47 protein-coding genes (1 of these 47 running past the window's edge) are annotated in these 57,671 nt (G+C 38.7%); 29 read left to right on the top strand and 18 right to left on the bottom strand.

The genetic code is table 11. The features are described from left to right. Together pbpC and H3T44_RS09110 are read left to right on the top strand one after the other, a co-directional pair. Positions 1 to 351, top strand: partial view of a peptidoglycan glycosyltransferase PbpC gene (gene pbpC, locus H3T44_RS06110; protein ID WP_198196595.1) — the final stretch only. 1,980 nt of this gene lie to the left of the window's left edge; the window shows 351 of its 2,331 coding nt (coding positions 1,981–2,331); its start codon lies beyond the left edge, outside the window; its stop codon occupies positions 349 to 351. A gap of 182 nt (positions 352 to 533) precedes the next feature. Further along, the gene (locus H3T44_RS09110) at positions 534 to 2,081 is read left to right on the top strand and encodes a hypothetical protein (protein ID WP_232347548.1); all 1,548 of its coding nucleotides are present in this window, start codon (positions 534 to 536) and stop codon (positions 2,079 to 2,081) included. Between the two features lie 98 nt (positions 2,082 to 2,179). Here the strand turns inward: H3T44_RS09110 and H3T44_RS06095 are convergent, their stop codons facing one another. Next, the gene (locus H3T44_RS06095; RefSeq protein ID WP_230882804.1) at positions 2,180 to 3,451 is read right to left on the bottom strand and encodes an MFS transporter; all 1,272 of its coding nucleotides are present in this window, start codon (positions 3,449 to 3,451) and stop codon (positions 2,180 to 2,182) included. A gap of 88 nt (positions 3,452 to 3,539) precedes the next feature. Beyond that, complete coding sequence (locus tag H3T44_RS06090; protein ID WP_198196594.1) at positions 3,540 to 4,583, bottom strand: NAD(P)-dependent alcohol dehydrogenase; 1,044 nt, start codon at positions 4,581 to 4,583, stop codon at positions 3,540 to 3,542. A gap of 289 nt (positions 4,584 to 4,872) precedes the next feature. On the opposite strand from H3T44_RS06090, the gene H3T44_RS06085 reads away from it, so the two are divergent. Together H3T44_RS06085 and H3T44_RS06080 are read left to right on the top strand one after the other, a co-directional pair. After that, the gene (locus tag H3T44_RS06085) at positions 4,873 to 5,928 is read left to right on the top strand and encodes a Gfo/Idh/MocA family protein (protein ID WP_196424069.1); all 1,056 of its coding nucleotides are present in this window, start codon (positions 4,873 to 4,875) and stop codon (positions 5,926 to 5,928) included. Positions 5,929 to 5,999: 71 nt separating this feature from the next. Then, positions 6,000 to 6,323, top strand: a complete 324-nt coding sequence (locus H3T44_RS06080) for a DUF1971 domain-containing protein (RefSeq protein ID WP_110439274.1) — start codon at positions 6,000 to 6,002, stop codon at positions 6,321 to 6,323. A 67-nt stretch (positions 6,324 to 6,390) separates the two neighbouring features. On the opposite strand, the gene rpiB is transcribed toward H3T44_RS06080, so the two are convergent. After that, complete coding sequence (gene rpiB / locus H3T44_RS06075; RefSeq protein WP_155564799.1) at positions 6,391 to 6,849, bottom strand: ribose 5-phosphate isomerase B; 459 nt, start codon at positions 6,847 to 6,849, stop codon at positions 6,391 to 6,393. A gap of 209 nt (positions 6,850 to 7,058) precedes the next feature. On the opposite strand from rpiB, the gene H3T44_RS06070 reads away from it, so the two are divergent. The 5 genes from H3T44_RS06070 (at position 7,059) to dhaL (ending at position 11,974) form a co-directional block, all read left to right on the top strand. After that, complete coding sequence (locus tag H3T44_RS06070; RefSeq protein ID WP_155564800.1) at positions 7,059 to 8,174, top strand: alcohol dehydrogenase catalytic domain-containing protein; 1,116 nt, start codon at positions 7,059 to 7,061, stop codon at positions 8,172 to 8,174. 64 nt (positions 8,175 to 8,238) lie between these two features. Beyond that, positions 8,239 to 9,516, top strand: a complete 1,278-nt coding sequence (locus H3T44_RS06065; protein ID WP_240993380.1) for an MFS transporter — start codon at positions 8,239 to 8,241, stop codon at positions 9,514 to 9,516. Positions 9,517 to 9,534: 18 nt separating this feature from the next. Continuing rightward, positions 9,535 to 10,290, top strand: a complete 756-nt coding sequence (locus H3T44_RS06060; protein WP_155564801.1) for an SDR family oxidoreductase — start codon at positions 9,535 to 9,537, stop codon at positions 10,288 to 10,290. 35 nt (positions 10,291 to 10,325) lie between these two features. Then, positions 10,326 to 11,324, top strand: coding sequence for a dihydroxyacetone kinase subunit DhaK (locus H3T44_RS06055; protein WP_122124222.1), 999 nt, complete (start codon positions 10,326 to 10,328; stop codon positions 11,322 to 11,324). Positions 11,325 to 11,329: 5 nt separating this feature from the next. Then, positions 11,330 to 11,974 carry a dihydroxyacetone kinase subunit DhaL gene (gene dhaL, locus H3T44_RS06050; protein ID WP_155567526.1) on the top strand — a complete coding sequence of 215 codons (645 nt, stop codon included), beginning with the start codon at positions 11,330 to 11,332 and terminating at the stop codon, positions 11,972 to 11,974. Positions 11,975 to 12,040: 66 nt separating this feature from the next. On the opposite strand, the gene H3T44_RS06045 is transcribed toward dhaL, so the two are convergent. The 3 genes from H3T44_RS06045 to H3T44_RS06035 form a co-directional block, all read right to left on the bottom strand. Then, positions 12,041 to 13,582: a carbohydrate porin gene (locus tag H3T44_RS06045; RefSeq protein WP_110439279.1), complete on the bottom strand. Its 1,542-nt coding sequence runs from the start codon at positions 13,580 to 13,582 to the stop codon at positions 12,041 to 12,043. A gap of 70 nt (positions 13,583 to 13,652) precedes the next feature. Next, positions 13,653 to 14,723 carry a histidinol-phosphate transaminase gene (hisC, locus tag H3T44_RS06040; protein ID WP_198196593.1) on the bottom strand — a complete coding sequence of 357 codons (1,071 nt, stop codon included), beginning with the start codon at positions 14,721 to 14,723 and terminating at the stop codon, positions 13,653 to 13,655. Positions 14,724 to 14,754: 31 nt separating this feature from the next. Further along, complete coding sequence (locus tag H3T44_RS06035) at positions 14,755 to 15,288, bottom strand: ankyrin repeat domain-containing protein (RefSeq protein WP_198196592.1); 534 nt, start codon at positions 15,286 to 15,288, stop codon at positions 14,755 to 14,757. Positions 15,289 to 15,681: 393 nt separating this feature from the next. Here H3T44_RS06035 and tkt point away from each other — a divergent pair, with 393 nt between their 5' ends. The 9 genes from tkt to H3T44_RS05990 all read left to right on the top strand — a co-directional run bounded on the left by tkt (position 15,682) and on the right by H3T44_RS05990 (position 30,371). After that, positions 15,682 to 17,736 carry a transketolase gene (gene tkt / locus H3T44_RS06030; RefSeq protein ID WP_198196591.1) on the top strand — a complete coding sequence of 685 codons (2,055 nt, stop codon included), beginning with the start codon at positions 15,682 to 15,684 and terminating at the stop codon, positions 17,734 to 17,736. Between the two features lie 70 nt (positions 17,737 to 17,806). Beyond that, complete coding sequence (locus H3T44_RS06025) at positions 17,807 to 20,647, top strand: bifunctional transaldolase/phosoglucose isomerase (protein ID WP_198196590.1); 2,841 nt, start codon at positions 17,807 to 17,809, stop codon at positions 20,645 to 20,647. 72 nt (positions 20,648 to 20,719) lie between these two features. After that, positions 20,720 to 21,703 carry a phosphogluconate dehydrogenase (NAD(+)-dependent, decarboxylating) gene (gnd, locus tag H3T44_RS06020; RefSeq protein ID WP_110439283.1) on the top strand — a complete coding sequence of 328 codons (984 nt, stop codon included), beginning with the start codon at positions 20,720 to 20,722 and terminating at the stop codon, positions 21,701 to 21,703. A 257-nt stretch (positions 21,704 to 21,960) separates the two neighbouring features. Continuing rightward, a complete protein-coding gene (locus tag H3T44_RS06015) occupies positions 21,961 to 23,589 on the top strand; it encodes an NAD(P)-binding protein (protein ID WP_198185143.1) in 1,629 nt (542 codons plus the stop codon). Positions 23,590 to 23,638: 49 nt separating this feature from the next. Continuing rightward, positions 23,639 to 27,214, top strand: coding sequence for a pyruvate:ferredoxin (flavodoxin) oxidoreductase (gene nifJ, locus H3T44_RS06010; protein WP_232347546.1), 3,576 nt, complete (start codon positions 23,639 to 23,641; stop codon positions 27,212 to 27,214). Between the two features lie 194 nt (positions 27,215 to 27,408). Then, positions 27,409 to 28,218: a Cof-type HAD-IIB family hydrolase gene (locus H3T44_RS06005; RefSeq protein ID WP_198196589.1), complete on the top strand. Its 810-nt coding sequence runs from the start codon at positions 27,409 to 27,411 to the stop codon at positions 28,216 to 28,218. A 105-nt stretch (positions 28,219 to 28,323) separates the two neighbouring features. Next, the gene (gene pgl / locus H3T44_RS06000; protein ID WP_155564813.1) at positions 28,324 to 29,076 is read left to right on the top strand and encodes a 6-phosphogluconolactonase; all 753 of its coding nucleotides are present in this window, start codon (positions 28,324 to 28,326) and stop codon (positions 29,074 to 29,076) included. 41 nt (positions 29,077 to 29,117) lie between these two features. Next, positions 29,118 to 29,816, top strand: coding sequence for a ribose-5-phosphate isomerase RpiA (gene rpiA / locus H3T44_RS05995; RefSeq protein ID WP_198196588.1), 699 nt, complete (start codon positions 29,118 to 29,120; stop codon positions 29,814 to 29,816). Between the two features lie 12 nt (positions 29,817 to 29,828). After that, complete coding sequence (locus H3T44_RS05990) at positions 29,829 to 30,371, top strand: gluconokinase (RefSeq protein ID WP_155566201.1); 543 nt, start codon at positions 29,829 to 29,831, stop codon at positions 30,369 to 30,371. On the opposite strand, the gene H3T44_RS05985 is transcribed toward H3T44_RS05990, so the two are convergent. Both H3T44_RS05985 and H3T44_RS05980 read right to left on the bottom strand, forming a co-directional pair. Then, on the bottom strand, positions 30,372 to 32,579 hold the full coding sequence (locus tag H3T44_RS05985; RefSeq protein WP_198196587.1) for a TonB-dependent receptor: 2,208 nt from the start codon (positions 32,577 to 32,579) through the stop codon (positions 30,372 to 30,374). A 74-nt stretch (positions 32,580 to 32,653) separates the two neighbouring features. Continuing rightward, entirely contained in the window at positions 32,654 to 33,103 is a 450-nt protein-coding gene (locus H3T44_RS05980) for a DUF2946 family protein (protein ID WP_198196586.1), read from the bottom strand. A gap of 161 nt (positions 33,104 to 33,264) precedes the next feature. On the opposite strand from H3T44_RS05980, the gene H3T44_RS05975 reads away from it, so the two are divergent. The 3 genes from H3T44_RS05975 to fghA all read left to right on the top strand — a co-directional run bounded on the left by H3T44_RS05975 (position 33,265) and on the right by fghA (position 36,415). Next, on the top strand, positions 33,265 to 34,035 hold the full coding sequence (locus tag H3T44_RS05975) for an energy transducer TonB (RefSeq protein ID WP_198196585.1): 771 nt from the start codon (positions 33,265 to 33,267) through the stop codon (positions 34,033 to 34,035). 403 nt (positions 34,036 to 34,438) lie between these two features. Beyond that, entirely contained in the window at positions 34,439 to 35,551 is a 1,113-nt protein-coding gene (locus H3T44_RS05970) for an S-(hydroxymethyl)glutathione dehydrogenase/class III alcohol dehydrogenase (RefSeq protein ID WP_232347545.1), read from the top strand. A 27-nt stretch (positions 35,552 to 35,578) separates the two neighbouring features. Further along, complete coding sequence (gene fghA / locus H3T44_RS05965) at positions 35,579 to 36,415, top strand: S-formylglutathione hydrolase (protein WP_198196584.1); 837 nt, start codon at positions 35,579 to 35,581, stop codon at positions 36,413 to 36,415. A gap of 77 nt (positions 36,416 to 36,492) precedes the next feature. Here the strand turns inward: fghA and H3T44_RS05960 are convergent, their stop codons facing one another. From H3T44_RS05960 to H3T44_RS05950, 3 genes are read right to left on the bottom strand one after another with little or no spacing between them, the layout of a single operon-like run. Further along, positions 36,493 to 37,101: an SCO family protein gene (locus H3T44_RS05960; protein ID WP_198196583.1), complete on the bottom strand. Its 609-nt coding sequence runs from the start codon at positions 37,099 to 37,101 to the stop codon at positions 36,493 to 36,495. Positions 37,102 to 37,104: 3 nt separating this feature from the next. Then, positions 37,105 to 39,885, bottom strand: coding sequence for a DNA polymerase I (gene polA, locus H3T44_RS05955; protein ID WP_198196582.1), 2,781 nt, complete (start codon positions 39,883 to 39,885; stop codon positions 37,105 to 37,107). Between the two features lie 8 nt (positions 39,886 to 39,893). Then, positions 39,894 to 40,094 (bottom strand): zinc-finger domain-containing protein, encoded by a 201-nt coding sequence (locus tag H3T44_RS05950; RefSeq protein WP_122122852.1) that lies wholly within the window; start codon positions 40,092 to 40,094, stop codon positions 39,894 to 39,896. A 66-nt stretch (positions 40,095 to 40,160) separates the two neighbouring features. Here H3T44_RS05950 and H3T44_RS05945 point away from each other — a divergent pair, with 66 nt between their 5' ends. Next, positions 40,161 to 41,282: an alpha/beta fold hydrolase gene (locus H3T44_RS05945; protein ID WP_198196581.1), complete on the top strand. Its 1,122-nt coding sequence runs from the start codon at positions 40,161 to 40,163 to the stop codon at positions 41,280 to 41,282. A gap of 45 nt (positions 41,283 to 41,327) precedes the next feature. Here H3T44_RS05945 and H3T44_RS05940 read toward each other — a convergent pair whose 3' ends face one another. From H3T44_RS05940 to H3T44_RS05910, 7 genes are all read right to left on the bottom strand, one after another. Beyond that, positions 41,328 to 42,659: a sulfate adenylyltransferase subunit 1 gene (locus H3T44_RS05940; RefSeq protein WP_155564822.1), complete on the bottom strand. Its 1,332-nt coding sequence runs from the start codon at positions 42,657 to 42,659 to the stop codon at positions 41,328 to 41,330. A gap of 38 nt (positions 42,660 to 42,697) precedes the next feature. Continuing rightward, positions 42,698 to 43,612 (bottom strand): sulfate adenylyltransferase subunit CysD, encoded by a 915-nt coding sequence (gene cysD / locus H3T44_RS05935; RefSeq protein ID WP_198196580.1) that lies wholly within the window; start codon positions 43,610 to 43,612, stop codon positions 42,698 to 42,700. Between the two features lie 26 nt (positions 43,613 to 43,638). Beyond that, on the bottom strand, positions 43,639 to 44,391 hold the full coding sequence (locus H3T44_RS05930) for a phosphoadenylyl-sulfate reductase (protein WP_198185157.1): 753 nt from the start codon (positions 44,389 to 44,391) through the stop codon (positions 43,639 to 43,641). Between the two features lie 296 nt (positions 44,392 to 44,687). Then, on the bottom strand, positions 44,688 to 45,671 hold the full coding sequence (locus tag H3T44_RS05925) for a sulfate/molybdate ABC transporter ATP-binding protein (RefSeq protein ID WP_198196579.1): 984 nt from the start codon (positions 45,669 to 45,671) through the stop codon (positions 44,688 to 44,690). 1 nt (position 45,672) lies between these two features. After that, the gene (locus H3T44_RS05920; protein ID WP_198185159.1) at positions 45,673 to 46,515 is read right to left on the bottom strand and encodes a sulfate ABC transporter permease; all 843 of its coding nucleotides are present in this window, start codon (positions 46,513 to 46,515) and stop codon (positions 45,673 to 45,675) included. Beyond that, entirely contained in the window at positions 46,516 to 47,382 is an 867-nt protein-coding gene (gene cysT / locus H3T44_RS05915) for a sulfate ABC transporter permease subunit CysT (protein WP_198196578.1), read from the bottom strand. It abuts the gene before it with no gap. Between the two features lie 18 nt (positions 47,383 to 47,400). Further along, positions 47,401 to 48,432, bottom strand: coding sequence for a sulfate ABC transporter substrate-binding protein (locus H3T44_RS05910; RefSeq protein WP_198196577.1), 1,032 nt, complete (start codon positions 48,430 to 48,432; stop codon positions 47,401 to 47,403). A gap of 366 nt (positions 48,433 to 48,798) precedes the next feature. Between H3T44_RS05910 and cydD the strand changes: the two genes are divergently transcribed. From cydD to H3T44_RS05875, 7 genes are all read left to right on the top strand, one after another. Beyond that, a complete protein-coding gene (cydD, locus tag H3T44_RS05905; protein ID WP_198196576.1) occupies positions 48,799 to 50,475 on the top strand; it encodes a thiol reductant ABC exporter subunit CydD in 1,677 nt (558 codons plus the stop codon). Continuing rightward, a complete protein-coding gene (gene cydC, locus H3T44_RS05900) occupies positions 50,472 to 52,169 on the top strand; it encodes a thiol reductant ABC exporter subunit CydC (RefSeq protein ID WP_198196575.1) in 1,698 nt (565 codons plus the stop codon). Before cydD ends, cydC begins: the two co-directional genes overlap by 4 nt. 114 nt (positions 52,170 to 52,283) lie before the next feature. Further along, entirely contained in the window at positions 52,284 to 52,754 is a 471-nt protein-coding gene (locus H3T44_RS05895) for a hypothetical protein (RefSeq protein WP_122122862.1), read from the top strand. A 190-nt stretch (positions 52,755 to 52,944) separates the two neighbouring features. After that, positions 52,945 to 54,546, top strand: coding sequence for a cytochrome ubiquinol oxidase subunit I (locus H3T44_RS05890; protein WP_198196563.1), 1,602 nt, complete (start codon positions 52,945 to 52,947; stop codon positions 54,544 to 54,546). Position 54,547: 1 nt separating this feature from the next. Then, positions 54,548 to 55,684 carry a cytochrome d ubiquinol oxidase subunit II gene (gene cydB, locus H3T44_RS05885; RefSeq protein WP_198196561.1) on the top strand — a complete coding sequence of 379 codons (1,137 nt, stop codon included), beginning with the start codon at positions 54,548 to 54,550 and terminating at the stop codon, positions 55,682 to 55,684. Positions 55,685 to 55,700: 16 nt separating this feature from the next. Beyond that, on the top strand, positions 55,701 to 55,898 hold the full coding sequence (locus tag H3T44_RS05880; RefSeq protein ID WP_110439310.1) for a hypothetical protein: 198 nt from the start codon (positions 55,701 to 55,703) through the stop codon (positions 55,896 to 55,898). Positions 55,899 to 56,211: 313 nt separating this feature from the next. Further along, a complete protein-coding gene (locus H3T44_RS05875) occupies positions 56,212 to 57,612 on the top strand; it encodes a hypothetical protein (RefSeq protein WP_198196559.1) in 1,401 nt (466 codons plus the stop codon). Positions 57,613 to 57,671 lie beyond the last annotated feature (59 nt).

Genomic DNA, 57,671 nt, shown 5'->3' with positions numbered 1-57,671 from the left:
ATCGCACTTGAACCTTGGTTGCCCCTTACAGAACAGCGTCACAATCGTCTGCCCACACAGGATTTATCCTGTCCCTCCTTATCTTTGATGGAATCTTCTTCCTTGTCCATTATAGGTGTAAAAAACGGAGACCATTTACAGTTGCCTCCCAGTAATATGCATCCGTTAACTTTAAAATTATCTGCCCTTGGGGGGACAAAGAAAAAATGGTGGTTCCTAAATGGTTATCTTATTCAGGAAACTGATGGAAATCAAAGTTTTGATCATGTTTTTCATAATCATGGAAAGCAACAATTGACGGTAATGGATGAAATGGGAAAAACGGCTCTTGCTGAATTTACGTTGAATTAAAGGCATGAATTCATAGGATATACTATCAGGTAAAAAATAAATGGATTCATTGACGATTTGAAATCATATTTATGGCCTTGGTATAGATCATCTTCATTCAAGAAAATATCTTGTATCTTTTCATATAATCGTGGAAAACAATTGTTATATACAGGTAATAATTTCAAAGAGAATTATTGGATATGTATCCGAATCATTTTAAAAAAGACAAGGCATCCATTATTTCATTCCTGTTTTTAATTTTGTGTTTTGCATTATTTTTATATGAAAATATAAAAGGTTTAGGTTTTTTAAGATTTACAGACGAATCAGGTCATTTTGTAGGTGCACAAGCCATTCATAAAGGGGACAAACTTTACAGGGACTATATAGATTATCATGGTCCCGTAATTTATATGCTGACATGGATGATGGGATTAATTGTTGGTTTCTCAGAAGTATGGCTGTTGAGACTCATTTCTTCGTTTAGTGCAATGCTAGCTGCCCTGTGTTTATTTTTTTCCCCAATTTTTCATTATTTTTGGCAACGTTATCTTGTAACCGCTTTGTGGTTTGGTTTCATTTCAAGTGTCTGGCTTATACAGGGTTTATATCTTGATAATTATTGGACATTAGGTGGGTGTTTTGCAGCTATTGGTTTGGTCACTCTTGTTATTCCCATGATTTATGACATAAAGCCGTCACGGATACAGGCTTTTACAGGAGGATTTTTTATCACGCTTTTGCCTTTTATTGCCTATCCTTTTGCAATAACCGCCTTTATTTTATTTCTTGTTGTTATCAATGGAATTTGTATAGATCATAGAAAATATGTTTCGATATTCGCGACAAGTTTGTCGGGGTGTTTGACATCTATCATTATGATGCTTGTCTGGTTAGGTATATATGGGGATATAGGTGGAATGGTTGCCTTTCATTTCATCACCAACCAAATGAATTATGCACGATATATTCCCTTCAATTTAAGCAATTTTTTTCTAAGTTTGATTCCATCTTTTTCCTCTAATCATATTGTAGAAACATTTGCTTTATTTTCGTTTTGTTTTGGGGGGATTATCCTGGTTGCAAAAGGAAAATATAAAATAAGTGCATGTCTTGTATTGTGCGGGATTCTGGGTTTGCAGGCTCGAGGAAGTATCCTGTTTCAAAATGGTGCTTTCCTTATAGCTTCTGTAACCTTAATAATCGTTGCTTTTGTAAAATCAACGGAAGTCAAGCCGGATATTTCCCTGTTTTTCTCTGTCATTTCAACTTTTAGCATCTTTTTTATCATTGATCAATATGCAGTATCCTCTCCCAATATTTTAGACAAGCAACAACGTAATGCCTATCAATGGCATGCCTTTCGTGAAGGATATAATGAAGACACGAAAGCAATTTGGTTTTACGTTGATAAAAACGAAAGAATATTATCTATACCTTATAATCCAGATATTTATATTTTGGCTAACCGTTTGCCCATAAAAAAATATCACGCTTATTTACCATGGGAGGCAGACTACGCTTCACATCCTTGGCACCATTATGAACGGGACCTTTGTAAAGATTTGCCTAAAAATAAGCCACCACTTATTTATTATGATCCATCAATAATATGGGGCAAATATATGCCAGATCAGTTCTTGAGTTGCGTATTGATAGTTTTGAAAAATGATTATACCCATATTGCAACGGATTCTTACATTTATGTTCGTAATGACCGTTATAGGGAAAAAGGTAAAATAAATTAGTCGTGTATTGTTTAACCATATTAGGGGTATTAACCTAATATGGTTATATTGTTATATAGCGTCCGGGTGATTGCTGATTGTTGTTACGTTAATTGTAATTAAAAAGGTTTATCAACACCGGGTTGTTTGAGGCGGATAAAATAGGTCATGATTGCCGCACAATAATATAAAAAACCAAAAATTATGAAGACGCTAAAATGTCCCAATCCTGTAAAAAGAATGAGAGAAACCAAAGCGGGTCCGCCAAAATTGCTTAGACCACCACCAAGATTTTGGATGGATACGGCTGCCCCTTTATGTTCAGGTGTCAACATTGGAAAAATGGCTCCCATTGGAACAAAGGCTGTAATGGTCAGGGCAAAAAACAGGATTCCGCATATGCTAGCCCATATATTTCCGGGAAACCAGACCGGAATAAAATAAAGCAGGATGGTTGCCGTTCCACATCCTATAAATCCCGCCCATCGCATTTGCTTTAACCAACCAATACGATCGCCGATAATGCCCCATAGAACATTGGTAAAAGGTTGGATTGGATATATACTAAGGCTGATAATTTTCCATTGTTCATCCGTAAAATGTCCACCATGTTCAGACGTGTAGAAAATAGGCATTACGACCGCAAGAATACCAAAAAGGGAAAAGTTACAGATCGCACGGGTTATGAGTGCAATTGCCAGATCACGATTATAAAAAACGAGTGAGAGATCTTGGATAATACCTTTAAATTTGTGTTCGAATGAATGAATCTGATGATTTTTCTTTTCCATAACGGGCGCCTTGAGAAGGAAAAAGGCGATTGCACCACCTGCAGTTGCCCAGCCTATGGATTGCCATAAAGTGTTGATCTCGCCAAAGTAACGGACAGAATAAATCGGTAACAAATTTCCGAGAATGCCAAACCCTATGGTGAACATGGACCAGATCCACCCCACCGCCGAGGCAAGCTGGCTGTCGGGGGTTTCTTTTACAACCCAATAGAAAAATGCATAAAAGAACAAGGGATAAGCAAAACCGCGTAGACCATAGAATAGCAACATCATGTAATAGTTATGAGGTATAACTCCGAAAAGCATAAAGGCTGCGTGAAAAACAATCCATGTAATGGCACCAACCATCATGATTTTTTTTGCACCAAATGTTTCAGCTAGAACGCCAGAAAGCCAGCTTGAAATTGCAGCGGTTAACCCATAAGCAGCAAAAATAAGGCTGACTTTTTTTTCTGCGAATCCCAGTGTAACAATGTATTTGGAAAGGAAATTCAGTTCAAGACCGTCGCCAATCATGAAAAGGGCAATGGCAATATACCCCCAAAACAGAGAGACTGGCATTCCCATCATCATACGTGATTTTGTTTGGATATTATTCATAAGTAATCTTTGAGCATGATAAGTTTATAAAAAAAGCCCGAATTAAATTGATTTCGGGCTTTGTATCGGAATAAAATTCAGAAGAATCTTATTCGGGCATTTCAATTTGCAATTTTACATCAGCAGGTTGTGCTGATGCGGCCCGTTCAAAAGCCTCGATACTTTTTGAGAATGGATAAACTCCAGAAATTAATGGCTTGATATCAATCTTTCCAGAAGCAATCAGATTAATGGTCCGGTCATAAACATGTGCATATCGAAAGATTGTTTCCATATGTATTTCCTTTGCTTGTGCAGTAACAAGATCAAAGGGGATCTTGTCAACGGGCATCCCTACAAATACTATGGTTCCACCAGGGCGGACACAGGCCAATACGGTATCATAAGCGGAGGGATGTCCTGAAGCCTCAAAAACGACATCTGCCCCCCAGTTTTTACCGCATTCCGCCTTGACTCTTTCCTCTACGGATTCATTTTTCAAATTAATTGGGATAATGCCATGATATTGTTTGGCAATATCCAGTTTGGGTTGAGCAAGATCAGAGATGAAAACCTTGCTTGCGCCAGAGGCAAGTGCGGCAAGTGCGGTCAGAATGCCAATTGGACCACATCCTGTCACTAAACAGATATCGCCAGGTTTTAATCGGGCTTTTACGGCAGCCTGAACGCCAATGGCAAGAGGTTCAACAAAGGCACCTTCCTCGAAAGATACGTTGTCGGGCAGTTTAAATGTAAAAGCAGCGGGATGTACCACCGTTTCCGTTAAGCATCCATGAACGGGTGGGGTTGCCCAGAACACGACGTCAGGATCAACATTGTAAATACCGAGTTTTGTTGCGCGTGAGTGTGGATTGGGTATGCCGGGCTCCATACATACACGATCCCCAACCTTTAAATTTTCAACATTTTTGCCTGTCTCAATAACAATACCAGAAGCCTCGTGCCCGAGCACCATTGGTTGATTTACGATAAAAGGGCCAATTTTTCCATGTGTGTAGTAATGTACATCACTTCCACAAATACCAACATTACGTATTTTTATTTTAACGTCATTATCCCCTACTGTAGAGGGTAAATCAATGTTACGGATACTTAATTTGCCTTTTTCTTCAAGTACAAGAGCTTGAGCCATGAAATGTTCCTTACTGGAATAAACATATAAAATACACAATTATGTTACCAATATTCCGTAAGTATGAAAAATAACAAATGTGTTATTTCAAAGTAATTTCATTCTATTTATAAAAGATTGAAATAGCAATTTTTAATAAAAAAATATTTGTTCGTAATTATAAATAGTTTTATTGTTATTACAGTTCAGTAGTTTATATAACTATTACATTTAATTGGATAATGACAGAAATATTTTATTTATTTTTTTGTCATTTTGTTTAAATAAAAAAATCCAAGAAAAGAGTTCGATGATGATTAAACAAATATCAGGTAACAAAACGTTAAAGATTGGAATCATTGGTACTGGAGCTATTGGTCAGGATCATATCAAACGATGTACGAACTTTTTATCAGGAGTCGAGGTTGTTGCTGTCAGTGACATTGATAAAAAATCTGCACAGAATGCCATTTCCACATATGGATTGGATGCTAAAGCATATGAATCAGGGAACGATTTGATTCAAGCGAAAGAGGTGGATGCAATTATCATTGCCTCTTCAGGTAAAACCCATGCGGAATATATATTGTCTGGCATTGAGGCAAAAAAATTCATTTTTTGTGAAAAGCCGCTGGCAACGACAATCGAGGAATGTCAAGCGATCATCGAGACTGAGCAAACATATGGAAAACGTTTAGTTCAGGTTGGATTTATGCGCTCTTATGATCGGCGATATCAAGAACTGAAAAAAATCATTCAAGATAAAAAATTAGGCCAGATCCTGATGATACATGCGGCACATAGGAATCAGGAGTGTCCAGAGAATTTTACATCTGAAATGGTTATAACGGATACCTTAATTCATGAACTGGATATATTTCGTTGGTTGTTGAACGATGAATTTGTTACCGTAAGTATGATTCCAATCCGTAAAACATCAAAAGCGCCAAAAGGCTTGCAGGATCCTCAGTTTGCACTTTTGGAAACCCAATCAGGAATCAGAATTAATGTGGAATTATTTGTAAACTGTCAATATGGTTACGATATCAAATGTGAAATTGTGGGTGAAGAAGGTGTGGCCAGCTTACCCGCTCCTGCTGCTGTTTCAATATGCCAGCATGAAAAACGGTATGATCAAATTTTGGCAAATTGGCAGGATTGGTTTTTGGAAGCCTATAATATTGAAATACAGGAATTCATTAATGAATGTCTGGTTGGAAAATTACAAGGTCCGGACGCATGGCGGGGATATATGGCGACTTATGTGGCCGAATTCTGTATTGAATCTCAAAAAAAAGGTCAGGAAATTGCAATACCCGTCTTGAAATGTCCCGATTTTTATAGGTCTGATAATAAAATTGAGTAAATTTATAAAAAATTGGAATATATTTAAGTATAGAATCTAAATCATGATTATTTTTAATAGATAATGAGGAAATGATGAATGCTGTAAAACAGAATTATGGGGATGGTAAATTGGTTTGCTATAAAACTTTGCCAATATGGAATGTAAAAACTTTACCAAAATCTTTCAAGGAATGCCATAATACAAAAGAGGGTGTCTGGGCAAAATTAAAGATATTATCAGGATCTTTGGTAATGGAATTTTTGAATGATAAAAAAGAAATTGAGAAAGAAACTGAATATTCAGTTGTGCATCAACCTGAAATGATAAAGCCACGCCAATATCATAAAATCGCTTCCTGCAGTGAGGATATGACCTGTCAGTTATCTTTTTATACAGTTTCGTCAAATGATTGATACGGGTATCTCCTGTTCCATAGACTATTAACCGATACCAATTAATAGTCTATGGAATTATGTAGGATTACTCGGAAATTGCTTTATCTTCGTAATACGCAATTCTTTTTACCTTAGGCTCTGATCTACCTTTTTCATATTCAGAATCAAGCCAGGCCTGAAGGATTGTTTTTGCCAGTTCTTCACCGATAACACGGGCACCCAATGTGATGATTTGTGCATCATTGCTTTTTCTGGCCCGTTCGGCGGAATAGGTATCATGGCATTGAGCCGCACGAATGCCGGGTATCTTATTTGCAACAATTGCCATTCCTATTCCAGTGCCACAAATCAAAATCCCTCTTTCATGTTTGCCGGACTTGATTGCCTGTCCTACAGACCAGGCAATATCCGGATACAGATTTGAATCGCGATTGGAATCGCTACTGTAGTCTGTCACTTCAATATTGTTGGATTGAAGCCAGTCTACGATTTTATTTTTTAAGTCAACAGCAGCATCATCGCAGCCGATAGCAATAGAAGGCATTTTTATATTCCTTAAAATTTCTTAAAATATTTCATTGTATTGGTGTATTAAAATATTTTTAAAGATTCCCATTTATGGCATGTATTTTATAAAGTTTTTCACCAATAAATATACAAGTAATTTAGATTAAAAGATCACAAGAAGTTTATTTGTTTTTGAATATATTCTGGCTGATCATCATAGTAAACATTACAGATGAGCAGAGAAAAATGATGGAAAAAAACGGTAAATCTTCTATTACGAAAATAGATAATATTCCCAAGACAATGAAAGCAATTGTTGCTTATGCGCCACATGATTACCGTTTGGAAGAGGTTCCTGTACCACAAATTGGGTCTGAAGAAATTCTTGTTAAAGTAGAGGCATGTGGAATTTGCGCTGGGGATACCAAAGCATTTGATGGGGCGCCAAGTTTTTGGGGGGATGAAAAGCAACCTGCCTATATTAAGGCTCCCATGATACCCGGTCATGAATTTATTGGGCATGTTGTTGCCTATGGCGATAAAATCAAAGATTTCAAACTGAATGACCGTATTATTTCCGAACAAATTGTTCCTTGTTGGGAATGCCGTTTCTGTAAACGTGGTGAATACTGGATGTGTGAAAAACACGATCTTTACGGTTTTCAAAACAACGTTAATGGCGGCATGGCAGAATATATAAAATTGCCTAAAGAAGCGATTAACTATCATTTGCCAGATGATCTTCCCATGAAACAGGCTGTTCTGGTTGAACCATATGCCTGTTCATTACATGCCGTGCAACGTGCAAGTGTTAAGTTGGGAGATTTTGTGGTGCTATCTGGTGCCGGCACTCTGGGTTTAGGTATGATTGGCGCATTGAAAAAATCCGGCCCCGACAAACTGGTTGTTCTTGATTTGAATGATGATCGTTTAGCACTGGCTAAGAAATTCGGTGCTGATATCGTGATGAATCCGGCCCGTGAAGATGTCGTCAAGAAAATCAAGGATATGACCGAAGGATATGGTTGCGATATTTATATTGAAGCTACGGGTGCAGGCAAATCAGTAGAGCAGGGTCTGTCAATGATTCGCAAACTTGGTCGTTTTGTTGAATTTTCTGTATTCAAAGATCCAGTATCGGTTGACTGGAGTATCATTAGTGATCGTAAGGAGTTGGATGTCTTGGGATCACATTTGGGTCCTTATTGCTATCCCATGGTGATCAAGGGAATACAAAATGGTGATTTTCCAACGGAAGGCGTTGTAACGCATGTTTTCCCGCTAAAAGATTTTAAAGAAGCTTTTGACATAATGAAAAAAGGAGTGGGTTCTTTAAAGGTCGTACTCGATCCAAATTTATAATTTATTGAATTTTAGCCATCTAATTATTTGAAAGTAATTTATTTACTAAGAGGGAGACCTGCACGTGAACAAAGTCATAGAGAGACTTTTCATTTCTCCAAAATTGATGTTGGGTTATTTTGGAGTATTAATTTTCATGGCTGGTGAAGGGCTGGAACAGAACTGGTTGTCTCCCTTTTTACAACAGCATGGTCTAACTGCACATCAGGCTTCTACCATTTTCACGGTTTATGGATTGATGGTTGCCATTTCATCATGGCTTTCAGGTGTTTTGGCAGAGATTTTCGGGGTTCGGAAAGTGATGACCATTGGACTTGTCCTTTTTTTTGTAGGGTCATTTCTTTTTTTGGTTTTTGGTATTCCAACTTATAATTTTAGCGTTATATTGCCTACCTATGCAGTGCGGGGACTTGCTTATCCTCTGTTCGCTTATGGTTTTCTAGTTTCAGTTGCATATGAGGCTCCCCGTGAACGGTTGGGAGGTGCTGTCGGTATGTTCTGGCTTGTTTATGCAGGTGGGATTTCCGTTCTGGGAACTGGCTATTCAAATATTATGCTTTATTATTTCCATATGGAAAACCTTCATTTATTGTGGACGGCATTGATTTTTGTTGCTGTAGGTGCTGTTATTGCACTGAGTCTAAGTGGAAAAAAATCTGCACAAAATAATTATCCAGAAGATGATGAAACCCATTCATTAAAACATTTGTTAAAAGGTTTAACGATTGTTTATGAAAAACCAAAAGTGGGGATTGGTGGTCTTGTTCGGATGATTAATACAAGTGCCGCATACGGTTTTTCAGTTTTTATGCCAACTTTTTTATTCGGTATGGGATATGCTGAAAATGCGTGGCTTGAGGTTGCCGTGTATTTATGGATGGGTAATGTTGTATTCAATCTTATCTTTGGGGCCGCAAGTGACAAATTGGGGTGGCGTAACGTTGTTATGTGGTTTGGCTGTATAGGCTGTGCATTGAGCGTTATGGCATATACCTATTGCATTTCTATTCATGCGGATCTTTTCACCATAAAAATATGCGCCGCTATATATGGTGCATTGCTTGCAGCATTTGTTCCTTTATCAGCCATTATGCCAAATCTTGCCCCTGAAAATAAGGGTGCGGCCATGTCAATTCTTAATTTTGGTGCAGGAATGAGTTACTTTTTTGGTTATGCAATTGTCATGCTTTTTCAAGGGATCATTGGTAATTTCGGGGTGATGTACATTTATATCGGGCTTTATTTTGTTGCTGCAGCATTGATGATTTTTGTCAAGGTTCAACAATATAAAAATGAAACAATTGATCAAGAAGTCGGTGTGGCAATAGAAGAAACATTATAGCCTATTAAGGAGAGGTTTATGTCAACAAATCAAATGTTTGATTTATCAGGTAAAACTGCACTTGTTACCGGGGGGGCTGCCGGTATTGGAAACGAGATTGTTCGGACTTTTTTACAAAAAGGTGTAAAGGTAGCGTTGTTGGATCGACTTGATACCATTGATCAGGTCGCAAAAAATCTAGGCCCAGATAATGCTATTGGTATCCAGGTTGACGTAACGAATAAAAAACAGGTTGATCAGGCAGTAAAAAAAGTTGTTGATCATTTTGGTCGTATAGATATTGCTGTAAATTGTGCGGGTGTTGCTTTGCTTGATGCAGCTGAAACGCTCAGTGAGGAAATGTGGAATGCGACTATTAATATTAATTTAACTGGTACCTATTGGGTTGCCCAGGCAGTGGGAAACGTGATGTTAAAACAAAAGAGTGGATCTATTATTAATATGGCTTCACAGGCGGGGGTTATCGCCTTGCAAAAACATGCTGCTTATTGTGCCAGCAAGGCAGGTGTTATTGGATTGACACATGTACTGGCATTGGAATGGGGACCTCATGGGATCAATGTTAATGCGATTTCTCCAACCGTTGTTTTGACGGAACTTGGGAAAAAAGCATGGGCAGGTAAAGTTGGTGAGGATATGAAGGCGCAAATTCCCATGCGCCGTTTTGCTGAACCCGAACAGATTGCCGCTGCAGCTGTTTATCTTGCCAGCTCTGAAGCATCTATTGTGAATGGTGCTAATTTAGTCATTGATGGTGGATTTACCATTCAATAAAAAGAAATAAAAAATAATGAGAATAAATAATGACAATGAACAGAATTATTAATGATCCAGATTTAGTCGTTGAAGATGCAATCGAGGGATATGTCGTCGCCCATCCAGAATTTTTTGAAAAAACGGATAATTCTAGAGTTCTAAAATATTCAGGTTCAGAAAAAAAAGGTAAAGTTGGCATTATTACAGGTGGCGGTTCCGGTCATGAACCAGCCTTTCTGGGATATGTGGGTAAAAATATGGTTGATGCGGTTGCAATTGGGGAAATTTTTTCTTCTCCCACTGCTGGTGCATTTTTGGATGCGATGAAAGCCGCAGATTCAGGTGCTGGTGTTGCTTGTTTATACGGCAATTATGCTGGCGATAATATGAATGTCAAGATGGCAATAAAGAAGGCCACAGCCGCTGGTATTACAGTCAAAACAGTTGTTGCCAATGATGATGTCGCTTCCGCACCGGCCAGTGAAATAGAGAAACGCCGCGGTGTTGCGGGTGAAATCCTTATGTGGAAAATTGGTGGGGCTGCCGCTGCCGAAGGATATGATCTTGATGGTGTTATTGCCGCTGCTCAAAAAGCAATAAATAACTGTCGTTCAATTGGGGTTGGCTTGAGTTCTTGTACTATTCCTGCAGTTGGAAAACCAAATTTCCATATTGAAAAAGGAACAATGGAATTGGGTATTGGCCATCATGGTGAACCTGGAATCAAGGTTGTTCCTATAGAAACGGCAAAAGAGATGGCGGAAACCATGCTTCATCCAATCATGGAGGAAGGTCTTTTTGAACCCGGATCTGAAGTGGTCGTGCTGGTTTCCGGCCTTGGAGCAACACCTGTTATGGAGCTTTATATCTATTATGCAGAGGTTGAACGTCTTTTGAAGGCTAAAAATGTCAAGATCCATCGCTGTTATGTAGGAAATTATTTTACTTCTCTTGAAATGATGGGTGTGACGCTTTCCGTTATGAAATTAGATGCGGAATTAAAAAAACTGATTGATATTCCTGCACGTTCTTTGGGTTTGGTACAGGAGTAAATGGCATGACAGAAGTGGCTAAAATTGAAAATGGCACCGAGATTGTTGATGATCTAATCAGCTGTATCGTGAATAACCGTGATTATTTAAGTGAGATTGACGGTGCGATCGGTGATGGTGATCATGGGATCAACATGGCAAAGGGATTTAACATTTGCAAACATCGTATTGATGGGAAAAATCTTTCATTGTCAGAAGCCTTTGAAATATTAAGTGATTCTCTGATGGAGGGGATTGGTGGTTCAATGGGGCCTTTATATGGCAGTATTTTTGCTGGATGGGCTGAGGCAATTCAAGGTAAAAGTACCTTGAATTCAAATGAATTCAAGGAAATGCTTTCAAAAGGGTTGCATGAATTACAGGAAATTAGTTCTGCCAAACAGGGTGATAAATGTTTGGTTGATACTTTAATGCCTGCAATTGAAGGATTCAAAAAAGCGAATGAATCCGGAAAAACATTTCATGAAGCTTTGATTATTATGAAACAGGCAGCACATGATGGTAAGGAATCCACCCGCAATCTTGTTGCCAAAATAGGTCGTGCCAGTCGTTTGGGTGAACGTTCAAAAGGCATTTTGGATGCTGGTGCAACTTCTTGCTGTTTGCTGTTAACGCAACTTGCGGACAGTATTTCGAAAAGAATTTCCTAAATTTTTAAAAAATAAAATACAAATTATATACATTATCGATAAATCGATAATGTATATAACCTTTTATTAAAAGTTGACCGTAGATCTCAATCCAAAAATGGCGGCATTTGGAATTTTCTTTTTACTATTTTCCTCAAGATTCAATCCTCCACCGGAACGGAAGACATATTGAAAATCAGGTTTTAACTCTAGCCATGATGTGGCCTGTATTTGCCAGGCGAGCTCGATATGATGTTCTGTTTTTCGAATACACCAGTATGGATCCGCAAAATTGCGGTAATCACGGTCATAATGTCTGGCACGATTGCCAGTATGGGCAAATCCCCAGCCAAAACCCAGGGAATCATGTTCCCGATTGAGAAGTCCCTTATAGACAATCCCTGCATCTCCTGCATAATTGATGGGGCTACGGTCAGTTGGGCTAACTTGCATTCTTCCAAATATGCCAAGAGATTCTTTTTTGTTTCCCGGATTTCTCCATATCATTTGATCCATAATTCCATAAACTGACCAGGTATGGCGATGGTTGAGCATTGTTTGGGGGTTGTCTGGATTTCCTAATGGATTCCCATCCCTGTTATAACGTTGATCCGGGAATTTTGAACTATCAAAATAGGCTCCCAATCGATAAGTTCCAGGATAAGCGGTATATTTTTCATCATCTTCATTGCCAGGATTTAGATGATATTGAATTTCATTGGTTATGAATACCCCGGTGGTAAAATTGAAATGTGTTCCTGATTGATGCTTGGAATATGGATCACAGGTAAATGGTCCGGATGGATTGCAAAAAGAAACATTGTTGGGATTACTGTCCGCAACTGCAAAAAGGTCCGTCCAGTGATCATTGGGTTGAAAACTGAAACGGATTGCAGGAGAGGCAACGGGATAATCAATTCCTCCACTATAGGTATTGACTGATGGAATCATGGGCCATCCAAAAGAGGAGTTAATGAATAGGGTTGCATAATCGCTGATGTTAAACTCCTGGTCCAAACTTAATTTCCCGATGCGAACGGTCATTTTATTATCAAAAAATCCCTGTTGGTACCATAGCTCCCATAAACGAGTCGAGCGATCGCCTTCCCAACCACTGGTAGAGTTATAGGCTCCTATATTTTCTGCCGTAAAAGCCCGTCCTCGAAGTTGCAGGGCGCTAATGTTAAAAAGACCATTTTTAATTCCTGTCACTTTCTCGGGATCCCAGTTCAAGGTAACTGTGGTCAAACCTGTATAGGCCGCACCCTGCTTGATGCCCCCATAAGGATTTCCCCATACCTCATTGACATCTACCAGGGTGAGGGTCAGACCATATTGTGCCATAAGGGAACGTAATCCCAAAATATTTCCCAATAGCATATCGTTGTTTTCGGGTGCCTGACCTGTATCCTTATCAAGGATTGTGGCTGGTGGAGGGGATTTTTTTACCGGGGTGGCCCCGCTAATATTTGTCGATGGAGATGCGCCCTGATTAACAATAGGGGAATTTCCAACCGCATGTGCTGAATGTTGATTAATCAGAGCTTGATATACAACAAAATTAATTAAAACAATTTTGGGTAAATTATTTTTTTTTGATAAAAATAGCTGGGAATAGCGATGAGACATTATAATACACTTCATTGCAAATGATTATTATTAACGCGAAATTAAAGTTAATCTTATTTATTTTGTATTGTCAATTAGTTGATATTATTGTGCTTATGACCTGTATCAGGATTTGACATTCTTTTTCTGTGCCAATTGTTATCCTAAGCCAATTTTGAATGCGTGGAAGATTAAAATGTCTAACTAAAATTTTATTTTTTCTTAACTGTATTGCAAGCTCTTCACCAGATATCTTGGGATGAGATGTAAAAACAAAGTTTGATTTTGAATCGAGAGTTGTGAATCCTAATTCAGAAAGGGCATTGATCAGGTAATCTCTGTTTTTGATAATCTGTCGGGCATTATTAACAGACCATTGAATGTCTTTTACTGATGCAATCGCACCAATTTGTGCCAATCGATCTAAGGGATATGAATTAAAGCTGTCCTTTACACGTCTAATACCTTCAATTAATTGTGTGTTTCCAATTGCATAACCAACGCGTAACCCGGCAAAGGCGTGAAATTTCGAGAAAGTTCGAACAACTAGAAGATTTTGAAATTGATTGATAAGGGGAATGACCGATTTTCCACCAAAATCTATATAGGCTTCATCGATAATAACAATTTGTTCAGGGTGTGTTTCAAGGTAATGCCGGATTGTCTCCTGGTCAATTAGCAAGCCAGTTGGAGCGTTGGGGTTGGCAATGACGATCCCGCAAGCATCCTCTGCATCATATTGTTCAAGGTCAATCTTGAAATTTCCGGTTAGGGGAATGGTTTTATAGTCAATATTGAAAAGATTGCAGTAAACAGGGTAAAAACTATAGGTTATATCTGGAAAGAGAACAGGTTTTTCATGTTTTAATAAGGCATGAAAGGCAAATCCAAGCACCTCATCAGAGCCATTACCGACGAAAATCTGGTCTGGTTGGACATGGTGTAAATCAGCCAAGGATTGACAAAGGGCCTGGGATGTAGGATCGGGATACAATTTTAATAAATTATTGGTATTTGCCTGTAAGGCTTTTAGTACGTTGGGGGATATATCATACGCATTTTCATTTGTATTAAGTTTGATAAGATTATTTACCTTGGGTTGTTCCCCAGGTGTGTAAGGAACTAAATTTTTGACAAAAGAACTCCAATAACGATTTTGCATAAGGATATACCTATTTAAAAAATTATGAAATTTAAATGTTTTGATAGTTTTCAAGTAAGTATATTAGATGTTTATTCCCCTGTTGTTCTGCAAGTTTTAAGGGTGTAAAGCCTTCCCCATCGGCGTGCCGAGGGTTCGCCCCGGCTTTTAATAAAATTTCAGTCATGTCGTTTCGGTTAAAAAGGATTGCAAACATCAAAGGTGTGCGTCCTAGATTATTGGGAATATCAACCGAGGCACCAGCCTTAATCAAAAGATTGGCCATTTCAACATGATCTTTGAAAGCTACGCCCATTAAAGCCGTTGCACCTGTTTTATCCTGCAGATCAGGATTTGCCCCGCTTTTTAATAGGAAAGCCGTTGCATCATGATGATTATTGTAAGTGGTTAAGATGAGAGGAGTATATCCTTTTTCATTCTGATGATTGATATTCATACCCGCGGCGATGAATTCTTCAAGCAAAGGAAGTGAACCTTCTCTAGCAGAATTGAAATAAAGCGTTTCTATTTCCTGTGAAGTGAATTCGGGGGAAGAACTAGAATCAAGAGAAGATGAAACCGTCATGGTATTGCCATATTATTGAGAGTTAATGAACAAAAATCTGGTTTTTATTTTATAGTGCCGCGTATAAAAAAGAAAGATCAAGAAAAATAAGATTTCTTTTATAGGAGAAAGTTTTATAAAAGTGTATGATTTTAATATAATTTAATATAATCGATAAAATTGATTACAGATAAAATGTTTTATTAATTGAACATTTGGCAGGGGGTCAGAATTTATCGGAATATTAACAATTCGATCTTAAGTTAATTGATAGCTTTGTAGGATAAAATTTTTGTAATTTGAACAATCGATTTTTTTTCCTTTTTTATTGGGTGATATAAATTGATTTAAAAAAAACGATTAAATTTATGATTAACGAAGTTATTTTAAAAGTTGTTTGATGGAGAGACTTGAATGAATATGGATAAGGTATGTATTAATACCATTCGTGGACTTGCAATTGATCAAGTGCAGAAAGCTAACTCTGGTCATCCAGGTACGCCGCTTGATTTGGCACCCGCGACATATGCCTTATGGAATAATATTTTAAATTATGATCCTGCGAATCCATTGTGGCCGGCCCGCGATCGTTTTGTTTTGTCAGGTGGTCATGCCTGTTCCCTTTTATATGCCATGATTCATTTAAGCGGTATTAAGGAAGTGACACGTCAAGGTAAAGTGGAAAACAAACCAGCCTTAACCCTTGAAGATTTAAGTCAATTCAGACAGCTCAATTCAAAAACGCCCGGTCATCCAGAGTATTTGCATACCACCGGAATTGAAACCACAACAGGACCTTTAGCTCAAGGGATTGCAACGTCTGTGGGGATGGCGATTGCCCAGGAATGGTTTGCTGCACGTTATAATCGACCAGAATTTCCATTGTTCGATTATCATGTCTATGCCTTTTGCGGTGATGGTGATCTTATGGAGGGGATTTCCTATGAGGCGGCCTCTCTTGCAGGACATTTGAAGTTAGGTAACCTTATCTGGGTATATGATCGGAACCGTATTACGATCGAGGGCAATATCAATATTGCCTTTACAGAAAATGTTGAAAAACGTTTTGAAGCTGCAGGATGGAAAATCTATCATGTGAAAGATGGTAACGATATTGATGATTTCCAAAATAAGATTAATCAAGCGCGTCAAAATAAAGCCATGCCAAGTTTCATCGTCATTGATAGTGTTATCGGGTATGGGTCTCCTAATAAAGCGGGAAAATCAGTAGCGCATGGTGAACCGCTCGGGGTGGAAGAAGTTAAAGCGACCAAAAAGAATCTTGGTTTGCCTGAAGACAAAGATTTCTTTGTCCCTGATGGTGTAATGGATCATTTTAAAGCCAATATTGGTAAAAGAGGGGCTGCAGCCTATCAAAAATGGCATACGCTGTTTGCGGATTATAAGGTAAAATATCCCGAGTTGGGTCAAGAGATCGAGGATATTTTAAATCATCGCCTACCAAAGGGATGGGACAAGGATATTCCAATTTTTGCGCCTGATGCCAAAGGGGTTGCATCGCGGTCCAGCTCAGGAAAGGTATTGAATGCCATTGCGAAGAATGTTCCCTGGTTAATCGGTGGGTCTGCTGATCTTGCCCCCTCTAATAAAAGCAATCTGGATTTTGAAGGGGCTGGAGTTTTTCAGAATCCTGCTTATGGCGGCACATATGATGGACGGAATTTTCATTTTGGCGTTCGTGAACATGCCATGGGGGCAATTGTCAACGGAATGGCCTTAAGCGGTTTGCGTTCGTATGCCGCAGGATTTTTCATTTTTTCTGACTATATGAAAAATCCCATCCGTTTGTCTGCATTGATGCATTTGCCAGTCATATATATTTTTACGCATGATAGTATCGGGGTTGGTGAGGACGGTCCGACACATCAGCCAGTTGAGCAGTTGGTTCACTTCAGGGCAACGCCTAATCTTGTTGTCTTTCGTCCCGCCGATGCAAACGAGGTTGTCGAGGCATGGAAATATGCGATGCAGGAAAATTCTAAACCAGTCATTCTTGCATTAAGTCGTCAGAATTTGCCAACAATCGACCGCCATCAATATGCTTCGGCAGAAGGGCTTAAAAAGGGTGCTTATGTTGTTGCGGATTGTGAAGGTAAGCCAGACTTGATTCTCATGGCGACAGGAAGCGAGGTTGGTTTGATTATGGAAGCTTATCAGGTTTTAACAAAATCCGGAAAAAAGGTTCGGGTTGTTTCAATGCCCTCATGGGAACTTTTTGAAGAACAGTCCAAGTCTTATCGTGATCAGGTTTTGCCTCCTAGTATAACAGCACGTGTCGCGGTTGAACAGGGATCTCCCATTGGATGGGATCGTTATGCTGGAACAACCGGTGCAATCATCGCTATGCGTGGCTTTGGTGCCTCTGCTCCCTATGGTGATCTACAGAAAAAATTCGGGTTTACTCTTGAAGCTGTTTTACAAGCGGCACAGGAACAATTGACAAGGTAAATGTTGTGAATCCTTCTTAATTTATTAAGAAGGATTTTTTGTCGCAGCATATTTAAGGAAAGAAATAGAAATGGTTGAAAACCCTCTCATTAAATTAGAACAGTATAAACAATCACCTTGGCTAGATTTTATCCAGCGTTCATTTACACAAAGCGGTGGATTAAAAAAACTGGTTGATGAAGATGGATTAAAGGGCGTTACTTCCAACCCTTCAATTTTTGAAAAGGCAATGGGGCATGGCACTGACTACGATGAACAATTTAAACAACTGATTTCTTCGGGAATCACCGATGTTGTTACCTTATATGAAACAATGGCGATTGATGATATCCGTGCGGCCTGTTCAGTATTGTATCCTGTATGGGAAAAAACCCATGGGCTGGATGGATATGTCAGTTTGGAGGTTTCTCCATATATCGCTATGGACGGGCATGCAACATTGGAAGACGCACGCCGATTATGGAAAAGGGTTGCTGAAAAGAATCTTATGATCAAGATTCCAGCAACAGCACCTTGTATTGCCGCTATTGAAGGGGCCATTGCCGAGGGAATCAATGTTAATGTAACTTTACTATTTTCCTTGGATATGTACAAACAGGTTCTTGAAGCGTATATCAAGGGGCTTGAAGCGCATCTTGCCAAGGGGCATCATATTGCGCATATTGCCAGTGTGGCCTCTTTCTTTATTAGTCGTATTGATACGGCCATTGATAAGCAAATTGATCAAAGGATCGCCGCAGGGGATAAGGAAAGCGGTGCATTAAAAGCTATTCGTGGCAAGGTTGCCATTGCAAATGCAAAACTTGCTTATCAGCATTATCTTGAAGTGATGCAAAGTGACCGATGGAAAAAACTTGAGGCTGCAGGGGCGAAACCCCAACGTTTATTATGGGCCAGTACAAGTTGCAAGGATAAGACATTTCCAGACACTATTTATGTTGATCAACTGATTGGTAGGGATACTGTCAATACAATTCCACCTGCCACCATGGATGCTTTTAGAGATCATGGTACTGTGGCTGACACCCTGGAACAAAATATTGATGAAGCTGAAAAGATTCTGGCTGAGGCTGAACATTTGAACCTTGATTTAAAAAAAGTTACGGATCAGTTATTGGAAGACGGTGTTAATTCATTTGCCGACGCTTTTGATCAATTATTGGGTTCTGTTGGTGAAAAGCAGATGATATTACAGGGGAATAAGCTAACTCATTTGCAGTCTGATTTACCTTCAGATTATGAAACCGCTGTAAAAACTGGTCTGGATAAATGGCGTAAGAATGGTACAGTCCGTAAACTGTGGGATCGTGAATCTTCTGTCTGGACGGGAAAGGATGAGAATAAATGGCTCGGTTGGCTTGATATTGTTGATCAACAGGTTGAAAATCTTGCTGAACTGGAGGAATTCCAAAAAGAAGTCAGGAATAGAGGTTTTACCGATATCCTTTTACTAGGTATGGGCGGATCAAGTCTTGGTCCTGAAGTTCTGGGAGAGGTTTTTGGACATCAGGCTGGTTTTCCGCGTCTTCATGTCCTGGATAGCACTGATCCACAGCAAGTGCACAGCTTCCAGCAGAAAGTGACAATTGCGACAACCCTGTTTATTGTTTCTTCGAAATCAGGCAGCACTCTGGAGCCTAATATTCTTAAGGCGTATTTTTTCAATGAAGCCAAAAAGGTGCTGGGTGACAAAGTGGGGCAGCATTTTGTTGCGGTCACCGATCCGGGTTCCCATATGGAAGATGTGGCCAAGCAGGATGGTTTCTGGAAAATCTTTTACGGCTTGAAATCAATCGGTGGGCGTTATTCCGTTTTATCTAATTTTGGAATTGTTCCCGCAGCCGCGGCGGGATTGCCTTTACAGGAAATCCTGTATTCGGCCCAACGAATGGAAAAAGCTTGTTCTGCAGGATCTCCACCAGCACAAAATCCGGGAGTTCAACTCGGGACAATTTTCGGGGTTGGTGTTGCTGAATTCAAACGGGATAAATTTACAATCATAGCCTCACCTGATATTGGCTCCTTAGGTTCATGGCTTGAGCAACTTTTGGCAGAATCAACGGGTAAGGTTGGTAAAGGAATCATTCCTATAGATGAGGAAACCTTGACTGTACCATCTGTCTATGGAAAGGATCGTTTATTTATCTATTTACGGTTGGAGAATAAGATTGATCCTCAACAGGAAAAAGCGATTGCTGAATTAAAAGCGGCTCAACAGCCTGTTGTGACAATAAATCTACATGATAAAGCACAGATTGTTCAGACTTTTTTCCAAACTGAATTTGCAACCGCTGTGGCGGGTGCCTTCATTGGAATTAATCCTTTTGATCAACCCGATGTTGAAGCCAGTAAGATTGAAACCAAGAAAATTACAACTGCTTATAATGAAAAAGGTTCTCTTCCCGTTATTACCCCAATCGTTCAAGAGCAAGGGTTTGATCTTTATGCAGGTAAGGTTGAAATTGCAAAATTAAAAGGTCTTTCCACAATCTCCGAAGCCTTGAAAAGCTTTTTCAATGAAATTGCTGCAGGGGATTATGTTGCTGTTTTGGCCTATATTGAACGTGATTTGGCAACACGGGAGTGGATCCAGAAATTACGTCTGGCTATAAGAGACAAGAAAAAGGTTGCAACAGCGGCTGAATTCGGTCCCCGGTTTTTGCATTCAACTGGACAGGCTTATAAGGGTGGACCAAATAGTGGTGTATTTTTACAGATCACTGCCGATGATGATCATGATTTGCCTGTTCCCGGTGAAAAATACACATTTGGAATTGTGAAGGAAGCACAAGCTCGTGGTGATTTCGACGTATTATCGGAACGGGATAGAAGGGTTATCCGTATTCATGTAAAAGGGAATATGAAAGTTGGATTGGATAAATTAAGCCAATCAATTTTAAATATTCTGTAGATTAATCAACGTTTATATCTTACGATTACCGCAAGATATAAACTTATTGTGATGAAAATGGAGAAATTAACTATGAAACTAGGTATGTATGGCTTGGGCAGAATGGGTGGTAACATGGCAATTCGTTTGGCTCGTCATGGTCATGAAGTTGTTCTGTTAAATCGTACGCGCAGCAAAAGTGAGGAAATTCATAATCAAGCTCCTAAAAGTACCATTGTCGATGATTTGAAATCTTTGGTAGAAGCATTGCCTTCCCCAAAAATTGTTTGGATTATGTTGCCTTGTGGTGAAGTGACAGAACAGGCAATCAAAAGTCTTGGAGATATGTTAAATAAAGGGGATATCGTTATTGACGGTGGAAACACGTTCTATAAAGATGACATACGTCGTGCAAAAATGCTGGAAGCAAAGGGTATTCACTATGTTGATGTTGGAACTTCCGGTGGCGTTTGGGGCCTGGAACGTGGATATTGCATGATGTATGGTGGCAGTAAGGAAGCTGTTGACCATATTGATCCGATTTTGGACTCTTTGGCTCCTGGAATGGGCGATATTCCACGTACAAAGGGACGTAATGCCAATTTGAATCCCCGTGCGGAAAAAGGTTACCTTCATTGTGGTCCCGCAGGTTCTGGACATTTTGTCAAAATGGTTCATAACGGTATTGAATACGGTATGATGCAGGCCTATGCAGAAGGGTTTGATATTATGCGTACCAAAGGGTCAGATCGTTTACCTGAAGATGAACGTTTTGATTTGAATATGGCAGATATTGCAGAAGTATGGCGTCGTGGCAGCGTTATTCCGTCGTGGTTGTTGGATTTATGTGCGGATGCGCTTGCAAAGGATGGTACTCTTGCAGGTTTTAAAGGTGATGTTGCAGATACGGGAGAAGGGCGCTGGACCATTGAAGCCGCAATTGAAGAGGCTGTTCCTGCCCCCGTTATAACTTCCGCTTTATTCACCCGTTTTCGTTCCCGTTCAGGAAATACGTTTGGCGAAAAGATGTTGTCAGCAATGCGTTTTGGTTTTGGTGGCCATGTAGAAAAGAAATAATATAAATTTTCCAATTTCATTGGAAAAGGCCTTAATCCTCACGATTAAGGCTTTTTTTTTATAAATTTTATACAAAATATATAAGGAATATATAGAGTTAGTGAAATAAATCAAATTTATTTTACTAACATTACGTTAAACAAAATTCGCTATTGAATGGTTTATGACATAATAATTTTCTAACAACATACATAAGCATAATGGTTTTTCATAAAGATTATAAAAATCTACAAGATATAATTTAAGGGTATCATCTAATGGGAACAAAACATCACGATATGAGTCCGGTCATTGATATGACTCAACAACAGTTTGGTGGGCCGGTAAGGAAATTATATCCTGTTTATAATCGCCATTTACCACCATGTAATTATGCCTGTCCCGCCGGTGAGGATATACAAGGGTGGCTTTCCCTTGCTCAAGAGGGAAAGTTTAGAGAGGCTTGGGAACATATTCTTGATAATAATCCCATGCCTGCAGTTCACGGGCGGGCATGTTATCATCCATGTGAAGGTTCATGTAATCGTAAAGAATTGGATGGATCTGTCACCATTCACGCTGTTGAACGGTTTTTGGGGGATATGGCTAATGACCGGGGATGGCAAGTTTCCGTTGCAGATAATCCTAATCGTAAACGTATTTTAATTGTTGGAGCTGGACCTGGGGGGTTATCTGCAGCTTATCATTTGTGTCGTATGGGGCATGAAGTTGTAATACGTGAGGCTTTTCCTGAACCTGGAGGCATGATGCGTTATGGCATTCCCGCTTATCGTTTACCGAGAGATATTCTAAAGCTTGATATTTATCGGATTGAACAGATGGGGGTCAAGATCAGATGTAATGATCCAGTGAGGGACTTATTGAAAGAAAAGCAGGAGGAACGGTTTGATGCGGTCTTTTTGGCAATAGGGGCTACAAAACCAAGTTTGTTAAATATTCCAATTGATAAGGAAGCGCATCTTTTGTCAGCCATAGAGTTTTTGGGTGATGTCAGTGCTGGGAAAAATCCAAAAATCGGTAAAAACGTTTTGGTCTATGGAGCCGGAAATACAGCGATGGATGCCGCTCGAACAGCCTTTCGTGCAGGGGCGCAAAAAGTAACGGTTATTTTCTTTTGGGATCGTTCGCATATGGAGGCGCATCAATTTGAGATTAAGGATGCAGAGGCAGAAGGTACTCAATTTAAATGTATGAGGACAATTGATTCTGTTTTTAAAGACAGGGTAATTTTACGGAAAATGATCATTGGCCAGGATGCTCGTCCGGAACCATCCGAGGAGATGGAGGAAATACAGATGGATACCGTTATTATGGCATTGGGACAGCAACCTGATAATCATTTTTTGCAAAATATTGAAGGAATAGAATTTGATTCAAAGGGGACTCTGGTTATTGATGCCCAGATGATGACTGGGGTTTCTGGCATATTTGCGGGCGGGGATGCTATTGACGGTCCTCGAAGTATCACGAATGCTGTGGGTTCTGGTAAAAAGGCTGCTCGGTTCATTAATGCTTGGCTGGATAATAAACCCTTTATTGTATCCCCAAAAAATCCGATTACCTATTATACGGATTTACATCTTCCCTTATTGGAGGATACACCTCAGATCCTACAAAAGGAATTGCCTGTTGAAAAGCGTGTTGGATTTACGGAAACATTAATCGGTTTTAATGAAAAGGAAGCTCTGTATGAAGCCAAACGCTGTCTTTCCTGTGGAAATTGCTATGAGTGTGATAACTGTCTGGCAGCTTGTCCAGAGGATGCTTTAACCAAAGCCGGAGTGGGAAAAGGGTATTTACTGGATATGGATCGTTGCACGGGATGTGCGGTCTGTTTTGAATCCTGTCCATGCCAAGCAATTGATATGACAGCTGAAAATATCTAAATATATTAATATTATATGCAGATAACGTCTCAAGAGAGGATGGTTATAGATGACTAATACAATAATGGACGCCAATACTGCAGTTGCCCATATTGCTTATCGTGTTAATGAGGTTTGTGCCATATTTCCGATTACGCCCTCATCCCCGATGGCTGAGCATATTGATGAATGGGCGGCAAAGGGAATTAAAAATATTTGGGGAAATATTCCCCTTGTTCAGGAAATGCAAAGTGAGGGTGGTGCTGCGGGAGCAGTACATGGCTCTTTACAAACAGGGGCGTTAACAACAACCTTTACGGCATCACAGGGATTGTTGTTGATGTTGCCAAACATGTTCAAGATCGCTGGTGAATTGACCTCGACGGTTTTTCATGTGGCAGCACGTTCTGTTGCAACTTCTGCCCTGTCAATTTTCGGGGATCATTCTGATGTCATGGCAAGCAGAATGACAGGTTTTGGCATGTGCTGTTCTGCATCAGTCCAGGAAGCCCATGATTTGGCTTTGATTATGCATGCTGTTACATTGGAGGCACGTGTACCTTTCATTCATTTTTTTGATGGTTTTCGTACGTCTCATGAATTAAACACATTGGATATCATATCTGATGAGATTATGGCTAAAATGATCGATGATGAATTTGTCATTGCACATCGTGAACGGGCCCTAAATCCTGAAAAACCCTTTATTAGAGGAACGGCTCATAATCCTGACACATTTTTCCAGGCACGTGAAGCGGTTAATCCATATTACAACCGGGTTATCGAACTTGTTGAAAAATACGTAAAGCGTTTAGGGGATTTAACAGGGCGTTACCATGATCTGGTTGAATATGTTGGGGATTCTCGGGCAGAACATGTTATCGTATTGATGGGATCCGCTGCCGAAACTGCTGACAATACAGCTGAAGCCCTCATAAAACAGGGGGAATCTGTTGGTGTTTTAAAAATTCGTCTCTATCGTCCTTTTCCTTCAGAAAAATTTCTCGAATTCCTGCCTACTTCAGTCAAACGAATTGCAGTTATGGATCGTACAAAAGAATCAGGTGCGTTGGGGGAACCTTTATATTTAGATGTGATGGCGACTTTGGCCGAGGCTGTCTCAAGGGGGAAAAGAAGGGATTTGCCCTTGATTATCGGTGGTAGGTATGGTCTTTCATCCAAGGATTTCACCCCTGCAATGGTCAAGGCCGTATTTGATGAGTTAAAGACAGAGAATCCTCGACATGGTTTTACAGTCGGTATCCAGGATGATTTAACCCATAACAGTTTAACCTATGATTCATCCTTTACAATTGATAGTGATCAAATTAAACGCGCCATGTTTTTTGGATTGAGTGCGGATGGAACCGTTGGGGCCAACAAAAATAGCGTGAAAATTATTGCTGAGGATGCAGGGGAATATGCACAGGGGTATTTTGTTTATGATTCTCATAAATCCGGTGCGCAGACCGTGTCCCATTTACGTTTTGGTAAAATTCCGATCAAGGCGGCCTATCTGGTTCAACGTGCCGATTTTGTCGGGTGTCATCATTTTCATTTCCTTTATCGTCAGGATATTCTTGAACATGTGGTGGAAGGTGGAGTTTTTCTGCTGAATGCGCATTATAATGCAGATGAAATTTGGCAACATTTACCTCGTTTGGTACAACAGCGTATTATTGAAAAGAAATTAAGATTTTACGTTGTTAATGCTTCAAAAGTTGCCCAGGAAGTTGGGTTGGGTATGCGCACCAATACGATTTTGCAAACCTGTTTTTTTGCAATTTCGGATATTCTTCCAAGGGATAAAGCGATTGAATATATCAAACATTCGATCAGGAAAACCTATCTTGTAAAAGGTGAGGATGTTGTACAGCAAAATTACAGGGCTGTTGATGCAGCCTGCGATAGCTTACAGCAAGTAAGGGTTCCAGACCGTGTATCAAGCAATATCGATCTTGAATGTCCTATTCCAGCAGATGCACCAGAGTTTGTTCATAAGGTTATTGCTCCTATGTTTGCGGGCAAGGGGGATCAAATTCCAGTAAGCTTGATCCCGGCAGATGGAACTTTTCCTTCCGGAACAGCCGTTTATGAAAAACGTAACGTTTCGGATTTTGTTCCTGAATGGCGAGAGGATCTGTGCGTGCAATGTGGTCAGTGCAGCTATGTTTGTCCACATAGTGTGATACGTTCCAAAACGTACCATGATCGTTATCTGGAAAAAGCACCAGAGGGATTTAAGACGGCACCTTTAAAAGTTAGGGGATATCCAAATATTAATTATACTTTGCAATTTTACGTGGAGGATTGCACAGGGTGTACTTTGTGTGTTGATGTATGTCCAGCGAAAAGTCCTATTGAGCCCGAAACCAGGGCAATCAATATGACAGCAAAGGAATCCCTGCTTGAAAGAGAAAAAAGGAATATTTTGTTTTTTGAAACTTTACCGGTTGATGATCGTAGCAAAGTTAATTTTTCGAATGTACGGGGTGTGCAGTTTCTGGAACCTTTATTTCAGTTTTCTGGTGCCTGTGCCGGATGTGGGGAAACGCCTTACCTGAAATTATTGACCCAGTTGTTTGGAGATCGCTTACAAGTTGCCAACGCGACTGGTTGTTCATCAATCTATGGTGGCAATCTGCCTGTAACGCCCTGGTCTGTAAATGGAGAAGGACAGGGCCCAGCCTGGTCCAATTCTTTGTTTGAAGATAATGCCGAATTTGGATTGGGTTTTAGAATTGCTGTTGACAAACAGCTAGAAGTGGCCAGTCATTTATTGAAGCGATTGAGGGAAGAGGTCGGTACGGATCTGGCTGATGCGATTTTGAATTCATCACAGAAAGAAGAATCTGAAATTCAGGCCCAACGTTCACGGGTAAAAATGCTGAAGACACGTTTAGCTCGGCTTAACAGTGATGATGCAAAACGTTTATTGGCATTGGCTGATTACTTTATCCGTCGCAGTATCTGGATTGTTGGTGGAGATGGTTGGGCCTATGACATTGGTTACGGTGGTTTGGATCATGTTTTAGCGTCAGGTGAAAATGTCAATATCCTCGTGCTGGATACAGAGATGTATTCCAATACAGGAGGTCAGGCCTCAAAGGCGACACCGTTCGGATCAATTGCCAAATTTGCATCAAAGGGAAAAGAAACAATTCGTAAAGATTTGGCGTTAATGGCCATGACATATGATAATGTCTATGTTGCCCAGGTTGCTCTGGGTTCCAATCCGCAACATACCCTAAAAGCATTTCGCCAGGCCGAAGCTTATGATGGGCCATCGTTGATCATTGCCTACAGCCACTGCATTGGACAGGGAATAGATATGCGCCATGGATTGACCCAACAAAAATTGGCGACAGCATCCGGTTATTGGCCATTATTCCGTTTTGATCCTATGATGCGGAAAATTGGTAAAAATCCTTTCCAACTGGATTCAGCCAGACCACGTATTGCTTTAAAAGAATATGCGGGTAATGAAATCAGATATCGGAATCTAAAACGGATACGTCCGAATGATGCCGAGGAAATTATGGAAAATGCACAAAAGGCAATTGACCGTCGTTATAAACAATATGAGGCCCTGGCATCAATTGAAACGGATGAAGTCAATCCTGTTGTATTGGGATTAAAACATTGAGACTAAATTAAAATATGTGATTGATGACACTCCTTGACGATTGCGGTCAAGGGGTGTTTTTATATTTTGACAATTATACCGTCATATTTTTATCAATTTGTGAATATAATATTTTTCCAATTGATTATTAGAAAATTAAAAATGGCTTTTTGGATGGTTTTAAAACATTTTAATACAGTTGGGAAGTGTCAATCTTGAATAAAACAACTCCAGCAATTCGGTTGTTAATTTCGGATATTGATGGAACATTGATACCAAACAATAAAATTGTCACAAATGAAACCATTCATGCTGTTCATAAAATGAAACAGGAAGGGATTGGATTGTCCCTGGTAAGTAGCAGGCCTGCCTTGGGTATGCGTTTGTATTTGGAGCAATTGAAAATAGAGTTGCCTTTTGCCGCATTGAATGGCGGAGAAATTCTTGATGTAAAAGGAAATATCTTTTCCAGAATTTGCATGAATCCTGTCCTGATTCTCGATATATGCAATATGCTCCAGAAGCATAAAATTGAAATATGGCTTTATAGTAGTCTTGAATGGTTTGTATTTACTACTGAAAGCGCCTTTGTGGAGCATGAACAAAAAGCCTTGCAATTGCAGCCGAAAATTATTCAAAACATTCAAGATCATGTAACGGATACAATAAAAATCATGGGTATTTCCCAGGATACTGTTTTACTTGATAATCTAGCACAACAGATAAAACGACGTCATGGCCGGGAAGTTTCCGCAGTTCATTCTTCAAAAAATTATCTGGATATCTCTCATTTAAAGGCAAATAAAGGATTTGCAGCTCAGAAAATAGCGGAATTACTTAAAATTCCGTTAAGTAAAACGGCCTGTATAGGGGATATGGATAATGATATTCCGATGCTGAAAATTGCAGGAATGCCGATTGTTATGGGACAATCAAGTCAAAGGGTAAAACAATATGCTCATCATATTGCACGTACGAATGAGGAAAATGGATGGGCTTATGCTGTTAATCAATTTTTACTTTAATTTAAATGAAAATATTTTAAGTTGTGAAATAATGGTTTAATTTTGTAACCTGAATTGTTGAATCCCGGGAAGGGGTACATAAAAATTATAAAGAACGAGTTATCTATGACAGACAATATGGAAAAAGGGCATAATGCGAAAACCGGATATGTTCTTGTCTTACCCGATGCAAATGCACAGGCTAATTACCTGGCTGATATCATTTTGCACCAGATTGAGGAAAAAAAGGATGCGGTTTTCAGGATAGCGTTATCAGGAGGATCCACACCTAAAAAATTATATGAATTATTAGGGGGAGAAACTTACAGTCATCGATTGCCTTGGGAACGGTTGCATCTGTTTTTCGGTGATGAAAGAATGGTGCCCTATACGGATGAAGCCAGCAATTTTCGTATGGTTACCGAGGCTTTGCTTAATCATGTGAATATTCCATTTAGGAATGTTCATCCGATGCCTGTTTTAGAAGATGTGGAAAAAGCTGCGCGATTATATGAAGAAAATTTACAGCACGAATATGGATCAAGGGTATTGAAGAATGGGGAACCCTTATTTGATATCGTTTTATTGGGACTGGGAACAGATGGTCATACGGCTTCACTTTTTCCTGATACAGCTGTTTTGGAGGAAAAACAGAAGTGGGTTTCTTGGTGTCAACCAAAAGACGCCCCTCATAGAAGAATGACATTGACCTATCCAGCAATTGCTTCCAGCCGTTTGGTTATATTTGTAGTGAGTGGAGAAAACAAGGTTAAGATTTTCCGTGAGGTAAGGGAAGAGAATGCAATATATCCTTCTTCAAAAATTGAAACGGAAGGAGAGGTTCACTGGATTTTGGATAAAGCGGCCGGTGGTGAATAAAAGCGGTCGGTAATTGGATAACGAAAGAATACTAGATAGAGATGGATGCACAACAAATCGTTAAATATAAAGAGCAGCTTGGAAAAATAGGGGCTTCATTAGTTTCGCAAGGGATGAAAGTTGGATTGGGAAGTGGGAGTACCGCGGCATGTGTTATCCGATCTTTAGGCAAGCGGTGGCAAGAGGAAGGTTTGCGTTTTGAAGGTGTGCCTTCCTCGATTGCGTCGGCCAAGCTGGCCGAATCTTACGGAATTGAACTGACAACATTGGGGGAATGTCCAGAATTGGATATTGCCATTGATGGGGCAGATGAGGTTACGCATCAAGGATTACAGTTAATTAAGGGGTTGGGTGGCGCTTTATTACGAGAAAAAATTGTTCGCTATGCAGCCAAAAAATTTGTTATAGTCGTTGATGAACGTAAATTAGTCGATAAGCTTGGTGAGCATACACCTGTTCCAGTTGAGGTTACCCCTTTCGGTTGGGAAGCCACAATGAAACATTTGGAAAAAATTGGAGCATCAATAAAAGTTCGGGTCAAGAATGATTATCCTGATTTTTTCCTGACGGATGGTGGGAACATGATTCTCGATTGTGATTTTGGAATTATTGACGATCCTGTGCGACTAGAGAAAGATATCATTTCGATTGCTGGGGTTATCGAAAGCGGTTTATTTATTAATTGTACGGATGAAGCTTTAGTCGCAGGCTATAACGGGATTCAGCATTTATATAAGTAAAGGAACACATCAATGTCTTTGTCCACGAATGATAATGTACAGATTAGGCCTTGTTTATTGGTGATAATGGGTGTTTCGGGATGTGGAAAAACGACATTGGCAAAAGGTTTGGATCAGTATCTTGACTGGCCTTTTCAGGAAGGGGACTCTTTTCATTCACAACATAATATCCAGAAAATGTCAGAAGGCAAACCCCTAACAGATAGCGATCGTTGGCCATGGCTGGAAAAATGTCATGCATGGTTGGAGGCATGTGCGGAAGAACATGGTGGGAAAGGGGTGTTAACATGTTCTGCCCTAAAAAGATCCTATCGTGATTTTTTGCGCAAGGGCATTGGGAAACCTTTCTATTTTGTAAATTTAAAAGTTCCATATGATGTTCTTCTTCATCGTATTGAAAAACGTGAAGGGCATTTTATGCCCGCAAGTTTACTGGATACACAGCTGAAAAGCTTTGAACCGCTCCAGGTGGATGAACCTCATATAGAAATTGACATGTCCCATCCGCTTGAAACGGTTATTCGAGATACACTAATGAAATTACAGCAACTTTAGTTAAAAGCTGGCAGTCAGGGCGATATTAAAAGAACGACCCAGACCAGGCAGGGCACGCAATTCGTTAGTTGTGATTAAATCCCCTAAGGACATTCCTCCCAAAGGAAGATAATATTTTTTGTTGGCTATATTTTCTATGCTTGCATCCAGGCGAAGCATACGCCATGTATAACTCCCCCCGATATTGAACAAAACATAGCCAGGTGTTTTCGGTTCACGACGCATAGGGTCAATCTGACTTTTTGTATTGACGAAATTTGCCTCAATCCTGCCAGTCCATGGACCAAAATATTCATTAAGGCTTATCATTCCATTTAATGGCATCATGTGATAAAGGCTGTTGTGATTGGTTCGATCTTGACCCATAACCCAGTTGATATTTCCTTTCAATATGCCTTGACCATATTTCTTATTGTTCCATAATTTATAGGATTCAGCAGTGTTAATTCCATAGATTTGGGCGTTATGATTATCAAACTGCAATTTTGAGACAGTTGTATTTTGACGTGTTCGCATACTCCCAAGGTAATTAACGTTGATGTAATGGTGAATATAGGTATAGAAGGGTTGAACCTTGACCTCCCATATATCCTGGTGTGGATCGTGAAAGTCAAAGGTTGTGCTGACGGTATTGCCTACTTCCGGTTTGAGGTTGAGATTGCCGATATAACCATTTCCATCACCAAACCAGCCAATCATGCGCATGGCCATTGGAGATGTGCCCCAAGTATAACGTTCATATAAATTTGGAGAACGGCTTTTCCGGGCATACCCACCTTCCCAGGTAAAGGATTTATTGACTGTCCATCGTGCCATGGCTGTAACATCAAAATTGGTATCGGTATGGCCACGGTTTGCAGTATTGAAATTATGAATGGCTTTCCGTTCCTCGGCATTCATTCCATTGATGCCCTGGTATCCAGATATTCTCCCTGTATTCATCATGACCAGATCATTTCGAAAACCGAGAAGGGTTGTGACTTTTGGGGTCCATTGGGCTTCCCATTCAGCAAAATTTCCCAATCGATCCCGATGGCCATTATTGATATTGTGATAGGTATGAGGTCCCATCATCATGTTTTTTTGTAGGGGGGGCCACCAGTCATTTAAACCTGAATGATCGAAAGAGCTGCCAATCCGTAACGTGTTATGATTATCTATGAATACCGTTGCCTTAACATTATATCCAGCTGTACGACCATCAATGTTCATGGGCATTCCTTTCGTGGCGGAATGGCCGCCTTTATTGCTGAGCATATTCATGGCATGGGTGACACGTTGCCAATAGCCTCTTGCTTCAATTGTTCCCCAATCGAAGTCACCCTTATATTTTCCATTGACAAAAATGGAGCGATTATTGGTCATATCCATATATTGATTGGGAAAACCTTCATAGGGTGTGTCAGATTGTCCATAGGTCAAAGAGAATAAATGGTTATCCTTTTTATAACCTAGGGTCACATCATGATTGAATGTTTTATAAGCAGAAGAATACACTTTTCCACCGCCGCTGCCTGCATGATAATTGCGGGATTGAGACCATGACCCGTTATAGCGGAGACTTAAATGTTTATTGGCAACAGTAATGTTTCCTGCCGTTCCTACGCCTGAACCATTACTATGATAAAAGCTTGAGGCTTCTCCTTTGATGAGAATTTTTTTGTTTTTTTCTGCAAAAAGAGGATCTTTTCGTTGGATATCAATTGATCCGGCCAAGCTGTCCCCTCCCATACTTACGGGTGTGATACCGGCCATGATTTTGGCTGTTGCAACATCATGGGGATTAAGATAGGAAATGGCAGGATTCATATGGTTTGGACAATCCCCATTGATACGCATACCATCAATGAACGTGGCCACCCGATCATCCGCCATTCCGTTAATTACGGGTAAAGAGGCAATACGACCCGCACCATATTGGCTGATACCCATTTGATTTTTGAAAAGATCCATTGGGTTTGGACTGTTATTCACAATATCCTTTAATTTATCCTTTTTTAAAAAAATTGAATTGGGTGGATTTGTGGAAAAGTCTGGGATGTCTTCTGATTCAATATGTATTTCTGGAACTGGTGCAGTGGTATTGGTTCTTGAAAGAGAGGTTTTATTTTGTGTAATGTTTTTTTGTGCTTTTCCATTATAGGGGTAAAGAGAACACAATAATAAAAAAAGGTAAAATTTACGTGTACAATGCCATCGATAAGACATAGATTAACCTGATATAATAATGACAAAGGAATAATTTGGTCATAATATCTGTATGACCATTAGAACTATCAGTGTTAATAAAGGGGTGGTGCACGGGGTAGTTGCGTATTCAAGGGTAATATCGGGGGAGGTTGAGCCTGATAAACCTTGCGCTTCAAAAAAAGATGAATAATTGTCAATTGGGGAAAGATAAGTAATAAATTTAACAAGGGGCTTGGAACAGCCAATCCATTACAGAGGGGACAAACAAAGATTCCATGATGTTGTTGATTGTGTTGGGAGTGTTGATTCGTTTTCTTGCTTATCTTAGAGTGGGAGAAAGTGACAGTGTCACACATCGTCATTGACATGGATGCATGCTGATTTTGCATCATTGGACAATGCCAAAGCGAGGTAAATGTAAAAGGTAAAAGAATTAAATGACTTATAAACAGAAACAGGACAATAATAACAGAATATAAAGATACAGGATAAGAATCTTTATTTTTTTTTACCCATATATTTGTTGTAGAGGATAAAATCATTAATGCCTTGGTCAAGTATTGAAGATCATCATTATTTATTTGATTAAAATTATGGACAAAGTCAAATTTCTTTTTAGTATTTGAATGTTTTGTTTTATAGATAGAATAGAATAAAGGCTCTTTACCTCTAATATATTTGAGCAAATATGGCATCAAGGATTATGAAACAGGAACCTATCTGTCCTTCTCTGAATCAGAAAACGATTTTATCATCATTTCCAAAAAGGACGTTGGTTTTTTCCGAACATGTCAATTCAGTAGGGATAGAGCTGGCCTGTACGGTTGCTGTTCTATTTAATATAATTGTTTTCCTGCTAATGTTTTTTTGTTTACATGTAAAGAAAGAAGTTTTCCCACTCTCTTCAATGGTCGTGGTTCAATTTCAAGAAGGGATGAAATCTCTTTCCTCATTGGATGCAATTGCAGAAAATAAAACGGATGATCTGAAGGCAGTAACCATCCCCGTGGCCAGAAGTCCTGTCAATGCTTTGCCAGCCATGAACGTATTGCAAAAAATTTCAGTGCCAACCACTCAGGACCAATCGAGTAATCGTAACATTTCCAAAAATAAAATGGCTGCTCAATCAGCAATGGGACAGCAGAAAAGGCAGGATAGGGGAATGGAGCAGAAAGCCAAACCATCAATACCTTTAGTCAGTCACAACTTTCCATTGCAACGCTGCTCATCACCAAAAGGTAATTATCCCTTGGCTGCCCGTAGAAGACATGAACAGGGTGTTGCAAAGGTTGCATTGCAAATTTTGTCAAATGGACAGGTTGGTCAGGTAAAAATTGTTGAGACAAGTGGTTTTGTTGATTTGGATCGGGCTGCAATCGAGGCAGTCCAACAAATAAAATGCAGTGCATTGGAAGATAATGATACGCTTGTTCAGACAACAACCAGGGTTCATTTTGAGTTAAGATACAACTAAAAATATATGAGTAGTATTCATGTGTAATTGAATAATATTTATGATCGGTTCAGCCAACATATTTGTTTTTATATTATATAGTTTATTTGATTATTGCCATTTTACTTATAAATTGAAACAGGTTTAAATTAAAAATACTTTTTCGGGAAGACTATCTGAAGTAAGAATATATCAAGAAAGAAAATTCTATCAATGCCTGTTTGGGGTTTATGGATTGATTATTTTCAAAATGTTGGGACCAGAAGACTATATTAAATTATTTTAATTTGAATTGAGTCATGAAATTCCATTTCATAGATATAATCTTTACTTTGAAACTGTTTGTTTGGTTTATAAAATCCTGGGTTTTAATATTTAATTGAATAAATTAATTTTTGTATCAGAAGGGTGATCATAGATGGAGATGATAAGAACGAAGGCTGCTGTTGCATGGAGAGCCAATCAGCCCCTTTCAATTGAGACAGTTGATTTAATGCCGCCACAAAAAGGGGAAGTTTTAATAAAGATAATTGCAACCAGCGTATGTCATACAGATGCATACACGCTTTCAGGAAAAGATCCTGAAGGTATATTTCCAGCAATATTAGGTCATGAAGGGGCGGGAATTATACAGGCTGTTGGTGAAGGGGTAACAAGTGTTTCTGTTGGTGATCATGTTATACCCTTATATACTCCGGAATGTGGAACATGTGAATATTGTCGTTCTGGTAAAACCAATCTCTGTCAGGCTATTCGTGTCACTCAAGGTCAAGGGTTGATGCCTGATGGTACGAACCGTTTTTTCAAAGACGGCGAACCTATCTATCATTATATGGGAACATCTACATTTTCCGAATATACGGTTGTTCCGGAGATTTCCGTAGCAAAAATCAGTAAACAGGCACCTTTGGAAAAAGTATGTTTATTGGGTTGTGGAATCACAACTGGTATGGGAGCTGTAAAAAATACGGCAAAAGTACAAAAAGGTGATAGTGTTGCAGTTTTTGGGTTGGGTGCGATTGGCTTGTCAGTCATTATGGGAGCCCATATGGCGGGTGCAGGTCGCATTGTCGCAATTGATATTGATTCAGAAAAATTTAAATTGGCTAGGAAGTTAGGAGCTACCGATTTTATAAATCCTAAAGATTATTCCGCCTCAATACAGGAAGTTGTAATTGAAAAAACAAAAGGTGGAGTAGATTTTTCATTTGAATGTATAGGAAACGTTCAGGTAATGCGTTCTGCTCTTGAATGTTGTCATAAAGGTTGGGGAGAATCTGTTATCATTGGTGTTGCCGGGGCAGGTGAGGAAATTTCCACCCGTCCTTTTCAGTTGGTGACCGGCCGCGTATGGCGAGGATCCGCATTTGGTGGGGTTAAGGGGCGTTCACAATTGCCTGTTATTGTAAATGATTATCTGCAAGGCAAATTCGTTTTGGAGGATTTTATAACACAAGACTTGGCATTTGATGAGATTAATAGGGCTTTTGATTTATTGCATCAGGGAAAAGCTATTCGAACTGTTTTACATTACTAGTTTCAGATAGGTTTGACAGGAAATATTATGAAATATGTTGAATTGGAAACTCATCAATCTTTTGGTGGACAGCAAAAACGGTTCAGACACTGGTCAGTCACACTGGGCTGCAAAATGAGTTATTCAGTTTACTTGCCACCTGATTACAGGAATACAACTTTACCTATATTATACTGGCTTTCCGGTTTAACTTGTAATGACCAGAATTTTGTGACTAAGGCAGGGGCGCAAAAATATGCTGCAGAATTGGGAATTATACTGGTTGTCCCTGATACAAGTCCCCGAGGTGATATAATTCCTGACGCGCCTTCTTATGATCTGGGACAGGGAGCGAGTTTTTATGTTAATGCGACACAAGAACCCTGGAAACAAAATTATCAAATGTTTGATTATATTTCCATTGAGCTTCCCAAATTGATCAAGCGACAATTTAAATCGAATGGCAAGCAATCTATTGCTGGACATTCAATGGGTGGTCATGGTGCTTTGATGTTTGCCCTAAAACATCCTGGTCGATTTTGTTCGGTTTCGGCTTTTGCACCAATTGTTAATCCAATGCAGGTGCCGTTTGGGCGTAAGGCATTTTGTCATTATCTTGGAGATAGCAAGGAAACTTGGCAAGTCTATGATAGCTGTTTTCTAATGGAGCATTATATTGATCAACCCTTTCCCATATTGATTGATCAGGGAACAAAGGATGAATTTTTATTAAAACAGTTACAACCAGAAATTTTGGAAACTGTTGCCCTCAAAAAGAATTGGCCGTTTCAATTGCGATGGCAGAAAGGTTATGACCACAGCTATTTTTTTGTTTCAAGTTTTATCCATGATCATTTGTTATTTCATTATAGATATTTAAAGTAAATATATGTGAATAATCATATCAAGAATTTATGCAGTTTCACGTTTTTTGAAATGAGGACAGTTTGTATAAACTATATTTACTGGATTATTGATTCAAGGGTCTCCACAATCCGATGCGTTTCTGTACCTGTTTGAATGGAGGTTCTATATTTTCCCTCTGGATCCATGAGAATGAACTGATCATAAGGTTCAACAAGGCTTATATCACTATTGATTAACGCTTTTTTGATGGAAACATGATAAAGAATTGAAATATCACGAAGCGCCAGTTCACCACCGGTCAGGGCTATAATTTTATCATTATAGGTTTTCATACTTAACATCAGACGGCTGGGTGTATCATAGTTAGAATCAAAGGATATGAAAATTGGAACAAGTTGAGATGCTTTATTCTCTAAATGGTTAATGATCTCACCCATTTTTATAAGATCCTTACGACATTGATTATGCGGGCAACGTGTTGCACCGAAATACATCAACATCCATTTTCCCCTGAATATTCCGTCATTGACGATACTTCCTGCAGGGCTGATAAGTTGAAAACCCCCTCCGATTACATTGGAATTTTCAGGCGCAACGGCTGTATGATTGGCAGTGAATTTAATCCCGAGGAACATCATGCCAATAATGAAAGCGATAAATAGGAATGAAATAATCCAAATAGATTTTTTTTGATTCTGTGGCATGATTTAATGTGCTTCTGCCCAGTTTTTACCTATTCCAGCCTCAACAACAAGGGGAATGGAAAGATTAACAGTGTTTTCCATTGTTTGCTTTACAAGATTAACGAATGTTTCAGCATAATCTGTTCGCACTTCAAAAAGCAACTCGTCATGAACTTGTAATAACATGCTTACGGGGAGTTTTTTTTCTGTGATGATTTTGTCCATATCCCGCATTGCGCATTTTATAATGTCGGCGGCGCCCCCCTGAATAGGAGCATTTATGGCCTGGCGTTCGGCATAAGCCTTTTGTGGACCTTTGCTATTTTTAATTCCAGCAATCCAGCATTTTCTGCCAAAAGGTGTTAGAACAAATCCCTTTTCCTTTGCCTCTTCCTGGGTATTTTGCATATATGCCCTTATTTCAGGGTAACGTTTAAAATAGGTCTCAATATATTGTTTGGCATCAGATGATGAAACATTCAATTGTTTGGCTAACCCAAAGGCACTAATTCCATAAATAATACCAAAATTGATTGCTTTGGCCTGTCGACGCAGCAAAGGTTGCATTTCATTGATTGGAACGTCAAAGACCTCTGAGGCTGTACGGGCATGAATATCCTCATTATGAATAAAGGATTCTTTTAATTGGGGAATATTTGCAACATGTGCAAGAAGCCTCAATTCTATTTGTGAATAATCTGCGGAAACAAGAACATGGCCAGGCTTGGCAATAAATGCTTCCCTGATTTTTCCACCCTCTTCTGTTCGAATAGGTATATTTTGTAAATTGGGATCATTGGAAGACAAACGTCCCGTAACGGTTCCAACCATATTAAAGCTGGTATGTACACGTTTTGTTTCCGGGTTTATTTCCTTAACCAAAGCATCCGTATAGGTGGATTTAAGTTTCGCCAATTGTCGCCAAGCCAGCAGTTTTTCAGCAATCTCGTAACCCTGATCGCTAAGTTCCTGTAATACCTTGACATCTGTTCCCCATGTACCAGATTTCATACGTTTTCCACCAGGCAACTTCATCTGGTCAAAAAGGATCTCCCCAAGCTGTTTTGGTGAGGCCAAATTGAATTCTTCACCGGAAACATGATAGATTTCTTTTTCTTTTTCTGACATTTTTTCGGTGAAATTAATAGAAAGCTTTTGAAGAAGGGAAGCGTCAATCATAATTCCATTTTGTTCCATCCTGGTCAGGATTGGAATTAGGGGACGTTCTATTTCTTCATAAAGACCTAGAACATGTGCGGTTCTTAATTGAGGTCGCAATATTTCCCATAAACGCAAAGTGACATCTGCATCTTCACCTGCATAGGTTGTTGCCTCTTCAATTGAAACTTGCGCAAAAGGGATACGTTTACGACCGGTTCCGGTTAATGCATCATAAGATATTGTTTGATGATTCAAATAGCGTTTTGCCAGCTCATCCATTCCATGTCTGTGCTCTCCCGCCGCCAGGTTGTAAGAAATAATCATTGTGTCATCATAGGGGGCAGGTTGCGGAAACCCGTTATGTTCCAAGACAAGAAAATCATACTTAGCATTATGAAAAATCTTGAGGATGGAAGGATCTGTCAGAATGGGGTCAAGATACTGAATGACATTTTTTAATGAAATTTGTTCAGGTTTTAATAATTCTCCATCTATTTGATGATTGATGGGAATATAACAGGCTTTACCCGGGGCTACAGCTAGGGAAATCCCGATTAGATTTGCCTGTAATGCATTAAGGTTGTCGGTTTCAGTATCCACGGCACAAAAATGGGTTGTTTGAATTCGGTGAATCCATTCCTGTAATTGCGTGTTATTGAGAATGGTCTCATACTGATGATACGGGGCGGCAAGAACCGCTTTGTTTGGTTCGGGACCGGTCTGTGTTTCCTGTCTGCGAGATGTATGAGGAATGTCGCCTGTATTATGAGAATTTTTTGTCCAGCGATTTAATATGGAGCGGAATCCATGTTTTTGAAGCCATGCGGTAACTTTTTCAGGATCAGCCTTGCAACAATTTAACTGATCAATCGGGGTGGGTAGAGGAATATCATCTTTTAGCTGAACAAGTTGGTATGAAATTCGTGCATTTTCCTTGTTGGTTTCAAGATTATCGCGCCGTTTGGAGGGTTTCATCATAGGAATGGCAGCAAGGATATCCTCCAACTGTCCATATTCATGAATTAAAGCGGCTGCCGTTTTGGGACCTATGCCAGGAACTCCAGGGATATTATCTACCGGGTCTCCCATCAATGCTTGTAAGGAAATCATATCTGTTGGGGACACACCAAATTTAGCTTGTACCTCTTCAATCTTGATGATTTTTTCCTTGATGGGATCCTGCATTTGAATATGTTCGTTGATTAATTGCATCAGATCCTTATCGGAAGAAATAATTGTACATTTGCCCCCATCTGCCACGATTGCTTTTGCGTAACTTGCAATAAGATCATCAGCTTCCCATCCTGCCATTTCAATTGTTGGTAATCCCAGAATTTCAGAGGCTTCCCGAACAAGTGAAAACTGGGGAACAAGCTCTTCAGGAGGAGGAGGTCTATGTGCTTTATAAGCTGGATAAATTTCATTCCTGAAGGTTTTTCTTCCTGCATCAAAAATGACAGCCATATGACTGGCCACACGATCACGGATTAGTTTTATCATCATGTTAGTAAAACCATAAACCGCGTTGACAGGTGTTCCTGATGGATCAGTCATTAAGGGAATGGCATGAAAAGCACGAAAAATAAACCCGGATCCATCAATGAGGATTAAGTGTTTTTGATTTGATGCAGAAGATGAAGTCATGAAAGATGTTAATTTGATTCAGATAGTTTGTAGACAAATGATTTTGAGCAATAAGGACAGGTTGCCTGTCCGTTTTTTAGTTTTAGAAAAACCCGTGGATGACCGAACAGTGTGTGATTACCCTCACAAGCAACGGTTTGGGAAGAAGTATAAATGGTTTCAATAGGTTTTGCCGGTAAGGTTGTTGTAGAATCTTTTTCTAAATTCATGAATATACCCTTGTTAAGTGGTTCAGAACTTGTCATTTATAAAAATAAAATTTATCTTGGACAAATATGTTTTTCTTAAACCGTTTAAGTTCTGTCTATTTACATAAAGTTTGCTATTTTTTTCTGATCGGAATTTATTTCCTGACCCAACATTGTAATATAGCCTATGCAGAAGTTAAAGTGAATAGTTCTGTTTTGAATATACCCTCTATCGGTTCTGATCCTTATGCACGTTATAAAAAGCTGATTCCTCCTGATTTGTGGTGGGAAATGTCGGATCATGCCCGTATTCCCGTGCGTATATGGCGGGCAATACAACAAAAGGCAATTATTCTAGCCTTACATGGATTTAATGATAGTCGCGATGCGTGGGAAGATTCAGCAGATCATTTTGTTAAGTCAGGTGTAACTTTATATTCCCCGGATCAGAGAGGATTTGGACAAGCACCGTTAAGAGGAAATTGGGCGGGTAGCCGTCGGATGATTGACGATATTATTGAGGAAATATCATTTTTAAAAACTCGATATCCCGATACACCCTTGTATGTGATGGGAGAGAGTATGGGGGGGGCTGTCGCCATGTGTTTGGCCTCACGTCCCAATGTTCCAAAAGTCGATGGTTATATTTTACTGGCCCCAGCCGTGTGGGGTCATAAACAGCTGGGACTGGTTGCCGATGTTATCTTGCGCATGATCAATACGATCGCCCCGAATTGGCGGTTAAGTGGAAAAAGCGCCCCGGTAACCATCAGGGCAAGTGATAATGATGAATCCCTGTTACGTTTGTATTTTGATCCGTTATCATTGCACAAAGCCCGTGTAAAGGCATTGTATGGGTTGGTCAATTTGATGAGCAAGGCTGCAAAGGCTGCTCCTTATATTCATTCTCCAATCCTTGTAATGTATGGTGATATGGATCAGCTCATCCCTGATTCTTCAATGAAAAAGGTCTGGCGACAATTTCCTTCTTGGGTAAGAAAGGATTATATTCCTGGAGGATATCATTTATTGTTGCGTGGTAGAAATAGAAACATTGTGGTGCAGGATATACTGAGCTGGATTTTTAGTCCGGATCAGTTTTTGCCATCAGGTGGAGATATTTCAACCTCCACATGGTTATCGATTGAGGGAAAGGAAAAAATACCGGTTTATTTGCCAAGCCAGGTTGATAATTTTATTAAAAAATAAAAGTCTCTATATCTTATGGGTGATAGTGCAATAACAGCTTGCCGGCTAGCCTTGGAGGAGAACAGCTCCAGCAGTCCGATTGGTGGCCGTATCTACCAAAATGGCTGCACCCACATCTTTTGCCTGGTTATAGGGTAAAACCGGAATTGGCTGTTGCAAGGTTAGGGAAACTTGTCCAATACTGTTTTTCTGTAAATCCTTGGCAGGTTCTTTTTCCAGATTATGTATATTTAGATGATTATGAATCGATGAGATTTTCGCCTTGATCCAGCGGTGACCATGTTTCAACCAATAAAGTCTTCCAATAATCAAAGGTTCGTCATCCAACCATGCCAAGGTGGCTTGGACCTCTTTTTGTAATGGAGATATGGAAGGAGAGGTTATCCAGTCCCCTCGGGAAATGTCTATTTCCCGGTCAAGAATTAATCCAACGGATTTACCCGCTTCAGCACAGGGTATTTCGTTTTGTAGTGCATCGGCAAAAATCTTAGCAATTTTTGCTTTTAGTCCAGAAGGTTGCACAATAATTTCATTTTCTGGCTTGACAGTTCCTGCCGCTATTTTCCCCCAAAAAATTCTTTGACCATGTTGGGTGGGGCTGGATTGGGTTTCAGATAGTTTTTGTACATATTGGACAGGGAAATATAAAGGACATTTGACAATATGTTGTTGGGAGGGAAGTTCGGTCAAGGCGTCTAAAAGACAGGGACCGTGATAGACATTTTCACATAAGCGATATCTTTCGTTATCAGCTATAGTGGAGATGATATTATAACCCTTTAATGCTGAAATGGGTATGATGTGCGTAACAGGTATATTTGCTTCCTGAGTGAATTTTTTCAGTGCTTTTTTAATATGCACAAAGGCAATATCGGGATTTTTGACAGCATCAAGTTTATTGATGGCGAAAAGCAGCGAAGGGACTTTTAATAGGTTGGCAAGTAATGTGTGTCGACGGGTTTGAGGCAACAAGTCAACATTTTCCATCTCCCAGTTTAATTTTGTCGCATCGACCAAAATGACGGCAGCGTCACTATTGCTGGCGGCGGTTACCATGTTTCTTGTGTATTGTTCATGACCTGGTGCGTCCGCGATAATGAATTTACGAGTTGGTGTGGTAAAATAACGGTATGCCACATCGATTGTAATACCTTGTTCTCGTTCAGCTTGTAATCCATCTGTAAGCCGGGCGAGATCATAGGAACGGTCTGTCGAAAACTGTTGTTGTATACCAGATAGTTGATCGGCAAGAATTGCCTTGCTATCGAGTAATAAACGGCCGATTAATGTGCTTTTGCCATCGTCAACGTTTCCGGCGGTCAGGAATTTTAATGTATGATGTGAATGAGAGGTGGAATTTACGGGAGAAGAAATCATGATGCATTCCTTGAGAAATAAAAACGGGGATAGAGAGATCAGAAATAACCTTCAAGCTTACGTTTTTCCATTGAGGCTTCTGAGATCTGGTCATCCATACGGGTTGCACCACGTTCACTGATCGTGACGGTAGCTGTTTCCCTGACAATATCGCGTGCTGTTTTTGCATTGCTTTCAATAGGGCAAGTACAGGTCATGTCACCGACCGTGCGGAAGCGGACAGTTTTGGTAAGAATTTCTTCATCTTGTTTAGGCTGTGTCACCTCTGTTACAGGAACAAGCAACCCTTTTCGGGGAATGACTTGCCGTTGATGAGCGTAGTAAAGGCTGGGTAAGGGAATATTTTCCTGTTCGATATAACGCCATACATCATATTCCGTCCAGTTAGAGATTGGAAAAACACGGAAATTTTCACCCGGATGAATTCTGGTATTGAATATGTTCCATAATTCTGGCCGTTGATCTTTGGGTTGCCATTGACCAAAAGAATCCCTGTGTGAAAAAATTCTTTCCTTGGCACGGGCCTTTTCTTCGTCACGGCGGGCCCCTCCAATTAATGCATCAAAACCAAATTCCTCTATAGCCTCCAACAATGTTACTGATTGATGGGGATTACGGCTTTCCAAAGGATGAGATAGCCTCACCGTACCTCGTTTCATTGATTCTTCTACTGATCGAATGATTAAATTTGCCTTTAATTCTTTTGCTCTCTGATCACGAAATTGGATGACTTCTGGAAAATTATGTCCTGTATCAATCATAAGAAGCGGAAAGGGGAAGCGTCCCTGCCCAAAGGCTTTTTCAGCCAGCCTTAATAAAATACATGAATCCTTGCCGCCAGAAAATAACAGGGCTGGTTTTTCGAAGGAACCAGCCACTTCACGCATAATGAATATGGCCTCTTCTTCCAGATCATTTAAGGCAGGGTTCGAGGATGATATGAGAAAATTCATGATAAAATGACCATAATTAAAATATGTTAAGACTGATGAGAGTTGAAAGAAATGGGTGCACTCACATGAAGACCACATTCCTTCGCTTCATCATGTTCCCACCACCAGCGTCCAGCTCTGAAATCTTCGCCAAGAGTGATGGCGCGAGTGCATGGTTCGCAGCCAATACTGACAAAAAAATGATCATGAAGCGTATTGTAGGGAACGCGATATGTTTTAACGTAGTACCACACATCTCCATTTGTCCAGTCAAGTAAAGGGTTTAGCTTTACTTCAGGTTGATCATTCCCTTTGTTTTCAGTTTCAACCGCTTGAAGATTGGCCCGGAAATTTGATTGTTCCTTGCGTAATCCTGTAATCCAACCTTTATAGTTTCGTAAAAGGTCGGTCAGGGGGACCAGTTTTCTGATGTGACAACATTCTTTACGAAGCTCAGTTGATCGATAAATCGCTTTTTCACCATTTTTTTGAACATAATTCTGGATTGTTCTTTTGTTTGGATAGTAGCTTTTTATTTTTATACTATAATGAATTTCAGCTTGTCTTTTTAAGGCTAGCGTTTGAGGATGCAGTTTTAGTGTATCCAGCATGGAAACCTGAATGGGTAAATCAAGCTGATGGATAAGATCTGTGATTACCATATCTTCCACCCCTAAACTGGTTGCCTGAACCAATGGTGAATAATCCCGATTTATTTTTTGCAGGAATGATCTTGTTTGTTCCAGCTTCTGTTCATATTGCTCGCTTGGATGTTTGGAATAGAATTCAAGTGGTGTCATCGTAAACTGTTACCTAAGTTGATATAATAATTCTGTTATTAGGAATTTGAAAAAGATGCGGTTAGAAATTCTGGTGTTAATGACTAAACAGGATAATCTGCAATAGGGGGCTGATCCATGGTAAAACTATTCCTCAAATTACTTTAATTAACTGTAAAATATAGAATATTTTCAATTTAAGCAATATAATTTGTATTATTTAAGTAAATAAAGTCAATTAATAACTATAAAATATTGTATATTTTATTTGTAATTTATTGATTTATATATAAAATTTATAATTTCTTTGTATATATTCATATTTCAAAATCTAAAATTGGCTTAAAATAAATAATTTGGCCTTTTTTTAGATTATGAATTTTTGGAATTGTTTTTGGAATTTGGGCTTCAATGTGAGAGGTGCATTGTTGAGGTTTTAAAACTAGTTTCATTAAAGCACCAAGGGGTCGTATATCAATGACTTCTGCTGGATAGTATCCTATAGGGGATATATCGTTAATTTGTATATCAATTTCATAGGGGCGAAAATTAAAGCTTTTTTCCCCAATACGTAAATTATTCGAATCGCCCAAAAAATTATAGACAAAATCATTGGCCGGATTATTGAGGATTTCAATCGGGGAGCCAGTTTGTTCAATGACACCCCTATTCATGATGACAACACGATCAGCAATTTCCATGGCCTCTTCCTGATCATGCGTTACAAAAAGGGTTGTCAGTTGAATTTCTTGATGAAACTGGGTTAGCCAACGTCGTAATTCTCTTCGGACCTTTGTATCAAGAGCGGAAAAAGGTTCATCCAGTAATAGAATTTTGGGATTTATGGCTAGGGTACGGGCCAGGGCAATTCTTTGGCATTGTCCGCCGGAGAGTTCATGTGGATAATGATTGGCCACATGTTCAAGTTGTACCATTTCCAGAAGAAATTGAGCTTTTTTCGTGATCTCTTTGGGGGAAAGCCGTACTTTTTTTGGTTTAATGCGTAGACCAAACGCAATATTGTCAATAACTTTCATATGTGGGAATAAAGCGAAATTCTGGAATACATACCCAATATGTCGGTTACGAATATCTTCCTTGCTTATATCCTGGTTTTCAAAAAAGATTTTTCCCGAGGTGGGTAATTCCAAACCTGCAATAATTCGTAACAGGCTTGTTTTTCCACATCCCGATGGTCCTAGGAGTGCAACAAGCTCACCTTTTTCAATGGTGAGGTTTATATCATTGAGTGCATGATAATGATTGAACCATTTATTGAGATGAGATATCTGAATACCCATTTTAACTATTTCCCTTCTTTTGGGACGGTTTAAGTTGTTTCTCACACCAATATCTTAGAATGAGAATGAATAGGGCCATGATAAGAAGGAGAATGGAAATACTGAATGCGGCCGCGGCATTATATTCATTATATAAAATCTCGATATGAAGGGGTAAGGTATTGGTCAGGCCTTGTATATGGCCTGAAACAATTGAAACTGCACCAAATTCTCCCATGGCACGGGCGGTACACATAACAATACCATACAGAAATGCCCATTTGATGTTGGGAAATGTTATTTTTTTAAAAATTTGCCATCCTGATGCCCCTAACAAACGGGCGGTTTCCTCTTCTTGATTGCTCTGGGTTTGCATTAAGGCGATCAAAGAACGTGCGATAAAGGGAAAAGTCACAAAAATGGTTACAAGAATAATTCCTGGAATTGCATAAATAATTTGTAAGTGATAATGCATTAAAAGAGTATGTAAAATACCTTGCGATCCATAGAGTAAGGTATAAATCAAACCTGCAATCACAGGAGAAATGGAAAAAGGCAGATCGATGAGGGTTAAAAGTATATTTTTCCCTTTGAAATCATATTTGCATAAACACCATCCAGCCATCAGTCCGAAGATTCCATTGAAAAAAACGGCGCAGGAAGTCGCTATTATTGTTAATTTTAGTGCCGCCAGGGCTTCTGACGAAGTACAGGTGACCCAGAAAAAGACAATACCCTTGCCTAAACCTTCAATTAGAATGATAGAAAGGGGTGCGATAAAAATAATTAAGAAAATGAGCCAAGTAATAAAGATAAGGCTGTTTTTTTGCCAATTTACAAAAGGTTTGGAGGAATGAAGGGGCATTTATGTATTCCTCTGAAAAATATTAAAAGGGGAAAGCTGGGATGTGGATAGAATTAGGCGGTAAGGTTTAAAATGTCTTTGGAACAGGTTGAAAAAAAATAATAAAGAAAAAGAAACCAGCAACATTAAGAGACTGATTACAGTGGCACTCGTATAATCAAACTGGTCAAGTTTTGATACGATTAAGATAGGTAAAATTTCCGTTTTGTAAGGAATATTCGCGGCAATGAACACAACGGAGCCATATTCTCCCAAGCTTCTTGCAACAGAAAGCGAAAAACCGGTAAGCCATGCAGGAAATAAAATGGGGAGAAAGATATATATAAATGTTTGTAAACGGGTTGCACCTAGTGTGTAAGCCGCTTCTTGTAATGAGGGGGGGAACTCTTTTATAACGGGTTGCAAGGTTCTGATTACAAAGGGAATTGTAACGAATATGAGGGCAAGAATAATTCCCAGGGGTGTGTATGCAACCTTGAAGGGTAAAATTGTACCGAATAAACCGTTGGGCGCATATAAGTCCGTTAATGCAATGCCTGCAATTGCAGTAGGTAATGCCATGGGAAGATCAATCATTGAATCAATTATTTTTTTTCCCTTGAATTCGTAACGCATTAAATTCCAGGCCAAAAAACCGCCCAGGATAGAGGACAGTAAAGAAGCGCAGAAAGAGGTGTAAAAAGAAAGTTTTAATGCGCTTAATAAGCGTTGATCGGTTAAGATCATGACAAGCTGATGACTATTGATATGGGTGCTGTAAAGAATCAGTCCAACCAATGGTAATAAAACGATAAAGGACAACCAGAAAAGACTGTATCCAAAACTAAGCCAAAACCCTGGAAGAATTGAATATCGGGAAAAATACATAATTTTTTCCTTATGGCTTTATTGATTAATACTGTGAATGATTTGGTCAAAAATGGCATGATCCTTGAAAAACTCTTGGTTAATCTCTGCCCAGTTTTTGAAGAAATCATTGACCTTTAAAAGGTGAAGGGAACGAAACATGATGTAATGGGATGCAATACGTGGGTTAATGGGACGATAATAATTTTGAGCGGCAATTTTTTGACCTTCATCGCTGTAAAGCATAAGTAAATAATCTTTTGCTACTTCCCTTGTTTTTTTTTGGTCAATAACAGTATCGATGAGTGCAACGGGGGGTTCCGTTAGGATAGATGTGGATGGGGTTATTACCTCAAATTGTCCTGCCCCTGATTCACGGGTTGCCATATAGGCCTCATTCTCCCAAGAAATAAGTACATCTCCAATGTTGCGTTGGGTAAATGTAAGACTGGCGTTCCTTGCCCCGGTATCAAGTATGGGAACATTTTTATAAAGCTGTTTGACAAAATCATAGGCCTCTTGTGGATCATGATTTTTGGTATAACTGTAAAGCCATGCAGCGAGAAAATTCCATCTTGCCCCACCAGAGGTTTTTGGATTGGGGGTAATTACAGCAATGTCAGGTTTGACAAGGTCATTCCAGTCATGGATATGCCTGGGATTACCTTTGCGAACAAGAAAAACAATGGTTGATGTATAAGGAACACTATGATTGGGGAAATTGTCCTGCCAGTTTTTGGTCAGCAAGGGGTGATATTTATTGATTGCATCAATATCTCCGGCAAGAGCTAGTGTGGCAATATCGGCTTGCATACCGTCAATAATGGCCCTGGCCTGCTTTCCTGAACCACTATGGGATTGGTATATTATGACATCCTGACCTGTTTTCTGTTTCCAGTAATGTTGAAAAAAATGGTTATATTGATGAAAGAATTCTCGTGTCGGATCATAGGAAGAATTCAATAGAGTTATGGTTTTAGTACGGGCGGTGGATGTTGTGACGGCAAAAACTGCAATAATCAAAGCTATATATAAGTTTAATGTTTGAGTAATATATCTGAATAAAAACATAGGGATATGGCTTTGAAAGGGGAATAATTACTTGCGTAAATGTGAATATGAACTATTTTAACAAAAAATAAAAGTTAATTTTTAAAAATTATAATAAATTACTTTTTTATAAAGTATTTTAAATCTGTGTAAATATAAATTTTTAGATTTATCTAGAAGATAAATTTGATGACATTAAATTTTGATATATATATCAATTATTTCTTTTTTACAACAAACTTCAATTTTCGCGAAAATGTTTGTTTTATAATTTTAGGGATCAATATAAAATACATTTTATATCATTATCATCATGTTGCCGCCAATTTAAATAATGATTATTTAGATTAGTATAAAATTTAGATTAATTTTATATGTTTTATAAAAATGAATAATATATCAATAACGCTTAACAAATTTATCAAATTATCAGTAAATTGGTTTGTTATTACTGTTTTTTTATCTTCAATTTCATCAATATTATTAATATTAGAATTGGTGTTGTTGTCAAAAATCATTACTTCAATCATATTTTATAAAGCGAATATTTCTTTTGTTGATAACGAAGTTATTTATTTTATATGTTGTGTATTTTTTCAAATTTGCACCAGGTCTGTTTCTGATATTACTGGCATAAAAGCGGCATTAAAAATTACAAAAGCCATAAGGTTGGAGATTTATCAATCACTGTTTAGAACAGGTCCAATTTCCTACAGTCATATTTCTTTGGGGGAAATGGTTAACAGCCTAACAGAAGCCGTCGATAATCTGCTTCCCTATTTTGCACGCTATATCCCCAGTGCCGTGATGATGGTCATATTGCCCCTGTTTATTTTGGCCACTGTTTTAAACTTTGATATTTGGGGTTTTGTGATTTTGTTATGTACGGGTCCTTTAATTCCGTTTTTTATGGCTTTGGTTGGATATACGGCACAGGTGATTATGGATAGACAATGGCGGCAGTTATCCCTGTTAAGCGGAAACTTTTTTGACATGTTGAAAGGGTTGAAGACCTTACGGTTATTTGGACGGGCTGGTGAAAGTCTGAAATTTATTGAAAAACTTTCAGATGAATATCGTAAAACAACGCTGTCAGTTATGAAGGTTGCGTTTTTAACGTCAGCAGTGTTGGAATTTTTTTCAAGTTTATCAATTGCAGTTGTCGCTGTGACATTTGGTATTCGTTTGTTAAATGGAACCATGCATTTTCACTCTGCTTTTCTTGTCCTGTTATTGGCGCCAGAATATTTCATGCCTTTACGAGACTTTTCATCGAGTTACCATGCCAGACAAAATGCAAATGCAGCCATGGATCAATTAAAAAAAATATATAGTTTACCAAAATTAATTAAATTTTCTTATCAAAATAAAAGAACAGATACATGTATTAGGGAAATCATTCTCGATCATGTAACGGTTAAGAATAAAGAAAATATAAATTTAGTGCAGGATATCACTTGTACATTTTTAAGAGATAGGCTCAATATTATATTTGGTCATAGTGGTGCTGGAAAAACGACGTTATTAAATATTCTACTTGGTTTTTTACCTGTACAATCAGGCAAGCTTAAAATGGTTGATTTAAAAAACCAGTCGCAATATATAAATATGGTTGATATTGCCTGGGTTCCTCAAGAACCTTTATTGCTATATGGGACGATTGGGGATAATTTATCCCTGAAAGCTTTTGAACCTTCTCTTGAACAATTGTGTAGTGTAGCCAATCAAGTCGGTATTTTGTCTTTTATAGAAACCCTACCACAGGGTTTTGAAACTCATATAGGGGAGGAAGGGCAGAATTTATCGGGTGGACAAATAAGACGCCTTATGTTGGCACGAGCGCTGTTAAAAAATCCAGATATTCTGATTCTTGACGAGCCCACTTCCGGGTTGGATCAAAAAAATGCCTTGCAGATTATTCAGACTATTCAACTTCTTAAAAAGGGCAGGATTGTTATTGTGGCAACGCACAATCCCCTTTTAATCTCTTATGGTGAGGTTTCTGTACAAATAGATCGGGGACAACTGCTTCATAATTCAAGGGTTGGTGGCAAGTCGTTATGAATTTTAATTTTTCTTTTTTTCAATTGGTTAAACCGATTAAATGGCATTTAATGCTGGGTCTATTTTTATCTTGTATCGCGGCCCTGAGTAATTTTGGGTTGCTGTTTTTATCAGGATGGTTGATAGCTAGTGCAGCCATAGTTGGATTAACCGGGATTATTGCCGTTCAGGCATTTAATATTATTGTTCCAGCCTCAGGGGTCCGTTTTTTTGCCATAACACGGATTGTGACACGATATTTGGAACGTGTGATCACGCATGATGGCGCATTAAGGGTTATAAGCCTGGCAAGAAAAAAGGTTTATGAATGTCTGATCCCCTTAACACCTGCAGGACTTGTGAATAAAAGAGGGGGTGACTTGCTGGGACAATTTGTTTCCGATTCAGAAAATATAGCAAATTATTATACTGATGCATTGCTTCCATTTATTCGGGCTTTATGTTGTGGGATTATATTTATTGTTACCTTTTATTTCTTTTTGCCTGTGGCGGCTTTCTCCTTGGCCATAGCTTTTATCATGGCAGTCGGTCTGGTTTCTGTTGGAGTTTACGGTTGTTCATACAAGTATATTTGTCATATTCTTGAATCAAGAAACAATTTACAGGCTGATCTAGGTGAAACTCTGCGTCATTTTGGTGAATTATATATTTTTAAGGTTATTGATCAGTATTTTAAAAAAATTCAGACTGCTCAGAAATCTATTGATCAAAGCAGATTGATGCTGGATTGTATTGAAAGTGTGGCCAAGTCATTAATTACATTTATTATGATGATTTGTGTTATTGCCGTTTTGTTTCAGGCCAGTAATGCTCATCATGATATAGGACTGAATGCAGCTGAAATTCCCATGTTGGTTTTGGGTGTAATGGCAGCTTTTGATGTTATACTTCCTTTACCACAGGCTTGTCATGCTCATATAAAAGCACGCCTGGCACAAAAACGGTTACAGATTCTATCAAATGCAGGGAAAAAGAAACAAAGCAGTAGGGTCATCAATTCCGTATCCTCTTCCACCTGTCTCGTATTTGACAAAGTTCAATTCAGTTATCCCCATAACCCAAGAATGATTTTACAGAATGCATCTTTAACAATCAAACAAGGTGATAAAGTGGCGATTATTGGCGAGTCCGGGACTGGTAAAAGTAGTTTGATCAATTTGATTTTTTCGTTTTATCCAATCCAGGCTGGAGAAATTAAGTTTGCCGGTGAAGCTGTCAAGAATTTGAATACGGATAATTTATCTTCTTTTATCACTGTTGTTTCCCAGGATTTTCATCTTTTTTCTGGAAGCATCATGGATAATTTTAGATTGATTGTACCGGATGCAACTGAAAATGAAATTTATGATGTGTTAAAAATTGTGCAACTTGATGATTTTGTTAAACAACTACCAAAGAATATTCACAGTCATATAGGCAATAATGCAATAGAATTGTCGGGAGGGGAGGCAAAAAGATTGGCTATTGCTATTGCTCTTTTACGTAAAACCCCCTGGCTGATTCTTGATGAACCAACAGATGGTTTGGATCAGCAAACAAAATATACAATGATGCAGGAATTATTGAAACTATATGCTGACAAAACTCTAATAATCATTACTCATGAAACAAGTATATTGTTTTTAATGAATCTTGTTTTTTCGCTGGAAAATGGATGTTTTAATAAAGTTATCATGGATGACTATAAAAAATAATCTTAATTTCAAAATTAAATTACACGAATATTTTACGTATAATTACATTTTTTTATCAATCGATTTTAACAAAACATGTTATAAAGAACTAATATTATTTTTAGCTGTCTGATAATGTATCCAAAACGGAAAACTGAAGAAAAAAGCATAGATAGGGCTTGTAACTATACAGCACTGACAGTTTTATTTTTCTTTGTTTTTCATTTATTCACTACGCCCCTGACATTTACGAAAATATGGCATTGCCCAATGCATAATGGGCAATTTGCGCCAAAGGCCATGATGCATATGCAACATATGAACAGTATGTTGGGTATGAATAACGCCATTGTGCCAATGGATGAGAAAATTTCCTCTTCTCACGGTTCAACTTCTCATTCAAAACAAAAAGGGATACTTTTCTGTCTTTATTGTAGTATTTTTTGGTTGCCAATATCGATTGTTAATTATGAGCCTTTATTACCTTCGATTTTAATATCCATTATTTCATATTTATATCGGATATATCTTGCTAAGGCTCCACTCAATATTTTTTACAAGGCAAATGGGGCAAGAGCGCCTCCATTTTATGAAACATATTCATAAGTAAAATATTCAAACAATATTTGTGTTTGGCTATTATAGAAAACACCTCGTTGATAAAATAGTTTATAAAGCAATCAAATAATCATTCTTTTATTTGGTACAGGGTTTTTTGTTGTCTTTTTCTATGATTTTCTATTTTAGCCAGATATTAGACTAGAACATTTTTTTGAAAAAATGAAAGTTATATAAAATGGATGGGATACACCTTCTGGTTGTAAATCTTTCCCGCTTTCAGTTTGCTTTGACAGCTTTGTATCATTTCATGTTTGTTCCTTTGACACTGGGTCTAACATTTATCTTGGCTGCCATGGAAACTGCCTACGTCATTACTGGTAAAGAAATTTACAAGGAAATGACACAATTCTGGGGAAAATTATTTGGTGTTAATTTTGCGATTGGTGTCGCAACAGGATTAACCATGGAATTCGAATTCGGCACGAACTGGTCAATGTATTCAAGGTTCTTTGGCGATATTTTTGGAACACCTCTTGCGATTGAAGGTTTAATGGCCTTCTTTATGGAATCAACATTTATTGGACTAATGTTTTTTGGATGGGACCGGTTGAGCCGTGGTGCGCATCTGGCAATTACCTATCTTGTCGCATTGGGGTCAAATATTTCCGCCTTATGGATTTTAGTGGCAAATGCGTGCATGAATATGCCTGCAGGGGCTCATTTTGATCCAGAGACCATGCGATTAACCTCAACAAGTTTTGTTGCTCTGGTTTTCAATCCTGATGCACAGGCAAAAGCTGTACACACTTCTGTGGCAGGATTTGTAACCGCATCAATGTTTGTAATGGGGATCAGCGCATTTTATTTATTACGTAAACAGCATCGTGAATTTGCCGCACGTTCTTTTCGTATGGCCGCATTATTTGGAATTATTTCAACAATTGCAGTCATAACGCTTGGGGATGTCCTTGGCCGATTGGACTATATGCATCAACCGACAAAAGTTGCTGCAATGGAAGGATTGTGGGAAACAAGCAAACCTCCTTATGAACCATGGATTTTATTTGGTATTCCCGATGATAAAAAGCAGACAAACTATCTGGAGGTTGGAATTCCTTTTGTTTTAACCCCTTTGTTAACCCATGATTTTACAACCCCTATTCCTGGTGTTAAGGAATTAAAAAATCAAGCGGTTCCAAGAATTGAGTCGGGTATAAAGGCGGTAGCGGCTTTAAAACGTTATGGGGAAGGCCATCGACAGGTCGATCTTGATATATTTAAGGCTCATCAAAAAGATATGGGATATGGTTTTCTGGCAAGTCAATATGCTCCGGATCAGGATATAGCAAAGATTACGTCAGAGTATAAATCGACTATTATTGAAAAAACTAAGAATGATATTGTCCCTAATGTCTTTGTTACATTCTGGGCCTTCAGAATTATGGTTTTCCTTGCAATTTATTTCTTTGTCATTTTTGCCATGGGATCATATGTAAGTCTGAAAAGACAAATTGAAAAAAACCGTTTGTTTTTAAAGATAATTACATGGTCAATTCCGCTTCCTTTTATTGCATCCGAGTTCGGTTGGATCACAGCAGAGGTGGGAAGACAACCATGGTCCGTTTATGAAATTCTGCCGACAGTTGTTTCTTCGTCAACACACAGTGCGGGATATATGGTTTTTTCCTTGATTGGCTTTTTATTATTTTACAGTGTATTTATTGTCGTGGAATTTTATTTGATGTTTAAATTTGCTCGACTTGGGCCGGTAAAATATCAAGATAGGGATTCTTTGTCGAAAAAAGTGTTTACATATCAAGAAGGCTGGGGAGATTGATATGGAGTATTATGTAATTCTCAAATTAATCTGGGCAACATTATTATGTATCCTGCTTATTGGATTGGGCCTGATGGTCGGTATGGATATGGGTGTTGGTATGCTTCTTCGTGTTGTTGGCAAAAATGATGTTGAGCGTCGTACAGCCCTTAATATTATCGGACCCCATTGGGAAGGGAATCAGGTATGGTTTATTTTGGGAGCAGGTGCCATTTTTGCTGCTTTCCCGACCTTGTATGCCACGGCGTTTTCTGTTTTCTATGTTGTTATGGTTTTACTGTTGTTCAGCATGATTTTGCGACCTGTAGCTTTTGAATTTAGATCAAAAGTTGATGCAAAATTATGGCGTTCGAGTTGGGACTGGATTTTTTTGGTTTCTGGTTTCTTTCCAATGTTTGTCTGTGGAGCAGCCTTTGGTAATATCTTGCAAGGTGTAGGATATCATTTCATTTGGAATGGACAGTATTTTCAAGATGAATCTTTCTGGAGTTATCTGATTAATCCATTTGCTGTTTTATGTGGTTTATTATCGGTTTCGTTAAGTATTTATCAAGGTGGAGCCATGTTGATGATACGTGGTGAAGATCCCATTTATTTACGGGCAAAAAAATATGCCACTATTGCAGGGGTGATTGCGATAATATTATTTGTGTTGGGAGGATTATGGATTACGCAAATTAAAGGATTTGTTTTAGTCAGTGGTCATCCTGCAATGCCTTCAAATCCATTATTTGGTCAGAATGTTGCATTATATAAAGGGGCCTGGTTACATCATTTTTATGAACATCCAATTTTATGGGGATTACCTTTGCTGGGTGTTTTATGCATGTTACTGGGAACATTAATGGTTAAATCTGATAGACCTGTTGCTGCCTGGTGGATTGGGCTTGGTTCCTGGATTGGTGTTATTGGTACGGTTGGGGCTGCCATGTTTCCGTTTTTTATGCCTTCAACAACAATTCCAAATCAAAGTCTGACAATATGGAACAGTTGCGGTAGTTTATATGGACTAATTTGCATGGCTGTTGTGGCTTGTCTTTTTGTGCCCATCATCCTTTCTTATACGTCATGGTGCTTTTATGTCATGCGGGGTAAGGTTAAAACTTCCAATATCATAAATGATCATCACAGTTATTGAATAATAAGGTGTTATTATGTCTACATTTCTACGTTTCACTGGACTAGGCCTAGTTTTAATAGTCGCATTATTAATCGCTGTTTTTGTGGGTGATCAGGGACCTTGGTATTTTGCATGGTTAATTGGTACAGTGATGATCATTCTCATATCAGTGGCAGGGGCCGTTTTATTTGATGCCCAATCAGATTTACGTGATTCAACAGGAGAATTCTAATGGGTGGTTATCTTGAATTAATCATATTTTGCGTTCCTTTTATTTATTTGGCTGTTTATTTGATATTTTATTTTATTACTAAAAGAATTTTTCCCTAATGTAATAGATGTATTTTAAATAACAAAGCCGAGAAAAATATTTTTCTCGGCTTTGTTATTTAAAATAATTAAGTGATATATTAAAATTTGTAAATGAATAATATTGATAAGTTAATTAACTAAGGCAAATAATCCCTATTCAATCAATAAGTAATTAATTAATTTCTTATTATGATTAATTAGTTATTTTACAATAAAGTTGGTTAGGATTATATATGTCTATTCAAAGACCTGGAAAGCTTTTCTCCTCTAAATGGGCAGAATATGGTGATCGCTTTAATATCGAAGATACTGGGGCTGATTATCAAAATGGACGTGCGGATATTGAAAAAGGTTTTCCAAAACAAACTATGATTTCTGCCCTGAAAGGTGGCGTTCCACCCTGGGGACAGGATCATAACGGGATTTTATACCAGATTACAGAGGCTATACAGTGGATGCAGGCGGGAGGTCTGCCAAGTTTCAACCAGGATTTTTGTAATAAAAACAATGGTTATTCAAAAGGAACCATCGTGCAGGGGGATGATCCAAACAGGCCTTGGGTTTTATGGCAATGTTTGGAGGATAATAACAGATTTAATCCCAACCAGAATAAAGTTAACATAATCAACCCTCAAAACGGTTGGATACGATATCCTGTGATTTCAGAACGAGAGGGTAATACTTTATATTATAGTGATGATGGTAAAATGCTAATTGCATCACCTACGGTTATTACTGAGGTTTATGTATCATCTACTGAAGGGAATGATAATACTGGTGATGGGACAAGAAACAAGCCATTTTTTTCAATTACAAAAGCTATATCTGTGACGCCTGATGGAGGGGGCATTACTGTTTATTTAAAATCTGGGGATATATTTAATTTGTCTTTGAATGGAGTTCCATATGTAGAACCTGAAAATGAATGGATTGGATATGATATAAAATATTTTAATGTTGGATCAAGATATATTACATTCCAATCCTATGGAGATGTATTTTACGAAAATGCAAAAAATGAATTGACCAATAATGGTCAAGATTCAGGCTGGGCTAATTCATTTATAGGTATTACAAGACCAATTATTCATTTATTATGGAATACAAAAGCTGTCGGGCAAAAAATAAATTTTGTTTATATGTATGGTTTTACAGGGCAATATGATCGCTATAAAATTGTATTCAATGGAGTTGAGTTTATAATACCAGATATAGATAATTTAAATGATTCTTCTTTACCAATGTGGACTACTTTCTTAAATCAAGGAGGTGATTTTGTATTTGCTGGATGTGTATTTGGTCAATTGCCTATAGGAAATTTACATCCAATTATTGGAGGTGGTGCGGCCGCTCCAATGCGAGTATCTTTTACATATAGCATTTATTTCGATACAAGTATTGCGGAAGGCGCATTTTTTAGTTGGGGAACAGGAACATGGGATCTAGATATTACAGAAGATAGAGTGGCAGGTCAAAAACTTAGTGGTTTTCCTAATTTTGAACTTATAGAGTCTAATGGTATTGCTTTTCTTAGTCGAAATAGTGCATTTTGTAATTCTGTTCAGATCATCAATAATCCTGCTCCCTCTTATAAGAATTTGACGACGAATTTTCAAATAGATATGGATGGTTAGCGATGTATTTAATGCGAACGTTTTTTTTGAACAGCTATTGTGTATACCAGGTACTGAGA

It is taken from the genome of Commensalibacter sp. M0355, from assembly GCF_016101365.1.
Classification (GTDB): domain Bacteria; phylum Pseudomonadota; class Alphaproteobacteria; order Acetobacterales; family Acetobacteraceae; genus Commensalibacter; species Commensalibacter melissae.
The sequence above is the reverse complement of the archived record's forward strand: the minus strand, read 5'-3'. Positions and strand labels throughout refer to the sequence as shown.

Coding starts and splice junctions, on each gene's coding strand:
- H3T44_RS09110 (WP_232347548.1), top strand. CDS start 534: ATGTATCCGAATCATTTTAAAAAAGACAAGGCATCCATTATTTCATTC.
- H3T44_RS06095 (WP_230882804.1), bottom strand. CDS start 3,451: ATGAATAATATCCAAACAAAATCACGTATGATGATGGGAATGCCAGTC.
- H3T44_RS06090 (WP_198196594.1), bottom strand. CDS start 4,583: ATGGCTCAAGCTCTTGTACTTGAAGAAAAAGGCAAATTAAGTATCCGT.
- H3T44_RS06085 (WP_196424069.1), top strand. CDS start 4,873: ATGATGATTAAACAAATATCAGGTAACAAAACGTTAAAGATTGGAATC.
- H3T44_RS06080 (WP_110439274.1), top strand. CDS start 6,000: ATGATGAATGCTGTAAAACAGAATTATGGGGATGGTAAATTGGTTTGC.
- rpiB (WP_155564799.1), bottom strand. CDS start 6,849: ATGCCTTCTATTGCTATCGGCTGCGATGATGCTGCTGTTGACTTAAAA.
- H3T44_RS06070 (WP_155564800.1), top strand. CDS start 7,059: ATGATGGAAAAAAACGGTAAATCTTCTATTACGAAAATAGATAATATT.
- H3T44_RS06060 (WP_155564801.1), top strand. CDS start 9,535: ATGTCAACAAATCAAATGTTTGATTTATCAGGTAAAACTGCACTTGTT.
- H3T44_RS06055 (WP_122124222.1), top strand. CDS start 10,326: ATGAACAGAATTATTAATGATCCAGATTTAGTCGTTGAAGATGCAATC.
- dhaL (WP_155567526.1), top strand. CDS start 11,330: ATGACAGAAGTGGCTAAAATTGAAAATGGCACCGAGATTGTTGATGAT.
- H3T44_RS06045 (WP_110439279.1), bottom strand. CDS start 13,582: ATGTCTCATCGCTATTCCCAGCTATTTTTATCAAAAAAAAATAATTTA.
- hisC (WP_198196593.1), bottom strand. CDS start 14,723: ATGCAAAATCGTTATTGGAGTTCTTTTGTCAAAAATTTAGTTCCTTAC.
- H3T44_RS06035 (WP_198196592.1), bottom strand. CDS start 15,288: ATGACGGTTTCATCTTCTCTTGATTCTAGTTCTTCCCCCGAATTCACT.
- tkt (WP_198196591.1), top strand. CDS start 15,682: ATGAATATGGATAAGGTATGTATTAATACCATTCGTGGACTTGCAATT.
- H3T44_RS06025 (WP_198196590.1), top strand. CDS start 17,807: ATGGTTGAAAACCCTCTCATTAAATTAGAACAGTATAAACAATCACCT.
- gnd (WP_110439283.1), top strand. CDS start 20,720: ATGAAACTAGGTATGTATGGCTTGGGCAGAATGGGTGGTAACATGGCA.
- H3T44_RS06015 (WP_198185143.1), top strand. CDS start 21,961: ATGGGAACAAAACATCACGATATGAGTCCGGTCATTGATATGACTCAA.
- nifJ (WP_232347546.1), top strand. CDS start 23,639: ATGACTAATACAATAATGGACGCCAATACTGCAGTTGCCCATATTGCT.
- pgl (WP_155564813.1), top strand. CDS start 28,324: ATGACAGACAATATGGAAAAAGGGCATAATGCGAAAACCGGATATGTT.
- rpiA (WP_198196588.1), top strand. CDS start 29,118: ATGGATGCACAACAAATCGTTAAATATAAAGAGCAGCTTGGAAAAATA.
- H3T44_RS05990 (WP_155566201.1), top strand. CDS start 29,829: ATGTCTTTGTCCACGAATGATAATGTACAGATTAGGCCTTGTTTATTG.
- H3T44_RS05985 (WP_198196587.1), bottom strand. CDS start 32,579: ATGTCTTATCGATGGCATTGTACACGTAAATTTTACCTTTTTTTATTA.
- H3T44_RS05980 (WP_198196586.1), bottom strand. CDS start 33,103: ATGATTTTATCCTCTACAACAAATATATGGGTAAAAAAAAATAAAGAT.
- H3T44_RS05975 (WP_198196585.1), top strand. CDS start 33,265: ATGAAACAGGAACCTATCTGTCCTTCTCTGAATCAGAAAACGATTTTA.
- H3T44_RS05970 (WP_232347545.1), top strand. CDS start 34,439: ATGATAAGAACGAAGGCTGCTGTTGCATGGAGAGCCAATCAGCCCCTT.
- fghA (WP_198196584.1), top strand. CDS start 35,579: ATGAAATATGTTGAATTGGAAACTCATCAATCTTTTGGTGGACAGCAA.
- H3T44_RS05960 (WP_198196583.1), bottom strand. CDS start 37,101: ATGCCACAGAATCAAAAAAAATCTATTTGGATTATTTCATTCCTATTT.
- polA (WP_198196582.1), bottom strand. CDS start 39,885: ATGACTTCATCTTCTGCATCAAATCAAAAACACTTAATCCTCATTGAT.
- H3T44_RS05950 (WP_122122852.1), bottom strand. CDS start 40,094: ATGAATTTAGAAAAAGATTCTACAACAACCTTACCGGCAAAACCTATT.
- H3T44_RS05945 (WP_198196581.1), top strand. CDS start 40,161: ATGTTTTTCTTAAACCGTTTAAGTTCTGTCTATTTACATAAAGTTTGC.
- H3T44_RS05940 (WP_155564822.1), bottom strand. CDS start 42,659: ATGATTTCTTCTCCCGTAAATTCCACCTCTCATTCACATCATACATTA.
- cysD (WP_198196580.1), bottom strand. CDS start 43,612: ATGAATTTTCTCATATCATCCTCGAACCCTGCCTTAAATGATCTGGAA.
- H3T44_RS05930 (WP_198185157.1), bottom strand. CDS start 44,391: ATGACACCACTTGAATTCTATTCCAAACATCCAAGCGAGCAATATGAA.
- H3T44_RS05925 (WP_198196579.1), bottom strand. CDS start 45,671: ATGGGTATTCAGATATCTCATCTCAATAAATGGTTCAATCATTATCAT.
- H3T44_RS05920 (WP_198185159.1), bottom strand. CDS start 46,515: ATGCCCCTTCATTCCTCCAAACCTTTTGTAAATTGGCAAAAAAACAGC.
- cysT (WP_198196578.1), bottom strand. CDS start 47,382: ATGTATTTTTCCCGATATTCAATTCTTCCAGGGTTTTGGCTTAGTTTT.
- H3T44_RS05910 (WP_198196577.1), bottom strand. CDS start 48,432: ATGTTTTTATTCAGATATATTACTCAAACATTAAACTTATATATAGCT.
- cydD (WP_198196576.1), top strand. CDS start 48,799: ATGAATAATATATCAATAACGCTTAACAAATTTATCAAATTATCAGTA.
- cydC (WP_198196575.1), top strand. CDS start 50,472: ATGAATTTTAATTTTTCTTTTTTTCAATTGGTTAAACCGATTAAATGG.
- H3T44_RS05895 (WP_122122862.1), top strand. CDS start 52,284: ATGTATCCAAAACGGAAAACTGAAGAAAAAAGCATAGATAGGGCTTGT.
- H3T44_RS05890 (WP_198196563.1), top strand. CDS start 52,945: ATGGATGGGATACACCTTCTGGTTGTAAATCTTTCCCGCTTTCAGTTT.
- cydB (WP_198196561.1), top strand. CDS start 54,548: ATGGAGTATTATGTAATTCTCAAATTAATCTGGGCAACATTATTATGT.
- H3T44_RS05880 (WP_110439310.1), top strand. CDS start 55,701: ATGTCTACATTTCTACGTTTCACTGGACTAGGCCTAGTTTTAATAGTC.
- H3T44_RS05875 (WP_198196559.1), top strand. CDS start 56,212: ATGTCTATTCAAAGACCTGGAAAGCTTTTCTCCTCTAAATGGGCAGAA.